Here is a 56,220-nt window from a genome sequence, read left to right as displayed (position 1 = left end):
TCGTCGAAGACGAGCACGGGGATTTCATCTATAGAAGCGAAAATCGTCTTCAACGCCAGCATAATACGGGACATTTCGCCGCCCGATGCGATCTTGCTGATCGGCTTAAGCGGCTCGCCGGGGTTCGGAGCGATCAGGAATGCCGCCTCGTCGATGCCGTTGGCATGAAGTTTGAATCCCTCTCCAACCGGCTGCTGATCCAGCTGTACCCGGAACGTCGTACGTTCCATCTGAAGCTGACGCAATTCGCTTTCGATGGCCGCTGCGAGACGATCGGCCGCTTTGCGGCGCAGTCCGGACAGTTGAATGCCGAGCGCGGTGCAATCCGTCATCAATTTGACCAGCTCGCCCTGCAGCCGGGCCAGATGCTCGTCGCGGTTCTCGATCTTGTCCGCCTCCGATTGAATGCTGGCCAGATAGGCAATAATATCGGGGATGCTCTCGCCGTACTTGCGCTTCAAGTTGTTGATCAGATCGATACGGTCCTCGATGTAAGTCAGACGTTCCGGATCGGACTCTACGCCGTCCCGATAATCGCGCAACTGAAACACGGCATCCTCCAGCTGATAAAAGGCCGATTGCAGCTGTTCCAGCAGCGGATCGATAACTTGCGGGTCATAGTCGCGAATATCCGTTACTTTCGTGACGGCTTTGCTGATCGCATCCAGCCCTTTATTGCCGTGCAGCAGGCTGTAAGCTTCTGCGGCCGCATCGCGGCGTTTGACGGACGACATAAGGCGCTGACGCTCCTCGGACAATTCCTCGTCCTCTCCCGGCTTAAGACGGGCGGCTGCGATTTCTTCGATCTGAAACCGGTATAGATCAAGCATTTGCATATTTTGTCTGGACGATTCCTCCAGATCCTTCAACTCGAGACGGACCTTCTCGTACTGCTTGTACACATAACGGTAGGAGTCCAATGTGCCGAGCACCGCATCTCCGGCGTAAGAATCCAGCCAATCCAGATGCTTCTCCGTACGGAGAAGGGATTGATGCTCATGCTGGCCATGAATGTTAACGAGGCATTCTCCTGCTTCGCGAAGCATCGACAGGGTCACGATATGTCCATTGAGGCGGCTGACGCTCTTGCCTTGAGAAGACAGTTCCCGGCGAATGACGAGTCCCTCTTCCGGCGAGGCCTGGATGCCGAACGTTTTCAGAATGGTCCATACCGGATGAGCGGCGGACAGATCGAACATCGCCTCGATTTCGGCTTTGTCGCAGCCGTACCGGACCATATCCGAAGCGCCTCTTCCGCCGACGACAAGACTGAGCGCATCGATCAATATCGATTTGCCCGCGCCCGTCTCGCCCGTCAGAACATGAAATCCATCATGAAATTTTACCGTTACTTGCTCAATGACCGCCAAATTGCGGATCGACAGCTCGCGAAGCATCGCAGTTTCCTCCCTAACCTGTTCTTGTCCTGTTCCATTGGAAAGCCTGTTCTAATTCATTAATCCAAGCAGCCTGTCCACCACTTCGCCGCTTTGCGGCTTCGAACGGCATATCATCAGGATCGTATCGTCGCCGCATATCGTTCCCATCACTTCGACCCATTCCATGTTGTCGATCATGGCGCCGATCGCGTTCGCCGTGCCGGGCAAACATTTCATGACGACCAAGTTATCCGTAAAATCGATATGCAGGAAATGATCGGACAGCGTCCGCTTCAGCTTGGAAATCGAATGCGTCCGGGTTTCCTGCGGAATGGAATATTTGTACCTGCCGTTCTCGATCGGAACCTTGATCAGCTGCATCTCTTTAATATCGCGGGATACGGTCGCCTGCGTCACTTGAAGTCCGGCGGACCTCAGCGCTTCGACCAGCTCCTCCTGGGTCTCGATAATTTGGTTCGCGATCAGCTCGCGGATTTTCATCTGTCGAACACTCTTCATGTTATTCTCCTCCTGTTAGGAGCCGAGCCGGAACGTAATCGTCCGGATGACGGCTTCCTTCTGGTCCACGAACAGAACGCCTTCGCAATTCGGCAGCAGCAGCGCATAGACGAGCAGCCGGTCTCTGACGCCGCTGCCCGTCCAATCGATGGGCATCCGTTCGCGCGCGGTCTTGACTATATAATGTTTGCCGTCTTTCTCGGCAATTAAATCAATGAACAATCGGCTTTGCAGCATCGTTCCGTCCAAATCGATCGTGAGCGGCACGCGATACTTGCCATGCGTGACTTCATATCCGGCCCGCTCCAGAAACTGAACGTTCGCGTCGTCTTCCTTGACCGCCTCCGCTTCGCTTAACAGCAGCTTCGTATTCAAGCCGGGCGGTTCGTGAAGCCAGCGATAAAACGCGCGATAGATCCAGTACAGCAGCAATCCGCCTGCCGCGATCATAACCAGCCAATCACCGAAGTTTCCCATCACATGCCTCCCGCGTGCGAAATGAACAACACTTACCAATTCGCGTCTCGCGGGGTATTTCCTCTAACTTCTTCGATGCCCGTCCGATAATTACCGAACACTTGTTTGCTTTCGAACTTATCTTACCAAATATTTCGCCGGATGCAAAGGGGAAAAGCAAAATTGTGCCGTGCGGCGCAATTCCATGACCCGCCGCTCCCCTGAATTTATAATAAAAGCCTCTCCGGCAGGCGATATCGCTTGCCGGAGAGGCTCAGACTGCTCATAATTATCTACAAACCGGGCTAAGACTAGGTAAACGTTCGGCCCGCTTCCTCGACGATCGCCGCGATCGCCGTTTCGTCCGGCGCGGCAGCTTGCGTACCCGGCTCCCATTGCAAATGGGCCAAGAATTCGATATTGCCTTCCCCGCCCGTGATCGGCGAGAACGTAAGCTCCTTCAATGCAAACCCCTGCTCGGCCGCGAAACCAAGCACTTGATGCAGCACCTCCCGGTGCGTAGCCGGTTCGCGCACGACGCCGGACTTTCCGACCTTCTCGCGGCCTGCCTCGAACTGCGGTTTGATTAACGCGACGACGCCGGCACCCTGCTTCAGCAGCGTGCCCAATGTCGGCAGGATCAATTTCAAAGAAATGAAGGACACGTCGATCGTCGCAAACGTCGGCGCGGGACCTTTCAAGTCTTCCGGCACCGTATACCGGAAATTCGTTCGTTCCATGACGTTGACGCGTTCATCCTGCCGAAGCGACCAGTCCAGCTGGTTATATCCGACGTCCAGCGCGTACACGTACGCCGCGCCGTTCTGAAGCGCGCAATCCGTGAACCCGCCCGTGGAGGCGCCGATATCCAGCATAACCGCGCCCCGCAGATCGAGTCGGAACAGCTTGATCGCCTTCTCAAGCTTCAGGCCGCCGCGGCTTACGTAAGGATGCGGCGCGCCTTTCACGACGATGGACGCGGTTCTCGGCACCTTCATGCCGCTTTTCTCTATTCGCTCGCCGTCCACGATGACGAGTCCCGCCATCAGCGCGGCTTTCGCTTTAACGCGGCTCTCGTAGAAGCCCTGCTCCACGAGCAGCACGTCGATTCGTTCTTTAGCAATCGTCATCGATTCGAAATCTCCTGTTTCTTATGCCTGGCCGGGCACGCGCTTGCGAAGCCTCGGCAGCAGCGAAGTCAGCTCGAGCGCCGCATGTTCGGCCGTCAACCCGGCTTCCTGGCGCTGCTCTTTCACGGAGCCGTGCTCGACGAATAGATCGGGTACGCCAACGATGCGTACATGCATGTCGTCCCTGCGGTGCAAGGAATAAAACTCCAAGATCGCGCTGCCCAGACCGCCGAGCTCCGATCCCTCTTCGAGCACGAGCATCGGAAGCCCTTCGTCCGCGATCTTCAGCAGCATCGATTCGTCGAGCGGCTTGATGAAGCGCGCATTGACGACGCGCACGTTCAAGCCTTCGCGCTTCAGCAGGTCCGCCGCTTCCTCGGCTACCGGGATCATCGGGCCGATCGCTGCGATGACCGCCGAATCGCCTTCGCGCAGCGTCTCCCACGTGCCGAACGGAATCGGCTTCATTTCTTGCTCGATCGGAACGCCGAGGCCGCTGATGCGCGGATAACGAATCGCGATCGGGCCGTCCTCGTAATCGATCGCCGTCTTCATCATGCGCCGCAGCTCGTTCTCGTCCTTCGGCATCATGATGGCCATATTCGGAATATGGCGAAGGAACGGGATGTCGTACACGCCTTGGTGGGTTTCGCCGTCCGCGCCTACGAAGCCCGCCCGGTCGATCGCGAAGACCACGTTCGTATTTTGCCGGCAAATATCGTGAACGACCTGGTCGTATGCGCGCTGCAGGAAGGTGGAGTACACGGCGTATACCGGCTTCATGCCTTCCATGGCCAGCGCCGCGCACATCGTCGCCGCGTGCTGCTCGGCGATGCCGACATCGATCATCCGGTTCGGGAAGCGTTCGGCGAACTTGAGCAACCCGGATCCGCCCGGCATCGCGGGCGTAACCGCAACGATCCGTTCGTCCTGCTCGGCCAGATCCATCAGCGCGTCGCTGAACACCTCGGTGTACATCGGCGGGCCGACGGCCTTCAGCATTTGGCCGGATTCGATCTTGTACGGCGAAGCGCCGTGCCACTTGAACGAATCCGCCTCCGCGGGCGAATAGCCCTTGCCCTTCACGGTAATGACGTGAACGAGCACCGGTCCTTGCGCGCGGCCCGCTTGCTCGATCGTTTCCATCAGCTGCGGAAGATCATGGCCGTCCACCGGCCCGAAATACGTGAACCCGAACTGTTCGAACAGAATCCCGTTCACGAGCAAATATTTGATGCTGTCCTTGAGCCGCTCTGCGGTCTTGGCCAGCCTGCCGCCGATCGCGGGAATTTTGTTGAGCAGCTGGTTCAGCTCTTCCTTCGCCTTCTGGTAGTGCCGGTCCGTTCTGATTTTGCCGAGATAGTGATGCATCGCTCCGACGTTCGGCGCGATCGACATTTCGTTGTCGTTCAGAATCACCATCAGATTCTTCTTCTCGTGACCGATGTGATTGAGCGCTTCAAGCGCCATCCCGCCGGTCAACGCGCCGTCCCCGATGACGGCGACGACTTTGTTCTTCTCGCCCTTCAGGTCGCGGGCAAGCGCCATGCCCATGGCAGCGGACAGGGAAGTGCTGCTATGTCCCGCTTCCCATACGTCATGCGGGCTTTCGGAACGCTTCACGAATCCGCACATTCCTTTATATTGGCGCAAAGTATCGAATTGGCCTCTGCGGCCAGTCAACATTTTATGGACGTACGATTGGTGGCCCACGTCGAAAATAATCTTATCCTTCGGGCTGTCGAATAAATAATGCAGCGCCAAAGTCAGCTCGACGACGCCCAAATTAGGCGAAAGATGACCGCCCGTCGCCGACAGCTTCTCGATCAGGAATTGGCGAATTTCACCCGCCAGCTGCTCCAGCTGCGGAACCGACAACGACTTCAAGTCCTTGGGCTCATTGATATGTTCCAGCAACACGATTTTTCCTCGCTTTCCCGGCTTACAGTCCCCGTTATCCAACATTCATCAAACGTGGCTAAATTATAACATAGTTCGAAGCAGAAGCCCATGACCGCGGAGCCATGTGCATGGGCGAGCAGTACCCTCGATGCGAAAGGAAATTCGCATCGGGTACGACCAGCCCAGGTCGCATGGGCGAGCAGTACCCTCGATGCGAAAGGAAATTCGCATCGGGTACGACCAGCCCAGGTCGCATGGGCGAGCAGTACCCTCGATGCGAAAGGAAATTCGCATCGGGTACGACCAGCCTAATGGTCTCTGCTCATCAAATAATCGGCAATCGCATGCATCGTGTCCGGCATGGCGAGCCGCGCATCGTCGAGCGCCTGCTTCGCTTCCTGCGTCAGCCGGACGACGAGCGCTTCGCTCTTCTCCATGCCGATCAGGAACGGATACGTCACCTTTTGCCCCGTCACGTCGCTTTGGACCGGTTTCCCCAGTTTCGCGGCGTCGCCAACCAAATCCAGAATATCGTCCTGAATTTGGAAAGCAAGCCCCAGCTTGCGGGCGAATACGAGCAAGGCATCGAGCTGCCGCTGGGTCGCGCCTCCGATGCGCGCGCCGGCGATTACCGAGAATACGAGGAGATCGCTTGTTTTGTGCAGATGAATATACTCCAGCTCTTCGAGCGAGGTAACCCCTTGCTCGCCAAGCATATCCGCCGCTTGCCCGCCGACCATGCCCTGCGCTCCCGCGAGCTTGGCGAGGTCCGCGACGATCGCGAGCGCCGTCTCCGGCGAAGCGCCGAGCGCCGAGGCCCGAGTAATGGCATGGAACGCATGCGTCAGCAAGCCGTCGCCGGCCAGGATCGCCATCGCTTCGCCGAATACCTTGTGATTCGTCAGCTTGCCTCGGCGGTAATCGTCGTTATCCATCGCCGGCAAATCGTCGTGGATCAGCGAATACGTATGAATCATTTCGATCGCGCAGGCGATCGGCATCGCGATCTCCCTGGCACGCGCGTTGCGGCCGACCGCTTCGGCTGCGCTCAGCACGAGAATCGGCCGCAGACGCTTGCCACCGGCCTCCAGGGAATACATCATCGATTCCCGAAGCGCCGGAGGGATATCCCATTCCTGCGGGATCGCATCGTGCAGCGCCGCCTCGATTTCGAGCACGGAGCGGTTTAAATAATCGGACAGCGACAAAGAAGTTTTCACGCGCAATCCCCTCACTCTTCGTTTGCGGGCGCAAACGGTTTTCGCTGCAAGCCGTTCTCGGACTCGATCAGCATGTCGATCTTCCGCTCGACTTGTTCGAGCTTGGAGCCGCACAGCTGCGACAGCTTCATGCCTTCCTGGAACAGCTCGATCGCCGTTTCCAGCGGAACGTCGCCGTTCTCCAGCTTGCCGACGATGTCTTCGAGCCGCTCCATCGCCGTTTCGAAGCTGATCTCTTCCTTATCCTTCTCTTTGTCTTTCTCTCTTGCCGCCATCGTTACGCCTCCCCTTTCAATCCCCATACTTGGCACTCCAGCTGGCCGTCCGACAATTTCACCTTCACCAGATCGCCCGGCTGCACGTCGGACACCGATTTCACCAGCTTCGTTCCGTGTTCGTCATAGACTAAACTGTATCCTCTGGACATCACTTTAAGCGGACTGAGCGCATCCAGCTGCCGCATGGACGCGAGCAGCTGCAACCGCCGCTCTTTCATCCCGGCTGCCATGCCGGCTTCTAGCCGGGCGGAGATGGCCTGCAGTTCCCTGCCGGCCAAGGCCGCCTTGCCGCCGGGATGGGCTCTATTCAACGCGGCATGCGCGTTTCTATATTTCTCGCGGTTCCGTTCCGCCAATCTCAGCATCCGGTTCCGCAGCCGTTCCTGCATCACGTCAAGCAATTGTGCCTGCTGAAGCACGAATTTCCGGGGATTGAGGAACACCTGCGATCGGCGCAGACGGGACAGCCGTTCCTGGCTGCCCTGAAGCCTCATGCGCAGCATCTGCACCAGCCGGGCTTCCATCTGCCCCAGCCGCGCCTGCAGCTCGTGCACGCTCGCGACCGCCTGCTCGGCCGCCGCGGTCGGCGTCGCGGCGCGAAGATCGGCGACGAAATCCGCGATCGTGAAATCCGTCTCGTGGCCGACCGCCGATATGACCGGAATGAGCGAGGCGGCAATGCCGCGCGCCACCGATTCTTCGTTGAACGCCCACAGCTCCTCCAAGGAGCCGCCGCCCCGGCCAATTATTAATACGTCTACCTCCGCCAAACGGTTCATCGTTTCGATCGCCCTGACAATCGCGGGCGCGGCGCCCGTCCCTTGCACGGACACAGGAAAAAGCAGCACCGGCACGGAGGGGTGTCGGCGCTGCAGCGTAATGAGTATATCCCGTACGGCGGCCCCGGTAGGGGACGTGATCACGCCGATCGCCTTCGGGAACTTCGGAATCGGCCGTTTCCGCGCAGGCTCGAACAGCCCCTCGTCCTGGAGCTTGCGCTTCAGCTGCTCGTACGCGAGATAGAGGCTGCCGACGCCGTCCGGCTGCATCGACGTGCAGTAGAACTGATAATTCCCGTCCCGCTCATACACGGCGATATTGCCGCGGGCCAGCACCTTCGCGCCTTCCTTCGGCATAAACGGCAGCCGCTGGTTATGGGACGCGAACATGATGCACTTCAAGCGGCTGTCCTTGTCCTTCAGCGTAAAATACATATGGCCGCTGGAATGATGCGTGAAATTCGAAATTTCGCCGCGAAGCCAAACATCGTTCAACAGATTGTCCGACTCCAGCTTCATCCCGATGTAGCGGTTTATTTCTTTGATCGAAAATATGCGCGTTCGGTCAGCCATGGCTCGGACCTCACCCCTTCGCTGCGCGTTGTTGTTTGGCGGCTTTCAACGTGTTCTGCATCAGCATCGTAATCGTCATCGGGCCGACGCCGCCCGGAACCGGCGTCACGTAGCCGGCGACGTCCAGCACGTCCTCGTAATCCACATCGCCGGCAAGCTTGCCGTCTTCGAGGCGGTTAATGCCGACATCGATGACGACGGCGCCCGGCTTCACGTAATCGCGGCCGATCGCTTTGGCCTTGCCGATCGCCACGACGAGGATATCCGCCGTCTTCGCGATATCGGCCATGTTCGCCGTGCGGGAATGGCAAATCGTCACGGTCGCGTGCTCGCGCAGCAGCAGCATGGACACCGGCTTGCCGACGATGTTGCTGCGGCCGATGACGACGGCGTGCTTGCCCGCGATCTCGATGCCCGTCCGTTTGATAAGCTCGATAACGCCGGCAGGCGTGCACGGAAGCAGGCTGTCGTCGCCGATAACGAGGTTGCCGACGCTGACAGGGTGGAAACCGTCGACGTCCTTGTCCGCGCTGATCGCGTCGATAACCGCTTTCTCGTTAATATGCTTCGGCAGCGGAAGCTGCACGAGAATGCCGTGAATCGTCTCTTGATGATTGAGTTTATCGATCAGGGAGAGCAGCTCTTCCTGCGTCGCGGACGCTTCGAGACGGTGAACCTCGGAATAGAAGCCGAGCTGCTGACAAGCCTTCTCTTTGCTGCCAACGTATACCTTCGAAGCCGGATCTTCGCCGACAAGTACGACGGCCAGGCCCGGCACGATGCCCTGCGCCGCGAGCTTCGCCGTTTCTGCGCCGATTTCGCTGCGGATGGCGTCTGAGATTGCTTTTCCTTCGATACGTTGTGCTGTCAATTCGATCGCTCCTCGTATGTATGCCCGAATGGGCTTAATTATCGCAAGCCCCTTACACCGCACGGCTGCAAGGGGCTTAAAGGAATCGGATGCCGCAAGCCGCGGCCGTCAGGCTTTCGGTCTAAGCTCGTCCAGCGCTTGAAGCAGCCGTCCGAGCACGCCGTTGACGAAGCGGCCCGATTCGTCGGTCCCGAAATGCTTCGCCAATTCGATCGCTTCGTTGATGATGGCCTTCGGCGGCGCATCGTCGCGGAATACGAGCTCGTAACAGGCCAGCCTCAGGATTTGCCGGTCCACGCGCGACAGACGGTCCACTTGCCAGCCCGTCAAGTAATGCTGAAGCATATCGTCGATCGCCGCTTTATGCTCCACGACGCCTTGCAGCAGGCTGCGGATATAATCGTCAATCTTGCCGACGTCCGCGGCATCCGCCTCGATCTCGTTCTCGTCGTGTACCTCGTCGACGAGCATATTCACTGCCGAAGCCGTGGTCGCTTCTTCGTTCATTTCCATTTGGTACAAGCTTTGTACCACGATTTCCCGTGCTAACCTTCGTTTCATCTGTTCTCTGACCGCTCCTTAGAATGGAGAAATCCAAGCATCGCACGCCTCGACGGCCTTGGATTTCAAAATGAAAATATGATCTCCTCCCTGCCCCGAACGGATGCCGCAAACGTCCGGGGTACGGAGGAGACCACAGTGCTATTTGAACGGGCGCCAACGTTCCGTCAGCCACGCCGTCAACCGCTGCCACGGAATGATCGGGCCGCGCCGTTCGTCCTTCATCTTGCCGATCGCGTAGCCGGCCCAGAGCAGCAGCCCGAAAAACAACATGTCCCAAAATCCTACGATGAAATATAGAAGTCCAAGGATACACCCGACGGTTACGCCGGCGATCCTGCCTCCATAGGTTGTCCAGATTTCCCTCCACATCATCGGCATCACCCCTATTCTACACGGCTTTTAAAGTTCGCGGATTGGATGATGTTCGCGACATATACGGATACGTTCGCTACGGGAATGCCGGTAATTTCCTCCACGTGGGATTTGACCGCGCGCTGGATATCCTCCGTCAATGTCGGGATGGAGCTTTCGCCGTCCGCGATTGCCCGCAGCGACACTTCGATGCCCGTCTCGCCGATCCGGATCCGCGCTTTCAAATCCTTCACGCCGCGCTGGCGGGCCGCCGCCTTGAGGGCCAAATTCTCGACCGTTTCCAGCGAGATGCGAATATCGCCGAATTCCGTCCGTTGATCGATGGATGGAGCGGTTGCGTTGCTGCGTTTGAGCGATACATAGAAAAACCGCAGGCTGATCAGGAACATGACGACCGATACCGTCACGACCGTCAGCTGCAGCCAGCGCATATCGCCGCTGTACAAATTATGTACGAGATTGCTGAGCCATTCTTCCGGGAACCAGTAGACGCCCGCGCTGAACGCGATGACGGCCGCGGCACCGATGGCCAGGCTGTATAAGAATAACAACAGCTTATCCAACACTCTAATCAACGACAATTCCTCCTTGAAGCGGATGACGGGCGCTGCGCTTCGATTACTAGATAAAACCCCCTAGCGCCGAGCGGCAAGCCCAACCACTAGGGGGTATGAGTCATTCGTTTGCAAGTGAAGGATTATTTGACGCGAAGCTGTACCTCGTCCGTTTCCAGCCTCTCCGTCGTCTTGAAATGAACGTCATGGATATGAACATTCACCTCGACGACATGCAGACCGGTCATCGTTTCGATGGAACGCTTAACGTTGCGTTGAATGTCCGAAGCAAGCTCCGGGATACGGTTGCCGTACTCCACGATAATGGAAACGTCCACGGCCGCTTCACGCTGACCGACTTCGACTTTAACGCCCTTCGACAAATTTTTGCGACCCAGAAGTTCGGCAATGCCGCCGGCGAATCCGCCGCTCATGCCTGCTACGCCTTGAACCTCGATCGTCGCAAGACCAGCGATGATTTCAATCACTTCGGGTGCGATTTGAATAGTGCCCATGTCCGTTCTCTCATAGTCCGCTGCCAGCGTACTCATGGTTATCCTACACCTCCCGTAAAGTTGCGCGCTTTCAGCCGCCAGCCGATAGCTTATCCGCTTCTTATTCTTATACTATAGCATTCTGGCGGAAATATGACAAACAGCGCAGTACTTGTTTCATGCCTATTCCAGCGTTAATTCTTCTTCGGGGTTGTTGATGTCATGCTCCTCGAGGAACTTGATATCGAAATTGCCCTTGATGAATTTCGGATGGTTCAGCAGCTTCAAGTGGAACGGGATCGTGGTGCGGATACCGTCGATCGCGAACTCCGACAGCGCGCGCTTCATGCGCGCGATCGCGTCCTCGCGCGTCGCGCCCCAGACGATTAGCTTCGCGATCATGGAATCGTAGTGCGGCGAAATCTTGTAACCCGGATAAGCGCCGCTGTCCACGCGTACGCCCAGGCCGCCCGGAGGCAGGTAGAACTGGATTTCGCCCGGCGACGGCATGAAGCCGCGCTCGGAATCTTCCGCATTGATCCGGCACTCGATCGCCCAGCCGTTGATGTGCAGGTCTTCCTGCGCGAACGACAGCGGGTTGCCCTCGGCCACGGAGATCATCTCTTTGATCAAATCGACGTTCGTGATCATCTCGGTGACGGGATGCTCGACCTGAATGCGGGTGTTCATCTCCATGAAGTAGAAGTTGCCGTCCGGTCCGAGCAGGAACTCGAGCGTGCCCGCGCCCGCGTAGTTGACGGCCAGCGCCGCGCGCACGGCGGCCTGTCCCATCCGCTCGCGCAGCGCCGGGCTCAGCACAGGGCAAGGCGCTTCTTCGACAAGCTTCTGGCGGCGGCGCTGAATCGAGCAGTCCCGCTCGAACAGATGCACCGCATTGCCGTGCTTGTCGGCCATGATTTGAATTTCGACGTGTTTCATGCCCGTCAAATATTTCTCCAGGTAGACGCCGGCGTTGCCGAACGCCTTCTGCGCTTCCTGCTGCGCCGTCGCGATCTGGGAGACAAGCGATTCCTCGTCCTCGGCGATCCGGATGCCTTTGCCTCCGCCGCCGGCCGTCGCCTTGATAATAACCGGATAGCCGATCTCGCGGGCAACGCGGATGGCATCGTCCATATCCTCGACCAGTCCGTCGGAGCCCGGGATGATCGGCACGTCGGCCGCTTTCATCGTCGATTTCGCGACCGCTTTGTCGCCCATCTTGCTGATGGCCATCGGGGACGGGCCGATGAAGGTCACGCCGCACGATTCGCAAATTTCCGCGAAGTCGGCGTTCTCCGCCAAGAAGCCGTAGCCCGGATGAATGGCGTCGCAATTCGTCAGCGTGGCCACGCTCATGATGTTCGTCAAGTTCAAATAGCTGTCCTTCGAGGCGACGGGACCGATGCAGTACGCCTCGTCCGCCAAGCGGACGTGAAGCGAGTCGCGGTCGGCCGTGGAATAGACGGCCACCGTCTCGATGCCGAGCTCGCGGCAGGCGCGGATAATCCGAACGGCGATCTCGCCGCGGTTGGCGATCAAAATTTTGTTGAATTTCACGGTAAAACTCCTCTCGTGTCCGTTGTTTCCGGTTCGTTCCGATAGATGAACTTATTCCGGCTTCACAAGGAACAGCGGCTGTCCGAATTCGACCAATTGCCCGTTCTCGACGAGAATTTCGACGATTTCGCCGCGCACTTCCGCTTCGAGCTCGTTCATCAATTTCATCGCTTCGAGGATGCAGACGATCGACTTGTCGTTGATGCGATCGCCGACGTTGACGAACGGCGGCTTGTCCGGCGAAGAAGCGCGGTAGAAGGTGCCGACCATCGGCGACACGATTTGGTGGTAGTTGCTCTTCGCGGCAGGCTGCGCCGCAGGAGCTTGCTGCCCTGCCGCGGGAGCTTCGGCTTGCGGCTGCGGAGCCTGCGTATATGTAGGAACGATTGGCGCGGCTTGCTGAATGTTCACCACTTCGGTTTTGCCGGGCTTGCGAATCATAAGACGGGCGCCGTCGTTTTCGATTTCGAGTTCATGGACGGAAGTCCCGTCAACCAGCTTGATCAATTCTTTAATCTCGCTCAGCTTAAACATCGTTTCACTCCTAAACGTTTTTGCATCCTCGCTGCGGGATGCTTCATGATTGCTTTAAGTATAGCGGATACGCATATTTACGACTTATTTACCAAAACCTGCGCATAGCAGAGTTTATTATAGCATAAATACGCCAGAACACGAACTACCTTTTTGACGCGGCCCGAAATGGAAAAAAGCCCCGGTGCCGCATAGTTCGGCACCGGAGCTCCCGCTCGAATTACTTCACATATTGGACGGTCAGCTGATCGGGGCTCAGGCCGAGCTCGCTGATTGCCATCGTCAGGATGCTGTCCGCCTGCGTGCGCTCGAGCTTGTCGCTTTGCACGACGATCTTGTAGTGGTCGCCGGCGTCAGGCACGACGGCCGCGTTGCCGAACTGCTTGGAGAGCTCCTCTTCGAGACCCGTAATCTTCGTATTCTTGTCTTCGAGCAGATTCACTTGGTCCATGTACGTCGCGGCGTCTTTCTCGCTTACCTTCGAATCGGACACTTTGTTCATCAGCTTGTTGTATTCGTCGTAGTACGATTGGTCGCGCTGTTCCTGCATCTGGCTGAACACGCTTGCGGCGACGCCGCCGGCGGCTTCGATTTCCTTCAGCACTTCGTCGTCCGTCTTGGCCGTTGCCGTGCCGTCGCTTACGTCCGCGCCGCTGTCGGCGGCGTCCTTCGTCGCGCTGTCTTCCGCCGCGGCCTTGCCTTTGTCCGCCGTCTCCGTCTGACCCGCATCGCCGCCCGTTACTTCGTTCGCGACGATGGCGTTGTCGTCCGCCGTGCCCGAAGCTTCCGTCGCATTGCTCGCCTCGCTCTGCTTCTGCGTCCCGTCCGTCGTCACGATATCGTTCGACGGCGTGCCGACGTCCTCCGTGAATAAGTAGTACGCCGACAAAATCACCATCAGACTGAGCATCGAGACGAGCCAAATCGTTTGCCTTTTGTTATTCATTCTTCATTGCCTCCCTTTTCATTGTCCAATTGGTTTATTGCTGCTTGCGGGGAATAACCGAAATTCGGTTGACCGCAACGTTGAGACCCTTCTCGACGGCATCGATGATCAGCCTTCGCACCGTGCCGTTCTCCGCGCCTTGCGCCACGATGAGCACGCCCCTGATTTTGGGCTGGATTCGCTTCGTGATGATCGGGGACGAATCCCCGGATGTATCGTAAAGGACGACTTGCCCTTTCTTCGTAATCGACGTGATGCTTCGCTTGCCGCCGTTCTTGTCCGTCTCGTTCGTGATCTGCTGCGTTTCTTCCTCGTTCAGCTGGACGACGACTTCTTCCGTGGAATCGACCGTCACCATGACATCCACCGGTCCGACGCCGACGATCGTCTCCAGAATTTCCTTCAAGCGGTTTTCCAAGGGCTGCTCGATCGCAGCGAACGAAGAGCCGGACGGTTTGTCCCCGCCCCCGAGGAAGGCCTGCTGGTCCTGCGAGGCGCCGGGCTGTGCCTGCGTCTGCTGATCCCCCTGCTTCTCCGGCACTTTCTGGAACGACAGAATCGAGTTCAGCAGCATCAGCACGGCTCCGACAACGCCGATGACGAGCAGCCAGCGCAGCGAGCGCCCCCGTTTCGGTTCTCCTTTTCCCTTGCCGCTCCACATCGACTCCAGCCCGTCCAGCCATTTGGCCAAAATCGTTCTCCCCTTTCCTTATTGGGCGGACGCCTCGGCCGGCACCTGCTCCAGCACTTCGACGACGGCCGGGTTCACGGCCCAGCCTTCCCTCAGCGCCGATTTCACCGCCGCGGCGATGGTCGCCGAGACGGGCTGCGTTTCCGCCTCCGGCTCCCCGCCTTCCGGAGCAGAAGCCCCGGACGCCGGAGCGACATTCACCTGCACGGCCCGTACTTCGTCGATCGGAGCGGCATCGCCGCCCGCTTCCGTGTCCGTTCCGCCGGCGCGCCGCCCTTCGCCGCTCGCCGCTTCCTGCTCCGGGGGCTGCGCCGGAGCCAGCGTCACGGCTACGCCGGCTACGCCGGCCGGCTGCCCGTTCCGGTCCGTCTTCATCGTCACCTGGACGGATGCCGCTTGAAGGCCGGTCGCCTGCTCGATCCCGGCCGCCATCTCCGCTTCGATCTGCCGCTTCGCCAGCGCGGATGCCGAGGCCGCTTCTTTCTTCCGGAGCTTGTCGGCATTCGCCTGAATATCGTCCAGCGTCGGCATGCGCATATCGACGGATGAATTCGCATGGAGCCAACTCTCGACCTGCGCGTCCAGCTTGGCGCTGAAATCGCCCTGCAGCAGCCGGATGATCGGCGTCAGAATCGTCAGCAGGATAATCAATCCGGCGACCAGCCGGACGTAGCGCTGCATCCCCTTGTTCGGCAGCAGCAGGTCGATGAAGCCCGCCAGCAGCACCACCGCGATGATTTGCTGCAGCCATACGGCGAGCCAGTGGAGCATGTCATCCCCTCCCATGGTGAATCGGCAGCCGCCTGCCTTCCCGCGGCGCGGGACGAGTATCCGCTACTTCATCATGACGGCCGCGTTGCCCGCCGTCAGTATGATCGTGATGGCCAGGAAGAACATGAGCCCGACCGCGGCCAGCGCCGCGAAGACGTAAATCAGCGTCTTGCCGATCGTCTGCAGGCAGTTGACGATGGGACTGTCCCCGAGCGGCTGCATGACCGCGGCCGACACGTTGTAGATGATGGCGAGCGTCATGATTTTGACGGCCGGGAACGCGCACAGGAACAGGATAATGACGACGCCCGCGATGCCGATGGCGTTCTTCACGAGCAGCGAAGCCGATATGACCGTGTCCGCCGCGTCGGAGAACGTCTTCCCGATGACCGGCACGAAGTTGCCGGTGACGAACTTGGCGGTCCGCATGGTGACGCCGTCGGTGACGGAACCGGTCGCGCCCTGCACGGAGATGACGCCGAGGAACACCGTCAGCATGACGCCCAGCAATCCGACGGCCACGTTGCGAAGCACGTTGGCGAGCTGCGTCACCTTGAACCTGTCCGACAAGGAGCTGGCGATATGCAGGACGGCCGAGAAGAACAGCAGCGGGAAAACAAGGGTGTAAATGACGGTGCCGACCGCGTTGATCATGAACACGATGAGCGGATGCAGCACCGTTACCGTCACGACGCTCCCCATCGTAGCGAGCAGCGTCAGGAGCAGCGGGACCATCGCCATCATGAATTGGATCATGCCGGTGATGGCGTCCTTCGCATAGCCGATCGCGACGTTGAAGCTGTTGACCGCGAGCACGATCATGACCATGTAGGTGATGCTGTACGCGACTTTGCTGACGGTATTGCGTTCGAACGCCGTCTGCAGCGTTTCCAGCATCATGCTGAACACGGTCAGGATGACGATCGTGACCAGCAGCTTGCCGTTGTACAGCACTTCGTGAAGCGCGTATCGCAGCAGGCCCGACAAGACGGTCGACAGCTTGAGCCCTTCGCCGCCCGGCATGATCATCTGGATGAAGCTTGGCACCTTCCGGTCGGGGAAGAACCCGCCGTAATCCTTCATCAGCGTATTCCAGTAGCTCTCCACCGCCTCCGTGTCGATCCCCTGAAGCTGCTCGTCCGACAGCCGTTGGTTCACGGCATCCGCATCCCTGTCAGCAGCCGCGGGAGCGGAGGCGTCTCCCTGCTGCGCGGCCTGCGAAGCCTGCGGCCCGGCCCCTTCCGCCGCCGTCGCCGTCGGCGCGGATAACAGCAGCAGCGCCCACAAGAGCATGAGCGGCAGAACCGCGAACCGGACGAAGCGCTGACGCATAATATTCAACTCCCTACCGGCAGAAGGCCGAGTACAGTTTCGACGATGACGCTGATGATCGGAACCGCCATCACGAGAATGAGGATCTTGCCGGCGAACTCGATCTTGGACGCGATGCTTTCCTGGCCGGCATCCCGGACGATCTGGGAGCCGAATTCCGCGATGTACGCGATCCCGATGATTTTGAGCACCGTCTTCAGGTAGATCGACGGGATGCCCGACCGGTCCGCGAGCTGCTCCAGCACGCCGATGACGGCTTCGATCTTGCCGATGACGAACAGGAAGATGAACAATCCCGTGAATGCCGCCAGCAGGAAGCCGAACATCGGCTTCTGCTCGCGCACGACGAGCACAAGCACGGTTGCGACAAGTCCGAGCCCTACGATCTGGATGATTTCCAATCCCTACTCACCCGCCTTGCCAACAAGCTTATGCGCCGCCTTCATTCGCGCCGTCCCCGGCCGTTCTCAGCCATCCTCATTGGAACAGGAATATCGTTTTGATCTCCTGAAACAAGTCGTTCAAGAGCCGGATGACCATAAACAAGACGACGACAAAGCCGATCAGCGTTACCCAATGCGCCATATCTTCCTTGCCCATTTGCTTCAGAACGGTATGGATCATAGCCGTTACGATACCGATCCCGGCGATTTGGAAAATGGCGCTGACATCAATGTTCATGCTTCCGGCACCCCACTAAAGAATCAAAATGACGATCAGCGCGGCCGTGAGAACTCCTAAGCTTCGCCACATTTTCACGTACCTGGCGCTGTCGAGCCGCGCCGCGTCCTCCTCGAATTGCAGCTGCTGCACGGCAAGCTTCAGATGCTTCATCTGATCCTCGCGGTCGCTGATCCCGAGATTGTGTCCGAGCCGCACTAGCGCCGCCTGCTCCGTCTGCCGCATCGCCGTGTTCGGCCAGGCTTCCGTCATCGCGGCTTCCCAGCTCTCCCTGAAGGTGAGCTCTCCGCCGCCGGCAAGCCGGCCGTTCACCGCCCGCAGAATCGAAGCCGCCGGCTCCGGGACATGCGCCGCGCATCTGGCGATCGCTTCCGGCAGCGGCGTAAAGCCGTAGCCGATCTCGGTCTCCAGCCGCTGCAGCGCGTGGATCAGCTGCCGGATTTGTTTCGGTCTCGCCGCGTATCTCGCTGCCTGCTGCCAGCCGATCATCGTGCCGGCGAACAGAACGAGCGTCGCACCGATCAATTCAACCAACGCTGCCGCCTCCTCTACGCGTTTGTCGGCTCGCGCGCGGCCGGCGCCCGGTACGCGCTGGCGACCGGGAACACCCGGCCGGCAAGCGATGAGCCTGAGCGCTGCAGCTGCGCGCAGAGCCGGAAGGCGCCGGCGTCCAGCAGCCGGCCGATTACGGGCCGGGCCCGCGCGTCCTCGAGATCGAGGGCGTGCGCTGTCGCGATGACCGCCACGCCCGCGTGGCTGGCGTCCAGAATGGCCGCCGCGTCTTCCTCGCGGCCGATTTCGTCCACGATCATGATGTCCGGCGAGAGCGAACGGAGCATCATCATCATGCCCTCCGCCTTGGGACAGGCATCGAGCACGTCGGTTCTCGGCCCGACGTCGAAGGTCGGCACCCCGCGGACGCAGGCGGCGATTTCCGAACGCTCGTCGACGATGCCGACTTTGCGTCCCGGCCAGCCTGCCGCCGGCGGGTAAGCCCACTCGCCGCTGCTCGCCGCCCGGGCCAAGTCCCGGACAAGCGTCGTTTTGCCCTGCTGCGGCGGCGCGATGACGAGCGTCGACTGGAGCGTCTGCCGCCTGTGGTCCAGCAGCTTGGGCAGCAAGCTTGCCGACGCGCCGACGACCTCCCTCGCGATCCGCACGTTGAACGCCGCAATGTCGCGAATCCCGCGTACGGCGCCGCCTTCCAGCACGGTCCGGCCGGCCAGTCCGATCCGGTGACCGCCGGCGACGGTGATGTACCCGCGCCTCAATTCCTCTTCCATCGCATATAACGAATGGTTCGTGACGCGTTCCAGCATCTTGCGGCAGACATCCGTTGACGGCTTGTACGCCCCTTCGGGACGATCGAGCGGCCGTCCGTCCGGCGATAAGAACCAAAATCCCCGCGAGGTGCCGATTTCCAGCGGCCGGCATTCGCGGATGCGGATTTCTTCCAATTCGTCTTTCTGTCGTTCCGGCATTCGGCTTAGCACTTCGGCAAGCTCGGCAGGCAGCAAATGCTGCACTCCTCGAAGCATCCAGCATTCCTCCTCGGATGCATAGGCGGGCAGTTCCGCTTCGGCGGAACGACCGGCCCGGCTATCGTTTATCGGCTGTCTGACGGCGTTTTGCTAGTTTGATAGAGGATGGATTGTCCATCTTTGATCCCATTGTATGCGGACAAGCCGCCGCATATGCCTCAATCTACTTCTTCAGCGCGCCTATCAAAATGCATGCGACGCCGCCGACGATCCACAGCATTTTACCGTACGACAGTTTGTCCGACAGCCCGACAAGCCCGATCGTCGTCGTCGAAATAAGCACGAGCGGCCCCACCAGCGCCAGCGACGAATTGACGACAAGCGCCTTGTCGATCTGGTTCAGCCGCAGCATGATGAGCGCCGCCATGATTTCCAGCGTGCCGGAGAAAATCCGCAGCGTCGCCATGCTGAGCACGATTTTGTTAAGCATGCCAATCCCTCTTTTCCTATGATTCCGAACGGACTTTCGCGACTATAGCAACCGACCTCTCTTATATAACGTATGCGGGCCTGTCTCTCTTTCATTCGTATAAAATGGGCATCCGCCCCGCACTCGCGGCACCGACCCTAGGCGCCATGCATATATTGCTCGGGTGACAGGAAGAATCCGGATCTACCGCCATGGATAGGCGATTCGGGAGCTCTCCTGTTATAACGCGCGCAAAGCAGGAGCGATCTCGCCCGGCCATGCGCGAACGTGCAAGCAAACGAATGGATAGCGAGGAGATCGAATGAAATCAATTCCACAGGCGGCATGGCCCGCCTCGCTGCTGGATCCGAGCGGTCAGCGCGAATCGTCCGGCAGACCCGGCAGCGGGCTGGACACGGAACGCGTCTCCGGACGGGGACAAACGATGGTCATCGACAAAGGACTGGGACGGCATGCCTTCGAAGACTTGATGGAGACGGCGGCGGCCTATATCGACTGCGTCAAATTCGGCTTCGGAACGGCGCCGCTCTACCCGACCGAGCTGCTGCTGGCCAAAATCGATCTGGCGAAGCGGAAGGGCGTGACCGTCATGCCCGGCGGAACGCTGCTCGAAACGGCGATCCAGCAGGACGTCGCGCCTGCGTTCTTCAATACGGTATGCCGCCTGGGCTTCAACGGCATCGAGGTTTCCGACGGCACGATCGAGCTCAGCCGGAAGCTGCGCACCGAGCTCATCCAAGAAGGCGCCCGCAACGGGCTGCGGGTCGTAACGGAGTATGGGAAGAAGCTGAGCGGCTCGCTCGTCGACGCGAACGAGCTGCTGCTCACGGCCGAGGCGGATTGGCATGCCGGCGCGGATATGGTTACGATCGAAGCGCGTGAATCCGGCGTGGGCGTCGGCTTGTTCGACCGTAATGGCGAATGCGCGCAGAACGTGCTGGAGTCCGTCAGCGATACGCTCGGCGACATCAGTCGGATCATGTGGGAGACGCCGCTGAAGCAGCAGCAGGTGCAAATGCTGAAAACGTTCGGCGCCGCCGCGAATCTCGGCAATATCCAGCCGTCCGAAGTGCTCGCGCTGGAGACGATGCGCCGCGGCTTGCGTTCGGACACGTTTTATTTCGGGCAGCGGGTCGAGCCGTTCGTGTATATGATTTAAAAGTTTCGTCAAGAGCATGACCTGCGGTCGGAACGGGTCTCCAATCGCTGTTGTAGTTCTGATTTCTTCGATTATCTAGGAGAGTATTGGTTGAAATCAGACTACAAAGGCGAACGCTAACGCTTTTCCGACTCCGTTCCGACCTCCGGTCACTCCTACGACAAAACCTTTTAAATCATAGGGAAAGTAAAAAGGAAGGAAGCGTAACACGCATGCAGATTGAAGTGATTTCCAGCGTCAATGAAGCGCAAGCCGACCGGTTCGTTCACCGGACGGTCATCGTCATCGACGTGCTCCGCGCGACGAGCACGATCGTCGCCGCGCTCGCGGCCGGCGCGGCCGGCGTCATGCCCGTCGAAACCGTTCTGGAGGCGCGCTCGCTCCAATGCAGCGACCATGTGCTCGCCGGGGAGCGGTTCTGCCGCAAAATTCCCGGCTTCGAGCTGGGCAACTCGCCGGAGGAGTTTACGGCCGAAGCCGTCGGCGGCAAACGCATCGTGCTGACGACGACGAACGGGACGCGCGCGCTGCACAAGGCGATGCGCGCGGACTGCGTGCTGGCCGGCTGTCTGAACAACGCTTCCGCTTGCGCCGGCACCGCCGCGGATCTGCGCCGCGACGTCGTGCTGCTGTGCGCGGGAAGCCATAACGAGTTCGCGCTGGAAGACGGCCTTTGCGCCGGCCTCATCATCAGCGAGCTGAAGCAGCTCGGCAGCGTGCAGAGCATCGAGATGAACGATCTCGGCGCCGCCATGCTCGGCTTGTACCGCAGCAGCGACGGCAAGCTGCGAGACATGCTTCTCGGCGGCACGACGGGCCGCCGCCTCGTCAAGAACGGCCATACGCGGGATGTGGACCACTGCTGCCAGATCAACAGCAGCGTTATCGTGCCGCGGCTCCAAGGCGACGTGCTCGCGTAAGGCGTCACGATAGATCGATTACGAAGACATAACGCGAAGGCTTGTTCCATACAATGGGGGTATGGGCGCTCCATTATTCGCATGGAGGCGGTGACTACGATTGAAGGGGTCAACAAGCATGAGCGGGGAAATCGTTCTTGTCGTTCTGATCATTATCGGGTTAATCGGCCGTTCTCCGATTATATCGACGGCGGCTTGCGTGCTGCTCGTCGTGAAGCTGATCCATCTGGAGCGGTTTCTGCCGACCATCGAGCGCAGGGGCCTGGAGCTCGGCCTCCTATTCCTGACGTTCAGCGTGCTCGTCCCGTTCGCCGCGGAACGGATCGGGACGAAGGATATTATGAGCGTCGTCACTTCCTGGCCGGGCATCCTCGCGTTGACCGGCGGCGCCGTCGCGACGTACGTGAACGGCAAAGGGCTTGAAATGCTGAAGCTCGATCCGCAGCTGATCGTCGGCCTCGTGATCGGGTCGATCTTCGGCATCGTCTTCCTGCGGGGCATACCGGTCGGACCGCTGATGGCGGCGGGGATTACCGTGATTCTGATGAAGCTGTTCAGCTTCATCGGCAGCCGCTTCTTCTAGCCTGCCGCCCGCTGCGGCTCGGCCGCCCCGCATCGCATGCGGCCCGCGAACGCCAAAGAAGCCTCATCCCCCGATGACCGAGGGATGAGGCTTCTTGTATGCCGGCGCGTCAGACGATTAGCGGCGATCCTGAGGTCCGCCGACGAATGCCTGCTCCGCCGTATCCAACCCATACGCGGTATGAAGCGCGCGCACGACGTCCTGCGCCGGTTCCGCCGCGATAATGACGGACAAGCGGATTTCGGATGTCGTCACCATCTTGATGCTGATGCCGAGATCGTAGATCGCTTTGAACATTTTCGCCGCGACGCCCGGATTGCTGACCATGCCCGCGCCGACGATGGACACTTTCACGAGGTTCTCTTCCGACGTCACTTCGCGATAAGGCACCTCGCCGCGAATGCTCTCGACGACCGCGATCGCCTTGTCCTTGTCGGTGAGCGAAACCGTGAAGGCGAAGTCGGCTTTGCCGTCCTGCGTGCCGCTTTGCACGATAATGTCGACGTCGATGCCGCTCGTCGCCAGCGCGCCGAATACTTGCGCGAGGACGCCCGGAATATCTTCCACACCCAAAATGCTGATACGTGCTACGTTCTTGTCATATGCGATGCCGCGAACGACCATCCCCTGCTCCATGACCGCTTCCTCCTTCACACTCGTTCCTTCGTTTTGCGTAAAGCTGGAACGCACCACGAGCTTTACGTTGTAGTTCTTGGCGTATTCGACCGCGCGCGGATGCAGCACGGCCGCGCCCAGGTTCGCCAGCTCCAGCATTTCGTCGTACGAAATCTCGCCCAGCTTGCGCGCGCATTTCACGACGCGCGGATCCGTCGAATAGATGCCGTCCACGTCGGTATAAATCTCGCAGACGTCGGCTTGGATCGCCGCCGCGAGCGCCACTGCGGTCGTATCGGAACCGCCGCGTCCGAGCGTCGTGATCTCGCCCTCGTCCGTCGCGCCCTGGAAGCCGGCGACGATGACGGCGTGGCCGCTTTCGAGCGCGTCGAAGATCCGCCGCGGCTGAATGTCCGTGATCCGGGCTTTGCCGTGCACGGCTTCGGTCGAAATGCCCGCTTGCCAGCCCGTGAACGACTTCGCTTTGTAACCGAGCGCATCGATCGTCATGGACAGCAGCGCGACCGAGATTTGTTCGCCGACCGTCAGCAGCATATCCATCTCGCGCGCCGGCGGATTCGGGTTCAGCAGCTTCGACTGATCGATCAGATCGTCCGTCGTATCTCCCATGGCCGAGACGACGACGACGACGTCGTGACCGGCCTCTCTATAATCGGCAATTCGCCTGGCAACCCGCTGCATCCGCTCTGTCGAGCCTACGGAGCTGCCGCCGAATTTCATTACTATCAACGACACCGCTCATCCACTCCCACGAAAGTTCTAGTGTAAAAGTCTTAGGTTGTAATGTTTCATCAAAACAAGATTATATCATAAGCGCAACCTTTTGAATACGACAAAAACCGCCTGGGCGCGTAGCCAAGCGGTTCCGATGGAGCGTTATCGATGCCGAAATTAAGCGCGGGAAATGTATTTGCCGTCGCGCGTATCGATCAGCAGGACATCGCCTTCGTTAATGAAGAGAGGCACTTGCACGTTCAGGCCGGTTTCGACCGTCGCGTTCTTCGTCGCGCCTTGCGCCGTGTTGCCTTTAACGCCAGGCTCCGTTTCCGTTACTTTCAGGTCGACGCTGTTCGGCAGCTGAATGCCGATGATTTCGCCGTTGTAGCTGGAGATGTTAACGGTCATGTTTTCTTTCAGGAAGTTGATCTCCCATTCCAGCTGGTTCTTGTCGAGCGTGAATTGGTCGAAGGATTCGTTGTCCATGAAGGAGTATTCCGTGCCGGAGTTGTACAGGTATTGAACGGCGCGGTTCTCGATCGTCGCTCTGCCGATGTTCTCGCCGGCGCGGAACGTACGCTCGACCGTGTTGCCGTTGCGGAGGTTTTTTAATTTGGAGCGGACGAAAGCCGCGCCTTTACCCGGTTTTACGTGCTGGAAGTCCAGAACCGTGAAGATGTCGCCGTCAACCTCGACGGTCAGGCCTGTTTTAAAATCGTTTACTGAAATCACTGCAGATTCCTCCTAGAATTAGTTGCCTGCTCCGCGCGGACGCGGCTGCGGGCGATGAAGATATGTTTAGTTGAACTCATTCCAAAATGAACAATGTTTTCGGAGATGAGGTTAACAACGTATTGCCGGCGGCGGTGATGACGATATCGTCCTCGATGCGCACGCCTCCGAAGCCCGGCAGGTAAATGCCCGGCTCGACCGTTACGGTCATGCCCGGCTCCAGCACGGCCGTGCCCGAAACCGACAGCCGCGGCGCTTCATGGATTTCCATGCCGAGACCGTGTCCGGTGCCGTGCCCGAATTTGTCGCCGTACCCGTAGCGGGTAATGATATCGCGGGCGATGGCGTCGGCTTCCTTGCCTGTCATGCCCGGCTTGATGCCGGCCAATGTCGCCAATTGGGCTTCCAGCACGATTTCGTAAATCTCGCGGTGGCGGTCCGTCGGCTTGCCGACGACGACGGTTCGCGTCAAGTCGGAGCAGTAGCCGTTATAGTACGCGCCGAAATCAAGCTTCACGAACTCGTCGGTGCCGATGACCCGGTCGCTGGCAACGCCGTGCGGCAGCGCGGAACGCTCGCCCGACGCGACGATCGTGTCGAACGACGACGACGTCGCGCCCCTGCTGCGCATGAACATTTCCATTTCGAGCGCGACCTCTCGCTCGCGCAGCCCCGGTTTAATGAACGAAAGCATATGCTGGAACGTATCGTCCGCCAGCTTGCATGCGTCGCGCATGATCGCAAGCTCGGATTCGTCCTTGTACATCCGCAGCCCTTCGATGGCGCCGGATACGGGCACAAGCTCGATATCCGCGCCGAGCGCGGACTTCCAGGCGGTATATTCGCTGAACACGACGGTGTCCTGTTCGAAAGCCAGTTTCTTGACGCCGGCCGGTACGGCCAGTTCCTTGACCGATTCGATCCACTTCTGGGCATGCTCCACGACGGTAAAGTTAACCGCTTGCTGAGGCGCCTGCGTCATATAGCGGAAATCGGTCAGCAGCCAGCTGTCCTTCTGCGTGACGAGCAGCACGCCGGACGAACCGGTAAAGCCGCTTATGTATCTGCGGTTCACGGCATTCGTGACCAGCATGGCATCCACGCCAAGCTGCTGCAGCTTCCCGCGTAGTCCCGCGACTCGCGTAGTGGTCATGAAATCACCCTGTTTCCGAAATCCTGCAGGCACGATGCGGCTTGACAGGATTGCTTAATTTTTCAAATGCTGGACGAGGGCAGTCAAGCCTAACACGTAGCTTTGCGCGCCGAATCCGGCGATTTGGCCGATGGCGACAGGCGCGATGACGGAGACGTGCCTGAACGCTTCCCGCTTGTGAATGTTCGAAATATGCACTTCGACGACGGGCAGCCCGACGGTGCTGAACGCATCGCGAATCGCATAGCTGTAATGCGTGAACGCGCCCGGATTGATCACGATGCCGTCCGCCGTGCCGTACGCTTCGTGAATCCGGTCAATCAGCGCGCCCTCGTGATTGGACTGGAAGAATGAAATCCGAACGCCCATCTCTTCCGCCGTCCGCTTCAGCAGCGTTTCGATGCCTTCCAGCGTCGTACTGCCGTAAATGCCGGGCTCGCGGATGCCGAGCATGTTGAGATTCGGTCCGTTTAATACAAGTATTGACGTCATGGCGAGTCCTCCCGGCGCATAGATCATTAGCCATTCTACCACAAATACCTACGCTTTGAGAAGTGCCGCGGCGCCCTTGCGCCTAGTGCGCGCCCATCGGCTCGCGAGACGCCTCGTCCGTGTATTCGTAAGCGATCGTAAAGCCGATAAACAGCCCCCAAACGAGGTAAAGCGCGCATTCCGTGAAAATCGTGTCGTACCCGATCTTATTCATATACGGGAACATCCCCAGCATCGGCCCTGCCATGCCGAACAGGATGATCCACCAGAACAAGCCGTAGAACAACCCCGGCCACGGGCCCGACAAGCGGCCAAGGGCAAGCTTGTACAGCAAGGCGGCAATGACCGAGAAGACGATAAAGAAGCCGATGCCGACCGCATGCCCCCAATACGTCTTCAGAAACGATTGCTTGAAGAAAGGATCCGCCAGAAAGCCCGGCAGTACCTTCGTGAAGCTGATCGTATACAGCAGCCAGCGCATCAGCCCCCAGAACAAGCCGCCGAAGAAGCCGAGCTGCAGGCAATACCAGAACGGATGCGTATGGGCAGATGCGTCGTAAGGCAAGTCTTTGCTCTTCCCTGCATTCATCCGCTTGCGGTTCTTTATCGTCTTGCGCATCTTCATTCCTCCGTAATTTGGACATCTGATTCAAACGCCTGCGGATAGTATGCGCAAAGGTCGAAGCGGCAAACCGGAGGCGGCCGTTAGCCGGGAGAGGATCCCGCTCGCAAAGTCGCGTAGAATCAAGTACAATAACAAGAGAGCCCGTTCATAGAACCGATCTACTTATTACGTCAAATTAAAGGATGGTGATTCGCCCTTGTCGCAAAGCACGCAAAATATTTACGGCGGACAAGCCGTCATTGAGGGCGTCATGTTCGCAGGCCGAAACGCGAACGTAACCGCAGTGCGCCGCAAAAATAACGAAATCATATTTTACGAAGTCCCCCGCAAAACGACGCCATGGATTCAAAACCTGAAAAAAATTCCGATTGTGCGCGGCGTTGTCGCGATATTGGAATCCAGCGCGAAAGGCTCCCAGCATTTGAATTTCTCCATGGAATCCTACGCGGAGGATGAGCTCCCGGCCGATAAGGACAAGGAGGACGTTCCTGGCGGGAAGGAAGAGAAGAAGGGCTGGAGCCTCAGCATGATCGTCGGCGTAGCCGTCGCTGGGATCCTCTCGTTCGTCTTCGGCAAGCTGGTATTTACCGTCGTGCCGGCCTTGATCGAACAATTGATCTTTGGACATGCGTTCAAGAATATAATAGTACACAACCTCATCGAAGGCGCTATCAAGATCCTGTTCCTGCTCTCGTACCTGTATTTTATCTCGCTGACGCCGCTGATCAAACGGCTCTTCCAGTATCACGGCGCCGAACATAAAGTAATCAGCGCGTACGAAGCGGGCGCGGAGCTGACCGTGGACAACGTTCAGGGCTTCACCCGGCTGCACTACCGCTGCGGCAGCAGCTTCATCGTGTTCTCCGTGCTCGTCGGCGTCATCGTATATTCGTTCTTCCATTGGGATTCGCTGTGGGAACGCGTATACTTGCGCGTGCTGCTCCTCCCGGTGGTGCTCGGCTTCTCGTATGAAGCGCTTCGCTTCACGAACGCGCTGCGCGACTTGCCGGTGCTTCGTTTCCTCGGCTATCCGGGCTTGTGGCTGCAGAAGCTGACGACGAAAGAGCCGACGGACGATCAGGTCGCCGTCTCGATCGCCTCGTTCAACCGCATGCTGGAACTGGATCGTCAAGGCGTCCGCTCGTAATCATCGACAACCGCTTCACATTATGATCCGGGAAGGAAGGGTGAGCGCGTCATGCCTCGTAAACTGAGTCTGCCAACCATCATCATTCTGGTGCTTATCGTCATTGGACTTGTCGCTCAAACGATCAGCAATCCCTATCAGCTGCTTATACCGGTCGTTGTTTTCGGAGCGATATATTTGCTATATAAGTTCCCGCCCGGCGCTGCCAGGAAGGCGAGAACGAAGACGCAGCCGCGCTACAAGGCCGGCGCCCGCAAGGATGCGCAGCAGTCCAGCCGGACCAAGACGCGCAAGCATATGCCGTTCCGCGTCATTGAAGGCGGCAAGGACGACGACGATTTGCCGAAATATCATTAGCGTCCGCCGGATTTCAAGCCGGCACAAGCAAAGGGGCTTCCCGCTTGCCGATCGCATCGTATGCGACGGCGCCGGAAGCCCCTTTTCATCCCCTATGCAGTTATTGCGCTTCTCTCGTCCGGAGCCCTTAGGCTTCCTCGTTGTTCAATTCCGCTTGAATCGCTTTAAACGCTTCCATCCTGGATGGCTCTCTGCGGAAAAACTCCACCAGCGTCTCGATGCACGTGATGGAATCCCAGCTCAAGTGATGCTCGATCCCCTCGACATCCTTATAAATATTCTCTTCCTGGACGCCGATGACGGTCAGGAACGATTCCAGCAAATGATGGCGCTCCATGAGCCGCTTGCCCATCTTTCTGCCTTTGTTGGTCAGTACGAGCCCGCGGTACTTCTCGTAAATCAAATACTGATCCTTGTCGAGCTTCTGGATCATTTTCGTAACAGAGGACGGATGCACTTCAAGCCCTTCTGCGATATCGGAGACCCGGGCATAGCCCTTCTCGTCGATTAATTTATAAATGCGTTCCAAATAATCCTCCATACTTGGAGTCGGCATCGTACAACCTCCATTTCACCCGCATCCCGTACGAACGGATCGTTTGCATCTCTTCTGCATCGCGGCCGGCAAACCGGCCCTTCCGCGTTCACTCTTAGTATCATACACCGCTCGCCCCCCTGCCGCAACCGCGTCCCCTGCTAAACTTACCAGGTTTGCCGATGACCCGACGTCTCCAAACTAACGGCATTACCGAGCAGTCAAGGAGGCTTGCCGCGCATGGGCATAACGACGCTGGAACGATCGAAACCGAAGAAGAACGTTCATGATTCCTTCATCCCCGAGCTCGTCTATTTCGAACCCGCTTCGCTCGATTATCCGAAGGGCCGCAGCATTATGGAGTGGGTCCAATCGTTGCATATACCGTACCGGATGACGACTTCCCACAACCGGATCACGAACCTGCCGGGCGACACCGAGCTGGAGCAGTACAAAATCGCCAAGCGCACGCTCGTCGTCGGCATCCGCAAGACGCTGAAATTCGATACGTCCAAGCCGTCGGCGGAATATGCCATTCCGATCGCAACCGGCTGCATGGGTCACTGCCACTACTGCTACCTGCAGACGACGCTGGGCGCCAAGCCGTATATTCGCGTCTACGTCAACACGGACGATATCCTTGCCGCGGCCAAAGGGTACATCGACGAGCGGATTCCGGAAATTACCCGCTTCGAAGCCGCCTGTACGTCCGACCCGGTCGGCCTGGAGCCGATTACCGGGAGCCTGCGGGAGCTCATCGCGTTCATGGCTGACCAGGAATACGGCCGGCTGCGGTTCGTGACGAAGTTCCACTACGTCGATTCGCTGCTCCATCTCAAGCATAACGGCCATACGCGGATTCGGTTCAGCGTGAACGCCAAGTACGTCATCAAGCATTTCGAGCCGTCGACGTCCCGCTTCGAGGATCGGATTGAAGCCGCGGCCAAAATCGCCAGAGCCGGCTATCCGCTCGGCTTCATCATCGCCCCGATCATCTGGCACGACGGCTGGCAGGAAGGCTACGCCGAGCTGCTGTCCTCGCTCGCCGAGGCGCTGCCGGAGGACGCTTCGCGCAATTTGACGTTCGAGCTGATCCAGCACCGGTTCACGAAGACGGCCAAGAACGTCATCGAGAGGCGCTATCCCCGGACGAAGCTCGAGATGGACATTGAGAAGCGCAAGTACAAATGGGGCCGCTGGGGACAAGGCAAGTACGTCTATCCCGATGAGCAGGCGGAAGCGCTCCGGATGTTCATCTCGGAGCGCATTTTTGAACATTTTGAAGATGCGAAGATCGAATACTTCACTTAAGGAGGCTTAGGAGCATGCGCCCTCCGGTCGGTGCGGGTCTCCACTCGCTGTTGTAGTTCTGATTTCCTTGATTATATAAGAGAGTAGAGGTGGAATTCAGACTACAAAGGCGACCGCTGACGCTGTTCCGACTCCGCACCGACTCTCCGGGCACACTTCAAAGCCGTCAGAACTTCAGAAACTCAGGGGTAAGGTCGTTCAGCCAGATCGTAATCTTCGTCATCTGGTCGGTAAATAGCAGAATGCCCATGAGGAGCATGACCGCGCCGCCGATTTTCATCATGATGCCGGAGTAACGCACGATCCAGCGCGTGGAACCGATGAAGAACGCCAGGACGAAGAACGGAATCGCGAAGCCGAGGGCGTACGCCGTCGTCAGTTCGAACCAGGTGCCGGGATGCGAGGCGGCCAGCAGCAGAATGCTCGCCAGAATCGGCCCCGTGCAGGGCGACCAGCCGGCGGAGAAGCCGATGCCGAAGATGAAGGAAGCCAGGTAACCGGACTTCTTCATGCGCAGCGGCATCTTCATCTCGCGCAGCAGCACTTTCGGCTGGATCAAGCCCATCAGGATTAGGCCCATGAGAATAATAAGTACGGCGGACAATTGCCGGATCAGGTCCTGGTACTTGGAGAATTGCTCCGCGAACGCGTTCGTTCCGTACCCGAGCGTGTAATAGACGACCGAGAAGCCGAGGATGAAGAACAGCGTGTGGGTCATCGTCCGGATCCGAACTTCGCGGCCGGGGTGCTCGCTCTTCAAATCGGCAACCGAAACGCCCGTTATGTATGAAAGATAAGACGGATAGAGCGGCAGGCAGCAAGGCGAGATGAACGAGGCGATGCCCGCCCCGAACGCTGCCCAGACGGTTACGTCTGACATAAGTATACCTCCTAGGACGCATAGGCGAGCAGTTCCGCGTCAGCGGAACGACCAGCCTTGGATACATAGGCGAGCAGTTCCGCGTCAGCGGAACGACCAGCCGGTTTCAGCCGGTGCTGAACTTCTTCCTGACGGAGAGCAGCAGCAGCAATATGACGATCAGCAGCATGACGATAGTGCCTCCCGGCGCCAAATTCCATACGCCGGCCATCAAGAGACCGATGACGACCGCGAGCTCCGCGACGACGACGACGGTCACAATGGACTGGCGGAAGCTTCTGGCGACGGCAAGGCTGCAGGCCGCCGGAATGGTAAGCAGCGCGGAGACGAGCAGCGCGCCGACGATTTTGATCGAGACGCTGATGACGAGCGCCGTAAGAATGCTGATCATGAAATTAAAATACCGCGTAGGCAGTCCGCTGACCGCCGCCGCATCCTCGTCGAACGAGAGGAGAAACAGCTCCTTGGCATGCAGGCCGATCGCCAGCAGCACGACGACCGTAACGATGCCGATCAGCACCAGATCGAGCGTATCCAGCGTATAGATGCTGCCGAACAAGTAGCCGGTCACGCTGACGTTGAAGCCCTTCCCCATCGAGAACAACAGCGAGGCCAGCGCGACGCCCCCCGACATAATAATGGCGATCGACAGCTCCGCGTACGTCTTGTACGCCTTGCGCAGCTTCTCGATGGCGAAGGTCGCCGCGATGGCGAACAGCAGTCCGACCGCCACCGGATATACGCCGGTCAAGAAACCTAGCGCAACGCCCGCGATCGAGACATGCGACAGCGTGTCGCCGATCATCGACAGCCTGCGGAGCACGAGGAACAAGCCCATCAGCGGCGCCGTTACGCCGATCAGAATCCCGCCGATCAGCGCCCGTTGAAAAAATTCAAGTGTTACGATATCCAACTGCTATACGCCTACTTTCCCGCTCTCCATCGCTTGACGCAGCCCGCGAAGGCTGTGCGTCAAGTTCGTCTCCCCGCAATCTTCGAGATCGTGGGAATGCTTTACGTAAAAATCGATTTTGCCTGCTTGCCGCTTCGGCTCCTGCCCCAGATAGGAGCGGATCATTTCCATATCGTGCGACACCATCAGGAACGTGATGTTGTGATGCTGGTGCATATGCTTGATGAGATGGAAGAACCCTTCCTGCGTTTCCGTATCGATGCCGACCGTCGGTTCGTCCAGAATGAGCAGCGCCGGATTGTTGATGAGCGCTCTTGCCAGGAATGCGCGCTGCTGCTGCCCGCCGGACAGCTGCCCGATGCGCTTCTCGGCCAAATCCTCGATGTCCATCGCATGCAGCGCATCGTCGCATTTGACCGCATCGGCTTTCGATACGCGCTTGAACAGCTTGTTGCGGTTGTACAGCCCGGATAGCACGACTTCGCGCACCGTCGCCGGAAAAAGCGGGTTGAACGAGTTTTTCTGCGGCACGTAGCCGATCCGCTCCCAGTCGCGGAACTGCCCGATCGGACGGCCGAACAGCTTGATCGAACCGCCCGTCGGCTTCAGCAGGCCGACGATCATGCGCAGCAGCGTCGTCTTCCCGGCGCCGTTCGAACCGATTACGCCGACGAAGTCCCGCTCCTGCACGGCAAAGCTGACATTGCTGATAACGGGCCGCTGCTCGTAAGCGAACGATACGTCATCGAGCTCGATAATCGGCGCATGGCAGGCGAACTGCGCTTTCTGCATCTCTTGTTCTGCTAACATCTTCTCTCACTCCCGAGCTTTGCAATTCTCTGTTTATTGTAAGGCCAATACGAGATTTTGCAAATTCTTCTCCATCAGCGAGAAATAATCGTCCCCGTTGGACGCTTCTTTCGGCGTCAAGCCTTCCAGCGGATTGAGCACCAGCGTCTGAATGCGGGCTTCCCTGGCGAGCGTCCTGGCAATCTCGTCGGACACCAGCTCTTCGAAGAAAATATACTTGATGTCGTTCTCCTTCACGAATTTCGTGATATTCAGCAAATCCTGCGCTTTCGGTTCGGCATCCGGAGATAGCCCCATTATAGCCACTTGCTTCAAGCCGTAATCACGCGCCAGATAGCCGAATGCCTGGTGCGACGTCACGATGTCCTTCTTCTTCACGCCGGACAGCTTGTCGGAATACTCCTTGTCGAGCGCCGACAGCTTCTGTTCAAGCGCGTTGTAGCCGGTCTCGTAAGACGCCTTGTGCTCCGGATCGGCCGCTATGAAATTCGCAAGAACCAGCTTGGCCATCACCATCATCGACTTCGGGCTCACCCAGGTATGCGGATCGACGTGCCCCTCGTCCGGGTGATCGTCTTCGTCCTCGGGATTGCCGGAAATCTTCGGAATGTCCTTGCTGACTTCCACCGTCACAAGCTTGGAGTCGCGGGGCAGTCCTTGCAGGAAGTCATTGACCCAGCCCTCCAGACCGGCACCGTTATATAGAAACAGCTGCGCCTTCGACACCGTGTCCAGGTCGCGGCTCTTCGGCGTCCAATCATGCGGCTCGACGCCTGCCGGAATCATATTGATCACGTTGGCGTCCTTGCCGCCGATTTGCTCAGCCAGGAAATAAAGCGGATAAAAGCTCGTCACCACGTTCAGCTTGCCTTCGACCAGCTTGCCTTGACCGGTCGAACCGCAGCCTGCCGCGAAAACGATCAGCGCCGCCAGCGATACCGCCGCGAACGCTATGCGGAATGAAACCCTCTTAAACACGTACATCATGCCCCTCGCTCTATGAATAAACATAATCGTAAACATTACTATTAACATTATATAAAGGGGCATGTGCCCTGTCAACAAAACGACCGCCGGAGCTGGGCGCTCCGGCGGTAAGATTCAAGCTTATTTCACAATTGCGCCGTTCGGCATATCGTCCGGCACGGTTGCCAGCGTCAGCTGGTCGCCATGGGAAGCGGCCAGGATCATCCCTTGGGACATTTCGCCGCGCAGCTTCACCGGCTTCAGGTTGACGACGCAAATCACTTTGCGGCCGACCAGCTCTTCCGGCTTGTAGAACTTCGCGATGCCGGAGACGACTTGCCGCTGCTCGTAGCCGAGGTCCAGCTGCAGCTTCAGCAGCTTATCCGCCTTCGGCACCGGCTCGGCGGCAAGCACTTGCGCGACGCGAAGCTCGACCTTGCCGAACTCGTCGATGCCGATTTCTTCCTTGGCATCCGCTGCTGCCCCCGGCTGCTCCGCCGCAGCGCCGTCCGCCGGAGCCGGTGCTGCCGGGGCGGATTCCGCGGCCGGGGCGGCCGTCTCCGCCGGCGCCGCTCCGCCATTCATCGACGTCGCGATGAATGCCGTTTCTTCCGCGACGTCAAGGCGCGGGAAGATCGGCTCGCCCTTCGCGACGCGCGTTCCGCCGGGCAGCAGCCCGAATTGCTTCGTGCTCTCCCAATCGGTGAGCGCGCCTTCCCCGATGCCCAGCTGCGCCCGGATCTTGAGCGGCGCGTTCGTCAGGAACGGCTGCAGCAGAATGGAGATGATGCGCAGCGATTCCGCCAGATGATGCATGACGGACGCGAGCTCGCCTTTCTTCTCGCCGCTCTTGGCGAGCGTCCACGGCTGGGTTTCGTCGATGTACTTGTTCGTCCGGCTCACCAGCTGCCAGATGGCCGTCAGCGCGACGGAGAACTCCATCCGCTCCATCGCCGCTTCCACCTGCTCGGCCGTGCTTCGCGCAAGCGACGCCAGCTTCTCGTCGAACGCCGTGACGGCGCCGTCGTACGCGGGGATTTCGCCATCGAAATATTTGCCGATCATCGCGACCGTCCGGTTCAGCAGGTTGCCGAGATCGTTCGCCAGGTCGAAATTGATCCGTTCCACGAAGTTCTCCGGCGTGAACGTGCCGTCTGCGCCGAACGGCACCTCGCGCAGCAAGTAATAGCGCAGCGCATCGAGCCCGTAGCGGTCGATCAGCGTCACCGGATCGACGACATTGCCTTTCGATTTGGACATTTTGCCGTCCTTCATCAGCAGCCAGCCGTGCGCGAATACCTTCTTCGGCAGCGGCAGGCCGAGCGCCATCAGCATGATCGGCCAATAGATCGTATGGAAGCGGACGATTTCCTTGCCGACGAGATGCACGTCCGCCGGCCAGAACTTGTCGAAGCGGGCGCTGTCGTCCGATCCATACCCGAGCGCCGTGATGTAGTTGGACAGCGCGTCGATCCATACGTAGACCACATGCTTCGGATCGCCTTTGACCTTGATGCCCCAGTCGAACGTCGTGCGGGAAACCGCCAGATCCTCGAGGCCGGGCTTGATGAAGTTGTTGATCATTTCGTTCTTGCGGGATTCCGGCTGGATGAAATCCGGATTCTCTTCATAATACTGCAGCAGGCGGTCGGCGTATTTGCTCATCCGGAAGAAGTAGCTTTCTTCCTTGACGAGCTCGACGGGACGTCCGCAGTCCGGGCAGTTGCCGTCAACCAGCTGGCGTTCCAGGAAGAACGATTCGCACGGCGTACAATACCAGCCTTCGTAGTTGCCCTTGTAGATGTCGCCCTGCTGCAGCAGACGGTCGAAAATCTGCTCGACGACGACTTTATGCCGCTCTTGCGTCGTCCGGATGAAATCGTCGTTGGAGATGTCGAGCTTCTTCCACAGATCCTTGATCAGCACGACGATATCGTCGACGAACTGCTGCGGCGTCTTGCCTTTCTCCGCGGCTTTGCGCTCGATCTTCTGCCCATGCTCGTCGGTGCCTGTCAAATACCAGACATCGTAGCCGCGAAGCCGTTTGTAACGCGCCATCGCGTCCCCTGCAACCGTCGTGTACGCGTGCCCGATATGCAGCTTGTCGCTCGGATAATAAATCGGGGTCGTAATGTAAAACGCTGGTTTATTGTCGCTCATGCGTAACACTCCCTCAATGTCGTTGAAAAACAAAAAAAGCCCCCGTCCGCTATGGGACGAAAGCTGAATGCTCACGTGGTACCACCCAAATTCCTCTCTTCCGGATGGGCGAACGCAATGCCGCGCCGTACGGGAAGAAAGCTTCATTCGGCTCACCCTTCTTCAGGATGAGCAGCCGACCTGTAACGGGGTCAATCGCCGCGGCCTTGCCCGGCGCCTTATGCGCCGCAGTTCGACAGCGGTTCTCCCGGACCATCTTCCACAAGCTGCTCCTTGCCGGTTTCCAGCTCCTCCGGCTCTCTGGTAAGGTCAACGCTTCTGTACTTATCCGTTCATCGAATGCAGTATGCAGATGCAATGGAATGCTCTTGCAGAAACTATACCGAATCCTCCGATAGGCTGTCAAGTGAGGCAGCCGCCCGGAGCTCCTCGCTCGTCGGCGGCACGAAATCGACGCCGCCCGGATGGAACGGATGGCAGCGGCCGATGCGCTTGATCGCAAGCCAGCTTCCGCGAAGCGGCCCATGCTTGTCGATCGCCTCCAGCGCGTAAGCGGAGCAGGTCGGATAGAACCGGCACGTAGGCGGCTTCAGCGGCGAAATGAATTTGCGGTAGGCGTGAATCGGCGCTTTAATGACGGCACGCACGGCGGCTCCCCTTCTTTCTTCCATTATTAGCGCGAATAAACATGCGCAAAAGCAAGCTTGTTCTGCATCTATCATGACGCAATTCGGCGTCCGCGTCAATTTCCCCGCAGCTTATGAAATGGCGACAAAGGAATTGTCGCGATTTTATAGTTTTATTGTCATGGAAACGTATTATAGCTTAATTTTATTTGTGTTACCGTATATACATGTCGCATAATTAGAGCATGTAAAACTCTAATTGCACGACATAATAAGATGAATTCAAGCCTTAACCCACTATTAGGAGGAATCAATCCATGATTCGCGTTGCTATGCTCAGCTATTGGCATGTTCATGCTTGGGATTACACCAAACAAGTGCAAGAAAATCCGAATTCCGAAATCGTTGCCGTATGGGACGAGCTTGCCGACCGCGGTCAAGAAGCCGCTGCCAAACTCGGCGTTCCGTTCATTGCGAACCTGGACGAACTGCTTGCGCGCACGGACATTGACGCCGTCGTCGTCGACACGCCTACGAATATCCACCGCGACGTTATGGTGAAAGCCGCTCGCGCCGGCAAACATATTTTCACGGAGAAAGTCATTGCCCCTACCCTCCGCGAAGTGAACGAAATCATCGCCGCCGTCCGCGAAGCCGGCGTGAAGCTGACGGTTTCCCTGCCGCGTCTGAACGACCGCTATACGCTGGCGGCGCAAGAAGTGCTGAAGCAAGGCCTGCTCGGCGACCTGACGCAAGCGCGCGTCCGTCTGTCCCACAACGGCGCGATCGCAAACTGGCTGCCTGCGCACTTCTACAACCTCGAGCAATGCGGCGGCGGCGCGCTGATCGACCTCGGCTGCCACCCGATGTACCTGACGCGCCTCTTCCTGGGCGTGCCGCAAACCGTCAGCGCGGCGTTCGGCTACGTAACGGGCAAAGAAGTCGAAGACAACGCGGTCGCTACGCTCCGTTATGAGAACGGCGCCGTCGGCATCGTCGAAGCGGGCTTCGTTAACGCGCATTCCCCGTTCTGCGTCGAAATTCACGGCACGGAAGGCACGCTGCTGTACGGCCTGCCGGACGAAGTCGTTCGCGTGCGCAGCAACAAGCTGAACGCGCAGGAATGGGTCACGATCGAATTGCCTGAACAGCGGATCTCCGCATACGACCAATGGGTTGGCCATGTGTTGAACGGCACGGAAGCCGAAGAGAATGTCGCGCTTGCCGTCGATCTGACGAAATTGATGGAAGCCGCTACGATCTCGAACGCCGAGAAACGCGCCGTAGCGCTGTCCGAGCTGCAAAACTAATCAACGGCAACCAGGAAAAGAAGGAGGCGATACAGTTGGCTAAACCGTTTGCTTATACCTTGATGGCCGAACGAAACGATGCGATCGACAGGCTCGATATTCAGTTCCGCTGGGGCGGTTACGGGTTTCGCGTGCTGCGGTGCCACTTGACCTCCTTCGCTCCGGGCAAGATCGTCCGTTTCCATAAACATTCGGAGTACGAGTTTCATTTCATCCCGCGCGGCAAAGGCAGCGTCATCCTGGAGGATGCCGCGTTCCCGCTTCACGACGGGCTGTTCTATTTGACCGGTCCTAACGTGATCCACCAGCAGGAAGCCGACGCGCGCGAAGCGATGGACGAGCTCTGCCTCCATATCGACATCGTGCCGATCAAGGACTCGGACCAGGCTTCCGCTTGGGGCGATCCATGGGAACGCCACGAAGCGGAAGCCTGCATTCGGGCGCTGGACAACTTGCCGCTGCGGCCGCATGTCGACCAGTACAATGCGATGTCGTGGTTTCTGACGGCCTACCGCGCTTGGAACGAAGGACAGCCGGGGGCATTCTCCACCATCAAGCAGGCGATCATCCAGATCCTGCTGCGCGCCGCCCGGATGTCCGCCATTCCGAACGCAACGTTCGAGCCGCCTTCCCGCAACATCAACGAGCATCGGTTCCGCATCGCGACGCAGTTCATTCACGACAACTATGCGCAGCCGCTCACGCTGCAGGAGGTCGCCGAGCGGATTCCGATCAGCCCGCGCCAGCTGCAGCGGGTTTTCCGCGAGCAAGGCGAAGAATCGTTCACGGCCTATCTGGAGAACTACCGCCTCTCGCAAATCTGCTCGGCTATCGTCGAGGGCAGCCGCCCGATCGAGCAGATCGCGCTGGAGCACGGCTTTGCAAGCAGCAACTACTTGTATTACGTGTTCAAGAAACGGTTCAACATGACGCCGAAGCAGTTCCGGAAGCAGCATGCCGGTAACGCGGTCGAAGCAGATCCGAGAGCCGCCGCTTTGAGCGGCAGACGATAAGCCGTCAGCAGAAAGACGCGCACCGCCTTGACGAGGCGATGCGCGTCTTTCTCTTTTTGGATTGCATTGACCGGCGCTGCGCCGGACGAAAAGGCCTGCGGACAATTTCCGCAGGCCTCTCCTCGTTCTCTCCAGTCTTCCTCTTCATCCGGTTCGATTCGATTACCAGCGAATCTCCGGCAGCTTCAAGAACGTAAGGGCAACCGGAAGATTGCTTCCCCCCGCCAGCGTGAAGACGAGATCCACCGCTTCTTCCGTATACCCCGTCCGGTAGAGAACAGCCGCCTGGGTGTTGTTCATGAGCGACGCGCTCACGACCTGGCCGTTGACCAGGAACGATCCCGTGTAAATACCGCCGCGCGGGTTCAGCGCGATCAGCGTATGCGGCGACACATGCGACAGATGCATCCGGTACATCGTCCCGAAATTGCCGGTATTATACTGCAGCTCGCCGGTCGTGTCGTCGATGCCGTCCAAGTACTTATCGACCGTTTTGTCGCCGATCACGATCCGCTGCTCCGTATCGCCGAGCGTATCGTTGATCTCGATCGTACGGTCCGCGTTGTTGAACGTGCCTCTGACGTGAATGCCGTCGCGCGGCATGACCGTCAGGTTCGGCAGCGCCGTGATCGGATTGGTGCCGGATGCCACGACGACAACTCTGTACTGCAGCTCTTGGTCGCTGAAGATGTCGGCATAGGCGGAAAGCACCTCGCTCAATTTCATCGGCACCTTCGACAGCTCGGGCAAGATTTCGACCGTCTGATGCGGCTTCACCGTCATCCATCTCGGCGACGGGTTGCTGCTCACGGAAGCGAGGTACCGCGCCGTGGACATCTTAGCCACGTTGGCGACGGTCGGATCCGGGCCGCCGATGCCGAACGAGCTCGTATTCACGTTGACCGTCGTGCTGTTATTGTTCGTCGCGAGCAAGTACATGCGCACCGGATAACCGATCTTGTTCACGTTATGGAACATGAACCGCACTTGGCCGGTTATTTGCGCGTCGTACGCAATGCCTTCCCGGATGAGCGTCTCCGGGCTGTTGCTGCGAACCAGCTGGGAACGCACGGAATTGATGGTATAGCCGATTGCCGGCATTTGCGGCACCGAAGCGCCGTCGATCGCAATATTGGAGCCGACCTTCGTGTTCAAACGGTTATATTCGTCTTTGGTATACAGCACTTCGTTCGTCACCGTCACGGTCTTCGTCACGGTCGACGTCAAGCCGTGCGCGTCTTCGACGACGAGCGTAACGCTGTGTTCGCCAGGCTCGAAGAATACTTTATCGTTGCCCGTAAACGTGGCCCGCACGATCGCATTCTCGTCATCCGTGCTCAAGTCGATGTAGTTCACGTCCTCGCCGATCCGGTACTGCGACTTCTCCGTCGTAAAATCGGCGACGGGCGGCATATTCGGCGCCTTGACCGTTACGGTTACGGAGTACGGCTCGCTCCATACGCCGTCGGTATCTTCCACCTGGTGCGTGACAACGTACGTGCCCGGTTCAGGGAACACGTCCATCTTCCCTTCCCAACGTTCGTCGACGAACGGGTATGGCGTCGGATTCGTCGAATGATCGATATACGATACGACCGTCTGCCCCGCGTAAATCTCGGCAGGCTGCACCTCGAAATTCGCCTTCGGCTTCGGCGGAATGACAACGGTCGTCCATTTCAGCGTAATCGTCTTGCCGACGACCGCAATCGTGCTGTCGGCCATCTCGCCCCAGGAACGAAGCGGCACCATCAGGTAGCCGTTCGAAATATAAGGCACGCCCGTCAGCTGCGTCAGGACGCCGTCCCTGTGCGCGTAGCCGCTGCCGATTTTGAATACCAGCTCGTGCTTGTCGTTCTTCGCGGTTGATTCCTTCTTCTTCGCGTCGTACGAAATCGCGTATCCGTAGCGAGCCGCGATGGAGCTGAACGGAATAAACGTCCGGCCGTCGATGTTCGCCACAGGCTGCGCCGATTTGTAGGCGGCGCCGTTATGCACCATATTGGCGCTGCCCATTGTCAGATCAAGCCGATTCGTCACGTTGGCAACATTCGCGTTGCTCATATCGATAGGGGCAGCAAAGCCCGCTGCCGACGCGTTCTGCGCTCCGGTACTCATACAAGACATCAATAAGAACGATACGATTAACATCCATTTCAAAGATTTCATGCTGCGTCTCCTTTATGCTCTCTTCTCATGGCCATGCGCGCAATCACGGTCATTGGCCGGCTGTGAACCGGTCTTACACCTAATTGAGACGTGCAAGACACCGTAAAAGTTGCGCAAGCTCGCAAAAGAGACAAGGTTTAGACATATGTAGCAGCCGGTTATCGGTTAACGCGCATGTTAATCAAGAAGAACGTTATCATGACGATGAACGACGCCAGCGTGAGCAGTCCGATCGTCAGCCTTACCCGCTGCTTCTTCGCGATCCGCTCGGCATCGCGCTCATGTCGAGCCAGCGTGACGGCACGGTGCGCGAACAGAAATACGATCGCCAGCGCCACGAAAACCATATTCGATAAGAACCATAATTGCTGCCAAAACATGAATGTCCTCTCCCTACCTCAGGTGTTCAACCATACTCAAGTAGACTACCGGAATCGCTGCGAGATTGCAAACCCGCACCTGTGCTATAATGAAGTTGAATACGGTTTGCGCCCGAACGGCGCCGCCGCGCTTTCCCTGCGACTGAAAGGATGAATGATTACGATGACTCAAACGATCGGCTCCATGAAAGGGGCGTTTGCCGGCTTTGCGCCCGAAGACTTCGACGTGTTCGCGATTCCGGGGCTGGAACCGCGGATGGACGCGCTCATCGCCCGCATCCGGCCGAAGCTGCATGAGCTCGGCGAGCGGCTGTCGCCGTTCCTGACGGAATTATGCGGCGAACCGATGTTTCCGCATGTCGCCAAGCATGCCCGCCGGACGATTAATCCGCCGAACGATACCTGGATCGCGTTCGCGCCCGGCAAACGCGGCTATAAAATGTTCCCGCACTTCCAGATCGGACTGTTCGGCTCCCATGCGTTCATCCAGTTCGCGATCATATACGAATCCGACAATAAGTCGGTATTCGCCGAGCATGCGCTGCAGCAGCTGGACGATATCGAGCGGCATATCCCTGCCGATTACGTCTGGTCGGGCAACCATATGGTGCCCGGCGGAGACACGCAGGCGGAGCTCGGCCGCGACGGACTGGCCAAGCTGCTCGAGCGGCTTCGCACCGTGAAGGCGTCGGAAGCGCTCTGCGGCATCGTCGTCGACCGCGAAGACCCGCTTCTATTGAACGGCGAAGCGTTCGTCGCCAAAGTGGAAGAGACGTTCCGCACCGTGCTGCCGCTCTACAAAATGTCCTTCTAGCAAGCACTATAACAGACATTACAACAGACATTACAGTAGCCAGATCTGGCTGCTGCTGGCACTGCAGCAGACAAAAGCCTCGCACCGTATGTTCGGTGCGAGGCTTTCTTGCGTGCATCCTAGCTTGAATCAGGCCGCATGCTCCAAATTCTTGGAGACGCGCTGGCGTCTGGACTTCATGAAGAAGAACAGTTCGTATACGCAAGGCACGATGATCAGCGTCAGCAGCGTTGCCGCCGCGAGGCCGCCGATGACGACGATGGCCAAGCTTTGCGAGACGATGCTTCCGCTTTCCGACGAGCCGAACACGAGCGGCAGCATCGCGGAGATCGTCGCGATCGCCGTCATCAGAATCGGACGCGCGCGGGTCGCGGCCGCTTCGACGAGCGCTTCGCGGATCGTCATCGACTTCTCGTTCTGCTTCACGCGGTCGATCAGCACGATCGCGTTCGTGACGACGATGCCGACGAGCATCAATGCGCCGAATATAGCCGTGAAGTCGGGCGAGACGTTCGAGACGATCAAGCCGACGACGGCGCCGATCGCGGCGAGCGGCAGCGAGCACAGAATCGCAAGCGGCGCGCGCAGCGTCTTGAACGTAAGAACCATGATCAGATAGACGATGCCGATCGCGATGATCATAATAATGCCGAGATCCGCGAAATCGGACGATTGGTCGGCGGAAGCGCCGCCTACCGTGAACGTTACGCCGTCTTCCGCCTTGAGCGCGTTCACCTTCTTCGTAATTTCGCTGCCGACTTTCGAGAGCTGCTTCGGATCGACGTCCGCCATGACGCGAACGTAAGGTTTGCCGTCCTTATGGTAGAACACGCTAGGCTGATCGCTCTTCACCAGCTTCGCGACCGAGGATACTTCCACCGGACCGGAGGCCGTCATAATCGTCAAGCCGTTCAGATCGTTCTCCGATTGCGGATTGGCCGAAGGCTGCAGCACGACGTTCGTCGAACGATTATCGATCGTCACGGTGCCGAGCGGAATCGGATTGAGCAGGCCCTGCAGCTGGGAAGCGACTTCCTGGCCGTTCGACTTCGCCGGGTCCAGCTGGAACGTATAGACAGGCTTCTTCTCTTCTTGGTTCGTTTTTACTTTCAGCACGTCTTTCACCGGCTTGATCGCGGCGACAACCTGTTCCGCGCCTTTGGCGATCGCGTCCAGGTCATCCCCCGTCACGTCGACGAGCACCTGCGTGCCGCCGGAGCCGCTCATGAAGTCCATGGCGCCTGCGTTCAGATCCGCTCCCTTGAAGGATGGGCGCTGACCCTGCACGTCCGCGATTACTTTCTCCGCGTTCGCGCCGTCTTTCATCTGTACGAGATACGTTACGAGCGACGGCGAGGATACTTCGCCGTACTTGGCGCCGTCGGAGCTGTTGCCGTTCTGCATCAGCACCCAGTCGATATCGTTGCGCTTCGACAGGAAGGATTCCAGCTTGCGTCCGCCCTCGACCACCGCGTCATGCGGCGTCTCGCTCGGGTATTCCAAGGTAATGTTCAAGTTCGTCGCGCTGGACGAATCCAGCGCGCCCTTCGGCATCGACATGTAGGCGCCGACGGAGCCGACGAGCAGCACGACGGCAATGACGAGCGGCACCCATTTATGCGCCAGGCACCAGTTCAGGAAATTCGAGAAGCGCTTGGAGCCTTCATGCTCTTTCAATTTCGTATTGCGCAGCAGCACCGCGCTGAGCAGCGGCACGACGGTTAATGCAACGAGCAGCGACGACAGCAGCGAGTAGGTTACGGTCAGCGCGAACGGCAGCAGGAACGCCTGCAGGGAGCCGCGGAGCAGACCCATCGGCAGGAACACGGCAACCGTTACGAGCGTAGACGATGTAATCGCCGTGGCCACTTCCTTCGTTGCGTCAGTGATGAGACCGGTCGAGAACGGTTCTTTTTGCAGCCTGCGGTATATGTTCTCGATGACGACGATGCTGTCGTCCACGAGACGTCCGACCGCGACCGCGACGCCGCCGAGCGTGATGATGTTAAGCGTGACGCCGGACATCTGGAGCAAGTACAGCGTGATGCCGAGCGACAGCGGGATCGATACGATCGTAACGAGCGTCGCCCGAAGGTTGCGCATGAAGAGCAGGATGACGATCGTCGCGAACAGCGCGCCCATCAACACTTCGCGCAGCATGGAATTGACGGAGTGCACGACCTGCTCCGACGTGCTAGACAGCACTTGAATGTTGACGCCCTTGATGTCTTTGTTCAACCGGTCGACCGTATCCTCCACGGCATTGCCGACCTTAACGGCATTGGCGTTGGCCGTCTTGGAAATCGTCAGCATGAGCACGTCTTTGCCGTTCAGGCTGCTGATGCTCTCCTGCTGGTTATCCGCCTTGACTTCCGCGATGTCGCCAAGCGTCACGCCTTGTGCGACCGGCAGCTTGCGGAGCGTTTCCAAATCGTTGACATTGGCCTCGACGATGATGTTGCCGGAGGCGCCGCCGATCGTCTTCTCGCCGATGGAAGCCGATACGTTGCGGCCTTGCAGTACGCCCATCAGCGACTGGAACGGTACGCCCTTCGCTTCAAGCTTCGCCGTATCCGGAACGATCGAAATGCTCGGCGTCGATTGACCGCCCAGCGAAACCTCGCCGGCGCCGTCGATTTTCTTGAATTCATTGATCAGTTCCTTCTCTACCCGCTCGCGGTCGGCTTCGTTCACGCCGTCCAGGCCGACGGATACCCACGAGATCGGGATCATCGAAGTATTGAGCTGCACCACGTAAGGCGTCATAACGCCCGCGGGCAGCTGCACCGAACGGACCGCCGCTTCGACTTCGGCTTTGGCATCCTTCATGTTCGTCTTGGAATCGAAAGACATGTCGATCTTGGAGAAGCCGTTGCCGGATGACGAGGTCATCAGGCTCTTGCCTTTAACGAACTGCACCGCATCCTCGATCTTATCGGTGACTTCGGTTTCCATCGATTTGGCGTCATAGCCTGGACCGATCGCCGCGACCGTGACCATCGGGTTGTCGGCAGACGGCAGAAACTCCATCGGAAGCCGGAAATAGCTGATGACCCCCATCACTAAAGCCATTAGCACGACGAGCTTCATCGCCGCTTTGTTATTGAACGCCCATTTTGTCATCCACTGCATTCTTCGTCCATTCTCCCTTCGAAACTATGGTTCTCCTCGGAACTCCTTGTTAAAGTCTACCTTTTCGGGCGGGGATGCCGTAAACGTCTGCAGACCAGTTTTTATCCCAGACCTTAGACGGAGGCGGAACCGCGTCCAGCGGCGGAACCGCGCCTCCGTGACGGCTCGATTGACGCCAACGGCTTCAGCTACATGGCGGCATAATAGCGCGCCAAACCAAGGAGCGCGAACCCGAACAGCACCGTTCCGGCGCCGATGCCGGCGATCGCGCTGCTGGCCACCTTCAATCTAGGCGCGACGATGACGGAAGCGGCCGCGACCGCGATGAGCAAGCCTGCGAGCAGATAAAGGCCGGCGTCCTGGAACACGGGTTTCAGGCCGATGAAATGGACGCCGACGATGAAGAGAATCCAGGGGGCGACCAGCTGGGCGCGCTTCTTGCGCAGCAGCAGGAAAGCGCCTACGCCGGCAAGCACGATCTCCGCATATACGAATATCAAATATCGGTCGTAAGCTCCGTCAATGGACAATGCGGAGGGCGCATCCCAGTGCGTCGCGCTCAAGTAGACGCCGTACAGGCACATGAGCAGCCCGGCACCCGAAGCCATCCCGAGCCATTTGCGCCAGCCTGCCCGCGGTTGTTCCTGCGCCCAGCCGAACCAGACGAAGCTGAACAGGCCGAACACGGCGGCATACATTGCATAATCACGAACATACTCCATGAGGCACCTCTCTCTTAATAGGGTAATCGTTCCTTAACGGCTTCCTTATTCTGTCATACGGATAAGCGCGAGCGAGGTCGCGTTTCATTGCATAGATTCATTGGGAAGCTTAGAAATCGCCCAGAAGCATAGAATCGAATAGAAGCTTAGAATCGAATAGAAGCTTAAAATCGATTAGAAACTGAAGCTTAGACTCAATCAGAAGCTGAAGCATTGAATCGTTCATAAAAAAGATTAAAAAGTGAGTGATTACTCACTTTACACCAAAACGCATCTGGCATATGCTGAGAATGAGTAATCGCTCACTATTGAAGTCATTTCTATTCGGAAGGTGTGATCGTCATGTCCGCTCACGATGTTTCTGCTTCGGCCGTACCCGTTATCGACGTGCAGGGCGTTTCCCGGCGCTTCGGCAGCCATACCGTGCTGGACGATATCTCGCTGCAAGTGGCGCGCGGCGAGCTGTTCGGTCTGCTCGGTCCGTCGGGCTCCGGCAAGACGACGCTCATCAAGCTGATGACCGGCATCGACAAAGCCGACGGCGGTACCGTCCGCATGCTCGGCGAACGGATGCCGAAGCTGGCCATGCTGCAGCGCTTCGGCTACATGGCGCAGTCCGACGCGCTCTATAACGAGCTGACCGCGAAGGAGAACTTAACGTTCTTCGCCTCGCTGTACGGCCTGAAGGGCGAGCGGCTGCGCAGCCGGATGCAGGCCTCCATGGCCGTCGTCCACCTGGAGGATCATATGAACAAGACCGTGTCCGCCTATTCCGGCGGCATGAAGCGCCGATTGTCGCTGGCGATCGCGCTGCTCCACGAACCGGAGCTGCTCGTGCTCGACGAACCGACCGTCGGCATCGACCCCGTGCTGCGGCAGTCGATCTGGCAAGAACTCGGCGAGCTGCGCAAAGGCGGCACGACCATCATCCTCACGACGCATGTCATGGACGAAGCGGAGAAATGCGACCGGCTCGGCCTCATCCGCGACGGCAAATTGACGGCTGCGGGCTCGCCAGAAGCCATCAAACGGCAAGGCCGCGCCGCAACGATCGAGGAAGCGTTCATTACGCTCGGGGGAGGCGTTCGCTCATGAGGATTCGCGCGCTTGCCATTCGGATCATCCGGCAGTTCGTTCGCGACAAACGAACGCTGGCGCTCCTGCTTCTCGCGCCCCTGCTCATCCTCGGCTTAATGAAGCTCGTCTTCAACGGCCATGCCATTGAGCCGGATATCGGCATCGTTCAAGCTCCGGTGCCCGCATTCGCCGGGCAGCTGAAGACCGCGGGCGCGCATGTCGTCGCCTACGATACGGCGGACGCAGCCGAACGGGCGCTGCGGGCCCGCGAGCTGGACGCCTATCTCGCGTTCGACGGCGGCAAGCCGGCGCTCCGTCTGGAAGGAAGCGATCCTTCCGTGAACAAATCGATTCTGCTGCTGCTCCAGCGCACGATGAGCGCGGGCACGCAGGCCGCCCAGCCGGCCGTGACGTACTTGCACGGCAGCGAAGACATGGCCTCCTTCGATTCATTCGGCCCGGTGCTGATCGGCTTCTTCTCGTTCTTCTTCGTCTTCATGCTGGCCGGCGTCTCCTTCCTGCGGGAGCGCACAAGCGGTACGCTTGAACGGCTGCTCGCGACGCCGATCCGCCGATCCGAGGTCGTGCTCGGCTACTTGTCCGGATTCGGCCTGTTCACGCTGCTTCAGGCGGCGCTAATCGCCTGGTTCGCCATAGACGTGCTCGGCCTCTATATGGACGGCTCCATCTGGTACGTGCTGCTCATGAACCTGCTGCTGTCGCTGACGGCGCTGACGCTCGGGACGCTGCTCTCATCGTTCGCGAGCAACGAATTTCAGATCATCCAGTTCATCCCGCTCGTCGTCGTGCCGCAAGTGTTCTTCTCCGGCCTGTTCAACCTGGATGCCATGACGCCTTGGCTGCAGCATCTAAGCCGCATCATGCCGCTCTATTACGGCGCCGACGCGATGCGGGACATCATGATTCGCGGCGAAGGCTGGTCCGAGATCTATACCGACGTATACGTGCTGATCGGCTTCTCCGCCGTCTTCGCGCTGCTGAACGTTCTCGCGCTCAAGAAGCACCGCGCCATTTAATTCGCCGCGCCGCTATGTTAGGATATAGGCTAAATAATGTTGCAGGTACAGGCTGAATAGCAGGTTAGCAGCGCGTTAAGGAGCTGGCGTCATGAGCGACACAATGGAACAATGGATCGAGGAGCTGCTCCGCAGCGATGCCGACGGAGCCAAAATGACGGAGAAGCAAGCCCGGATCGTGCAGTCCGCCATCGAGGTGTTCGCCGAGAAGGGATACGCGGCTTCCTCCACGAGCGAGATCGCCCAGCGGGCCGGCGTGGCCGAAGGTACGATTTTCCGCCACTATAAGACGAAGAAGGCGCTGCTGCTTGCCATCGTGGCGCCCGCCATGACGAAGCTGCTCGCGCCGTTCGTGCTGCGTGGCTTCAATAACGTGCTCGACTCGGAGTACGACAGCTACGAGCAGGTGCTGCGCGCCATGATCGAGAACCGGATCGAATTTCTGCGCAAGAACCGCAGCATCCTGAAAATACTGCTGCAGGAAATCCCATTCCATCCCGACATGCAAGCGAGATTGCAGCGGGACGTGATCGCGGTCGTCCTGGAACGGCTCCGCCGGATCGTGGCGAAGTTTCAGACCGGCGGCGTTATGAAGGAGCTGCCGTCGGCGACTGTCATACGGCTTAGCCTCTCGGCCATCATGGGCTATATCGCCACCCGTACGGTATACGGCGAACGGGAAGACGCCGAGTGGGACGACGAGCGCGAGCGCGAGGATACCATCGCGTTCGTCATGCGCGGGCTTGGCCTGCGCCAGTGATCCGCAAGGAACACACGGGAAATATGAGAAGTGCATAGAGCCGCTGAGGATCGAATAGCGCTGCAACGATTCGAATAGAGAAGGAGGATCCCAGCCGCCCGCCGAACACAAAGCAGCTTCGCCAGGGCCGATCGGCCTGGCGAAGCTGCTTTTGATCGTTCTGCTGTACTTTTATCGTTCTGCTGTACTTTCGATCGTTCTGCTTTACTTTCAATCGTTCTGCTTTTATCGCGGTGCATCACTTGCTCTGCAGCCGTATCCAAATCCGCTGCCCAAGCGTCAAGCCGACGCCGAAGATTCCACTTCCCCGCGCTTGCGGTCCAGGCTGCGGAAGCGGGAGAGGAACGCGAGCGCGGCCAGCGACAGCACGCCTCCGGCTACGTACGGCAGCGCCAAATGAACGGAGTAGAGGCCCGCGCCGACGAGCGGTCCGATGATACGGCCCAAGCTGTCCATCGACGAGCTCAGTCCGGCGGCGACGCCTTGTCCGACCGTCGTCCTCTGCGTGATCAGCGACGTCACGCACGGACGGATCAGCGCATTGCCGATGCCGAAGATCGCCAGGTAGATCGTCGCCGACAGGAGCGAATGCGCCGTCACCAGCAGCAGGAAGCCGATGGCGGAGATGACCAGCCCTGCCGCGATGTACGCGGGCTCCTGGCCTTTGCGGATCCGCCTGCGCACGACGCCGCCCTGGATGAGCGCGCCGACGAGGCCGCAAATCAAGAACATGAATCCGACCTGCAGCGGCGTCACGTCAAAGCGGCGAATGCCGAACAGCTGCAGCGTCGCTTCGAGCCCGGAGAGCGACAAGGAAACGAACAGCGCCAGCACGTACAAATATTTCAAGGAGCCGGTAAACGCGGTCCATCTGGACGGCTTGCGCTGCTGCTGCGCGCTTTGGCGGATTTCGGGCGTAAGCGATTCCGGCATCTTCGTCACGGCGATCAGGAATGTCGCGAGCGCAAGCGCCGCGGCCGCGAAGAACGGCGTATTCCGCGACACGAGGCTCAGCAGTCCGCCGAAGCCCGGTCCGATGGTGAACCCGAGCCCGATGGACATGCCGACAAGCCCCATGCCCTTCGTCCGCTGCTCCGGCGGCGTAATATCCGCCACGTAAGCGACGATGACGGACGTAACCGCGCCCGAGAACAGGCCGCCGATAATGCGCGACGCGTACATGATCGGCAGGCTGCCATCGGCGATGCCGAACAGCAAGAAGCTGGCCGCGAAGCCGAGCACGCCGATCAGAATGACCGGCCGGCGTCCGATCCGGTCCGACAAGCCGCCCCACAGCGGCGAAATCATAAACGATACGAGCGAATATAGGGAAAGCATCATGCCCGTATGGAATTCTACCGATCCCGGGCTCGCTTCATTAATAAGCTCCGGCAAGACCGGAATAATAATTCCGAAGCCGATAAATGTCGTGATCAGCATGACCATGACGATGCCTAAACGTTTGTCTCTGTTCATCTGTCTTCCCTCCACTTCGTTCATCGTACCACATCTGTCCGATGTCTGGTTATGAACAAATGAAGAACAAACAGGAGCAGCAGAACGGCTCCGCTGACGAGAAACGGCGAATGCGGACCGAGCTTATCCCAGAGCTTGCCGGATGAGATGCTGCCGAACACCATGCCGAGTCCCTCGATCGTGAGGAAGAATCCCCATACCGCGCCGCGCTCCGCTTTCGGGATCGCTTGCGCGATCAAGGCGTTCCAAGCCGGAATGATGCAGGCATAGCCGATGCCCACGAAAGCGACGATCAGCAGCACGAGCGGAAGCGACCGCGTATAGCCGAGCACGGCGAGCGAGACGGCCGCCGTCAGGAAGCCGACATGCAGGAACCATTTCGTGCCGAAACGGTCCACCCACTTGCCGACCGGGATCAAGCCCAGCACCGTCACCGCGCCTCCCGCGACGAGATACATGCTGTACTGCTGCGGCGTCAGATGAAGCACCGTTCTGGCATATTGCGTCAGCACGGGCGTCAGCAGACCGAGCGCGAAGTTCTGCGTGAACATTGCCGGATAGAGCAGCTTGCTCGCGTGCAGCGAAGCGCCGACCCGGGCGAAATACCGCCGCACGCGCTCCGTCCACGGCAGCTGCCGATGCACCTCATCCGCGTGACTATGAATTTCCCGGTTCTCCAGTGCCATCGATTGATGTCTGCCCGGCAGGAACAACGCCACGAGCACGACGACGATCATCATGCCGATCAGGATGCGAAACGCCGGCGTATACGTATGTACGATGAAGAAGTTAATGACGATCGGCCCGCAGCCGACGCCGGTCAGCCAGGCCATGTAGACGACGCTCATAATGGTGCCGCTGGATTCGTTGCCCGCAACGGTCGTCGCGCCGTTGATGACGCACGGCCAGAGCGGCGACGTCCCGATTCCGAGCAGCAGGCAGGCGACAACGATCCAGCCGAGGCCGCTCGTGAAGCTGATGATCAGCACGGATGCGCTCGTGAACAAGACGCCGAACAGCATGACATAGCGATAGCCGATACGGTCGATGATCCAGCCGAGCGGCGAGCGGAACGCGTTGTCTCCTATATATTGCAGCGCGAGCGCCCAACCGACCGCGTATGCGGTCAAGTCTAGTTCCTGCCGCATATAGACCGGCAGAATAGAGACGAGCAGCGCGCCTTTGACGAATTCAACCAGATACATGATGACGAGCAGCTGGACGACGAACGGCGACGACAGCACTTTCTTGCCCGCCCAGCCCTTTGCGATTTCCATGACGGTTCCCCTTCCAAGCCTAGTTCCGTGAAGGCTTCGTTGTTCTTATAGTCTCAACAAAAAGTTCGCTTGCAATCCCCCCTGATTTTGCTATACTGAGCTTTGTTTGTTAACAATCCACGATGAAAGGCTGGGATGAAGCAATGGATCATACCCGGACCCCGCTGTTCACCGCCCTGCGGGAGCATGCGGCAAAAGACCCCGTACAATTTCATATTCCCGGACACAAGAAGGGAATGGGCAGCGACCCCGAATTTCGCGAATTTATCGGCGACAACGCGTTGTCGATCGATCTGATTAATATAGCGCCGCTGGACGACCTGCACCAGCCGACGGGCGTCATCGAAGAGGCCCAGAAATTGGCAGCCGACGCTTTCGGAGCTGATTATACCTTTTTTTCGGTGCAAGGGACAAGCGGCGCCATCATGACGATGATTCTGAGCGTCTGCTCCCCGGGCGACAAAATCATCGTGCCGCGCAATGTGCATAAGTCCATCATGTCCGCGATCATCTTCGCAGGCGCCCGGCCGATCTTCATCTCGCCGGCGCGCGACGCCAACCTTGGCATCGACCACGGCATCACGACCCGCTCCGTACAGCGAGCGCTCGACCGCCATCACGACGCGAAAGCCGTACTCGTTATTAACCCAACCTACTACGGTATTTGCGCGGATTTGAAAGAAATCGTCGATCTCGTGCACAGCTACGATATTCCGGTGCTGGTGGACGAGGCCCACGGCGTGCTCATTCACTTCCACGAGAAGCTGCCGATGTCCGCGATGCAGGCCGGCGCCGACATGGCGGCGACCAGCGTGCACAAGCTCGGCGGCTCCATGACGCAGAGCTCGGTTCTCAACGTGCGCAGCGAGCGCATCAATCAGAAACGCGTGCAGACGATCATCAGCATGCTGACGACGACGTCGACGTCGTACATCCTGCTCGCATCGCTCGATACGTCCCGGCGTAATCTGGCGATCCACGGCCATGACATCGCAGAGAAGGCCATTGATTTGGCGAAATACGCCCGCGCCGAGATTAACAAGATGCCCGGACTCTACTGCATCGGCGAAGAAATTCTCGGCACCGAAGCGACGTACGACTACGACCCGACCAAGCTGACGATCCATGTCCGCCACCTCGGCATTACGGGGTACGAGACGGAGAACTGGCTGCGCGACCATTACAACATCGAGGTCGAGCTCAGCGACATGTACAACATTCTGGCGCTCGTGACGCCGGGGGATACGGAAGACTCCATCTCCAAGCTGCTGACGGCGCTGCGCGATCTGGCCGAACAGCATCAGGTGAACGAAGCGAACGAGCTCGTCGTGAAAATCCCGGAGATCCCGCATCTCTCGCTCACGCCTCGCGACGCCTTCTACGCAGACACGGAAGTCGTGCCGTTCAAGGAATCCGCCGGACGGATCATCGCGGAGTTCATCTACGTCTATCCGCCGGGCATTCCGATCCTGCTTCCGGGCGAAGTAATCTCGCAGACGAACATCGATTACATCGTCGATCACGTCGAAGTCGGTCTGCCCGTGAAAGGTCCCGAGGACCGCAGCATCCAATTCGTCAAAGTGATCGTCGAAGAAGAAGCGATCTCCTAGTCGCCTTTCCCAGTCTCCTATCATCGCCAAACCCCGGAAGCGCATCGGCGCAAATCCGGGGTTTTAATTTTGCGCTGCCCTCTCCTGCCCTTCTCTCGAACGTTCGCGCTCGCGCCAACGAGCCCCTTCTTCCATTTCCGCTTATTGTCAATCGAATTCCGGAATGCTATGATGTTGGAGGGGGTGGGCGATGATGAGTCAAAGCGCTTACATTAAATTCGTGCAAGGTTCCGCAGTCGAAGCTCTCAGCCTCTCAGAGGTGAAGGAACGGCTTAGCCGTTACAAGGAACAGACCGCGCTGACCGGCCGGCAGCTGGAATGGGATTATACGGAGGCGGCGTTTCCCTACACCGTCGAGACGAAGTCCGGCGAAGAAGACCGCTGGTTCTACCTGAAAGGCACAACGCCGCAATACAACTACATTATGTTCGGCGTCGGATCGGAGACGAACGGCGAGAAGACCGTCTCTCACGTGCAGGTCGTCCTGCCGGATGCCGCAACCCACGGCGACAAGTCCAAAGCGAACGAACTGTGCAAGTACATGGCCAAGCAGCTGAAAGCCGAGCTCATGATGTTCAACGGCCGAACGATCTATTATAACCCGCGCAAATAACGACTTGCCGCCTATGAATATGCAAACCATAAAAAAACTCCGCTGCCCTTCCGGCACCGGAGTTTTCGCTTTGTTTATTACAGTCCTTCGTTCTCGCGCTTCGCGATTTCTTCGTAGATCGCCGTTACGCGCTCCCATTCCGCATCGTCTTCGATGCCGACCAGGAATGCTTCTCCGTCTTCTTCTTCAATACGGAAAATAACGCCGTCGGCTTCCGGATCATTGCGGTCGAGCAGAACGGAATACACTTGCTCTTCGGATTCAAACGTAAAAACCATCACCATCTCGCGCTCGTTGCCTTCCTCGTCCGAGACAAGGAATACGTGCTCTTCATGGTCATGATCGTGGTTGCAGTTCTCATCATGCACGTGTTCGCTCATTGTAGACCCTCATTTCCATTCATTGATACCTTGCATCCGTATCGTAACATGGAACAAGTCTTCGGTCAAACGAAAGCGCTCCGGCCTGCGGGGCCGGAGCGCACTTGTATGATTATGAGGTTTTGGCCGTAATCGTCTTCTGCGAAACCAGATTCCAATCGTCGCTGGCGGTTACTTTCATAAAGAAGTTGATGGTGTATTTGCCTGTCGAAGCGAACGTATACGTATAGTCGTCCGTCCGGTACCAGAAGTTGTCCTTATCGACGGAAACGCTCTTGGACTGGATGACTTGCTCGACGCCGCCAGGATCGACGATCGATACTTTCACCGACGAAATATCGGTCAGCAGATTATCGATTTGGGCAAATACGGAGAATGTGATTTTGCTCCCTTTGACGACATTGCCGAAGATCGCCTTGTCTTGGAAGAGGAACATATGCACATTCGGTTTGTAAATCGTCACTTTCTTCGAGCCTTCGTCCCAGAATACGAGCGACTGCAGCGTATTGGCGACCTGCCTCGCCGATAAGTACGTCTTGCCGTCCGTAAAAATGCCCGCGTCCGCGATTTCCCCGCCGTTCACGATCACGCGCACGCGCTGGGCGGCCGAATCCGCGAACAGCATCGTTCCGCCCCATAAGGACAAGGCCAGCGTTGCGATCAAGAGTTTTCTGAACTTCATGGTAGTAGAACCTCCGTCCGTTTATCTGGATGATTGGTTATACTCGCCAAGACGTCCAAAGTTGCGCCAAACCAAAAAAATTTTTCCTGTTCGAGCCGTATGCTGTCGATACCCGTTGGCGGCGCAACGGGTCATCTGCCGCAATATTCGGACCGGGCTTGGGTTCTGCTTATACGTGCCTCGCCGCGGATGAAGCTGTCGTTTCCTGTTGGATTCTGCGCTTGCCCGGGAAATACGAAGCCTGACGATAATGCAGCCGGCGGCTTATACGTACGTTCGCGTCAAAATGCACGGCACGCCCTTGCCTATCGCACCCGGCTTCTGCATGCTTTCCAAATACTGCATTCCCCGCGCGCACGGCGTCTTGCATACGGCGCATGTGTCCGAAAGCACGATCTTCAATACGGCTTGCTTGCGTTCCGACGACGATTTCTTCTTGGCGTTCTTCCCTTTGCTCGGAGCCTTGCTTGGCGTTTTGCTTGGAGCCATAATATCCGCACCTGCCTATCTATGATCCGTTCCTTGCTATCGTATGTCGGACCGTCGGATGGGTGCATGTCTCCGATAGGAGCGAATAAATTGTTTTTCTTTCCATTTCCGAATAGAGATGATAAATTGAAAAGTATCGTAACGCATAGGAGGATGTCCGCTTGGATATTCAAATGCTTGGAACGGGCAGCGCGTTTGCCAAGACGTATTTCAACACCAATGCGCTGATCTACGCAGACCACAACACGCTTCTGCTCGATTGCGGCATTACGGCGCCGCTTTCGCTGCATCAGCTCGGCAAGCCGCTGAGCGAGATCGACGCCGTGCTGATCAGCCATATCCATGCCGATCATATCGGAGGCATGGAAGAGCTGGCATTCCGCATGAAATTCGTTCACGGGCGCAGACCCGTGCTCTATATTCCCGAACCGCTCGCCCAGCCGCTCTGGGACAGCTCGCTCAAGGGCGGGCTGCTGCAGGATGAATGCCCTTCGCTGGACGACTATTTCGACGTTCGGCTCATTCGGCCCGGCGCGAAGACGGAGCTGCTCCCCGGCCTTGCCGTAGAGCCGATTCAGACGGCGCATATTCCGAATAAAAACAGCTATTCGTTTCTGTTCAACGCTACGTTCTTCTATTCCGCCGATCTGATCTTCAACCCCGAGCTGCTGCGCAATCTGGTCGAGGAGCGCGGCTGCGAGACGATCTTCCATGACTGCCAGCTGAAACCGCCGGGCATTGTCCATACGACGCTGGACGAGCTGCTCTCCCTGCCGCTTCCGGTCCAGGAACGGATCTGGCTCATGCATTATGACGACACGAAGCCGCAATACGAAGGGAAGACCGGCGTCATGCGGTTCGTCGAGCAGCACAGGCGTTACCGGTTCTGACTGCTTCATAGCTGAGCGCTTCTATAATAGAAGCAATGACAAAAAGCCCGCGGAGCGGGCTTTTCTAATGGACTGCATGGAATTGGCTTCATGGAT

The 56,220-nt window shown here is 58.4% G+C and carries 60 protein-coding genes and 1 pseudogene (1 of these 61 cut by a window edge); 15 read left to right on the top strand and 46 right to left on the bottom strand.

Going from position 1 to position 56,220, the window contains the following annotated elements:
- The 25 genes and pseudogenes from recN to GXP70_RS11155 all read right to left on the bottom strand — a co-directional run.
- Positions 1-1,397 carry the 5' portion of a DNA repair protein RecN gene (recN, locus tag GXP70_RS11270; RefSeq protein ID WP_162356692.1) on the bottom strand. 304 nt of this gene lie to the left of the window's left edge, so only the first 1,397 of its 1,701 coding nucleotides appear in the window; it begins with the start codon at positions 1,395-1,397; its stop codon lies off the left edge, out of view.
- A 51-nt stretch (positions 1,398-1,448) separates the two neighbouring features.
- Entirely contained in the window at positions 1,449-1,898 is a 450-nt protein-coding gene (gene ahrC / locus GXP70_RS11265; protein ID WP_162356690.1) for a transcriptional regulator AhrC/ArgR, read from the bottom strand.
- A gap of 15 nt (positions 1,899-1,913) precedes the next feature.
- Complete coding sequence (locus GXP70_RS11260) at positions 1,914-2,375, bottom strand: hypothetical protein (RefSeq protein ID WP_162356688.1); 462 nt, start codon at positions 2,373-2,375, stop codon at positions 1,914-1,916.
- Between the two features lie 290 nt (positions 2,376-2,665).
- Complete coding sequence (locus GXP70_RS11255; protein WP_162356686.1) at positions 2,666-3,484, bottom strand: TlyA family RNA methyltransferase; 819 nt, start codon at positions 3,482-3,484, stop codon at positions 2,666-2,668.
- A 21-nt stretch (positions 3,485-3,505) separates the two neighbouring features.
- Positions 3,506-5,404, bottom strand: coding sequence for a 1-deoxy-D-xylulose-5-phosphate synthase (gene dxs / locus GXP70_RS11250; RefSeq protein ID WP_162356684.1), 1,899 nt, complete (start codon positions 5,402-5,404; stop codon positions 3,506-3,508).
- 290 nt (positions 5,405-5,694) lie between these two features.
- Positions 5,695-6,606 (bottom strand): polyprenyl synthetase family protein, encoded by a 912-nt coding sequence (locus tag GXP70_RS11245; RefSeq protein WP_192043441.1) that lies wholly within the window; start codon positions 6,604-6,606, stop codon positions 5,695-5,697.
- Positions 6,607-6,617: 11 nt separating this feature from the next.
- Positions 6,618-6,881, bottom strand: coding sequence for an exodeoxyribonuclease VII small subunit (xseB, locus tag GXP70_RS11240; RefSeq protein ID WP_162356683.1), 264 nt, complete (start codon positions 6,879-6,881; stop codon positions 6,618-6,620).
- Positions 6,882-6,883: 2 nt separating this feature from the next.
- Positions 6,884-8,236 carry an exodeoxyribonuclease VII large subunit gene (gene xseA, locus GXP70_RS11235; protein WP_162356681.1) on the bottom strand — a complete coding sequence of 451 codons (1,353 nt, stop codon included), beginning with the start codon at positions 8,234-8,236 and terminating at the stop codon, positions 6,884-6,886.
- A gap of 10 nt (positions 8,237-8,246) precedes the next feature.
- Positions 8,247-9,107: a bifunctional methylenetetrahydrofolate dehydrogenase/methenyltetrahydrofolate cyclohydrolase FolD gene (gene folD / locus GXP70_RS11230; protein WP_162356679.1), complete on the bottom strand. Its 861-nt coding sequence runs from the start codon at positions 9,105-9,107 to the stop codon at positions 8,247-8,249.
- Positions 9,108-9,215: 108 nt separating this feature from the next.
- Positions 9,216-9,668, bottom strand: a complete 453-nt coding sequence (gene nusB / locus GXP70_RS11225) for a transcription antitermination factor NusB (RefSeq protein ID WP_162356677.1) — start codon at positions 9,666-9,668, stop codon at positions 9,216-9,218.
- Positions 9,669-9,809: 141 nt separating this feature from the next.
- On the bottom strand, positions 9,810-9,941 hold the full coding sequence (locus tag GXP70_RS30180) for a hypothetical protein (protein WP_318652442.1): 132 nt from the start codon (positions 9,939-9,941) through the stop codon (positions 9,810-9,812).
- A 3-nt stretch (positions 9,942-9,944) separates the two neighbouring features.
- Positions 9,945-10,040, bottom strand: a pseudogene (locus GXP70_RS30175) (DUF2273 domain-containing protein); the annotation flags it as partial.
- 14 nt (positions 10,041-10,054) lie between these two features.
- Positions 10,055-10,618 carry an alkaline shock response membrane anchor protein AmaP gene (gene amaP, locus GXP70_RS11215; protein WP_162356674.1) on the bottom strand — a complete coding sequence of 188 codons (564 nt, stop codon included), beginning with the start codon at positions 10,616-10,618 and terminating at the stop codon, positions 10,055-10,057.
- Between the two features lie 122 nt (positions 10,619-10,740).
- A complete protein-coding gene (locus tag GXP70_RS11210; RefSeq protein WP_162356672.1) occupies positions 10,741-11,148 on the bottom strand; it encodes an Asp23/Gls24 family envelope stress response protein in 408 nt (135 codons plus the stop codon).
- Between the two features lie 126 nt (positions 11,149-11,274).
- Positions 11,275-12,648 carry an acetyl-CoA carboxylase biotin carboxylase subunit gene (accC, locus tag GXP70_RS11205; RefSeq protein ID WP_162356670.1) on the bottom strand — a complete coding sequence of 458 codons (1,374 nt, stop codon included), beginning with the start codon at positions 12,646-12,648 and terminating at the stop codon, positions 11,275-11,277.
- A 51-nt stretch (positions 12,649-12,699) separates the two neighbouring features.
- Positions 12,700-13,182, bottom strand: coding sequence for an acetyl-CoA carboxylase biotin carboxyl carrier protein (accB, locus tag GXP70_RS11200; protein WP_162356668.1), 483 nt, complete (start codon positions 13,180-13,182; stop codon positions 12,700-12,702).
- Between the two features lie 220 nt (positions 13,183-13,402).
- On the bottom strand, positions 13,403-14,128 hold the full coding sequence (locus tag GXP70_RS11195; protein ID WP_162356666.1) for a SpoIIIAH-like family protein: 726 nt from the start codon (positions 14,126-14,128) through the stop codon (positions 13,403-13,405).
- Positions 14,129-14,162: 34 nt separating this feature from the next.
- Positions 14,163-14,819, bottom strand: a complete 657-nt coding sequence (spoIIIAG, locus tag GXP70_RS11190) for a stage III sporulation protein AG (RefSeq protein WP_162356665.1) — start codon at positions 14,817-14,819, stop codon at positions 14,163-14,165.
- 18 nt (positions 14,820-14,837) lie between these two features.
- Entirely contained in the window at positions 14,838-15,590 is a 753-nt protein-coding gene (spoIIIAF, locus tag GXP70_RS11185; protein WP_162356663.1) for a stage III sporulation protein AF, read from the bottom strand.
- 63 nt (positions 15,591-15,653) lie between these two features.
- A complete protein-coding gene (spoIIIAE, locus tag GXP70_RS11180; RefSeq protein WP_225442766.1) occupies positions 15,654-16,922 on the bottom strand; it encodes a stage III sporulation protein AE in 1,269 nt (422 codons plus the stop codon).
- Positions 16,923-16,927: 5 nt separating this feature from the next.
- Positions 16,928-17,323 carry a stage III sporulation protein AD gene (spoIIIAD, locus tag GXP70_RS11175; protein WP_162356661.1) on the bottom strand — a complete coding sequence of 132 codons (396 nt, stop codon included), beginning with the start codon at positions 17,321-17,323 and terminating at the stop codon, positions 16,928-16,930.
- 76 nt (positions 17,324-17,399) lie between these two features.
- Positions 17,400-17,603 carry a stage III sporulation protein AC gene (spoIIIAC, locus tag GXP70_RS11170; RefSeq protein WP_162356659.1) on the bottom strand — a complete coding sequence of 68 codons (204 nt, stop codon included), beginning with the start codon at positions 17,601-17,603 and terminating at the stop codon, positions 17,400-17,402.
- 15 nt (positions 17,604-17,618) lie between these two features.
- Positions 17,619-18,137: a stage III sporulation protein SpoIIIAB gene (gene spoIIIAB / locus GXP70_RS11165; protein WP_162356658.1), complete on the bottom strand. Its 519-nt coding sequence runs from the start codon at positions 18,135-18,137 to the stop codon at positions 17,619-17,621.
- A 14-nt stretch (positions 18,138-18,151) separates the two neighbouring features.
- The gene (spoIIIAA, locus tag GXP70_RS11160) at positions 18,152-19,141 is read right to left on the bottom strand and encodes a stage III sporulation protein AA (RefSeq protein ID WP_162356656.1); all 990 of its coding nucleotides are present in this window, start codon (positions 19,139-19,141) and stop codon (positions 18,152-18,154) included.
- Positions 19,142-19,307: 166 nt separating this feature from the next.
- Entirely contained in the window at positions 19,308-19,574 is a 267-nt protein-coding gene (locus tag GXP70_RS11155) for a YqhV family protein (protein WP_162356654.1), read from the bottom strand.
- Between the two features lie 301 nt (positions 19,575-19,875).
- On the opposite strand from GXP70_RS11155, the gene GXP70_RS11150 reads away from it, so the two are divergent.
- From GXP70_RS11150 to GXP70_RS11140, 3 genes are all read left to right on the top strand, one after another.
- A complete protein-coding gene (locus GXP70_RS11150) occupies positions 19,876-20,733 on the top strand; it encodes a phosphosulfolactate synthase (protein ID WP_162356652.1) in 858 nt (285 codons plus the stop codon).
- 212 nt (positions 20,734-20,945) lie between these two features.
- Positions 20,946-21,653 (top strand): 2-phosphosulfolactate phosphatase, encoded by a 708-nt coding sequence (locus GXP70_RS11145; protein WP_162356650.1) that lies wholly within the window; start codon positions 20,946-20,948, stop codon positions 21,651-21,653.
- Positions 21,654-21,771: 118 nt separating this feature from the next.
- Positions 21,772-22,236, top strand: coding sequence for a DUF441 domain-containing protein (locus GXP70_RS11140; RefSeq protein ID WP_162356649.1), 465 nt, complete (start codon positions 21,772-21,774; stop codon positions 22,234-22,236).
- 117 nt (positions 22,237-22,353) lie between these two features.
- Here the strand turns inward: GXP70_RS11140 and GXP70_RS11135 are convergent, their stop codons facing one another.
- From GXP70_RS11135 to GXP70_RS11115, 5 genes are all read right to left on the bottom strand, one after another.
- The gene (locus GXP70_RS11135; protein WP_162356647.1) at positions 22,354-23,607 is read right to left on the bottom strand and encodes an aspartate kinase; all 1,254 of its coding nucleotides are present in this window, start codon (positions 23,605-23,607) and stop codon (positions 22,354-22,356) included.
- A gap of 156 nt (positions 23,608-23,763) precedes the next feature.
- On the bottom strand, positions 23,764-24,321 hold the full coding sequence (efp, locus tag GXP70_RS11130) for an elongation factor P (protein ID WP_162356645.1): 558 nt from the start codon (positions 24,319-24,321) through the stop codon (positions 23,764-23,766).
- 76 nt (positions 24,322-24,397) lie between these two features.
- Positions 24,398-25,474, bottom strand: coding sequence for a M24 family metallopeptidase (locus GXP70_RS11125; protein WP_162356643.1), 1,077 nt, complete (start codon positions 25,472-25,474; stop codon positions 24,398-24,400).
- A 54-nt stretch (positions 25,475-25,528) separates the two neighbouring features.
- Entirely contained in the window at positions 25,529-25,966 is a 438-nt protein-coding gene (gene aroQ / locus GXP70_RS11120) for a type II 3-dehydroquinate dehydratase (RefSeq protein ID WP_162356641.1), read from the bottom strand.
- A gap of 82 nt (positions 25,967-26,048) precedes the next feature.
- The gene (locus GXP70_RS11115) at positions 26,049-26,585 is read right to left on the bottom strand and encodes a YqhR family membrane protein (RefSeq protein ID WP_225442765.1); all 537 of its coding nucleotides are present in this window, start codon (positions 26,583-26,585) and stop codon (positions 26,049-26,051) included.
- A 256-nt stretch (positions 26,586-26,841) separates the two neighbouring features.
- On the opposite strand from GXP70_RS11115, the gene GXP70_RS11110 reads away from it, so the two are divergent.
- Both GXP70_RS11110 and GXP70_RS11105 read left to right on the top strand, forming a co-directional pair.
- Entirely contained in the window at positions 26,842-27,738 is an 897-nt protein-coding gene (locus GXP70_RS11110) for a DUF1385 domain-containing protein (protein ID WP_192043479.1), read from the top strand.
- A gap of 51 nt (positions 27,739-27,789) precedes the next feature.
- Positions 27,790-28,095 carry a hypothetical protein gene (locus GXP70_RS11105; RefSeq protein ID WP_162356636.1) on the top strand — a complete coding sequence of 102 codons (306 nt, stop codon included), beginning with the start codon at positions 27,790-27,792 and terminating at the stop codon, positions 28,093-28,095.
- 127 nt (positions 28,096-28,222) lie between these two features.
- On the opposite strand, the gene mntR is transcribed toward GXP70_RS11105, so the two are convergent.
- Complete coding sequence (gene mntR / locus GXP70_RS11100; RefSeq protein ID WP_162356634.1) at positions 28,223-28,651, bottom strand: transcriptional regulator MntR; 429 nt, start codon at positions 28,649-28,651, stop codon at positions 28,223-28,225.
- A 225-nt stretch (positions 28,652-28,876) separates the two neighbouring features.
- On the opposite strand from mntR, the gene splB reads away from it, so the two are divergent.
- Complete coding sequence (gene splB / locus GXP70_RS11095) at positions 28,877-29,941, top strand: spore photoproduct lyase (protein ID WP_404822355.1); 1,065 nt, start codon at positions 28,877-28,879, stop codon at positions 29,939-29,941.
- Positions 29,942-30,107: 166 nt separating this feature from the next.
- Here the strand turns inward: splB and GXP70_RS11090 are convergent, their stop codons facing one another.
- The 6 genes from GXP70_RS11090 to yidD all read right to left on the bottom strand — a co-directional run bounded on the left by GXP70_RS11090 (position 30,108) and on the right by yidD (position 36,341).
- Entirely contained in the window at positions 30,108-30,821 is a 714-nt protein-coding gene (locus GXP70_RS11090) for a cytochrome c biogenesis CcdA family protein (RefSeq protein ID WP_162356630.1), read from the bottom strand.
- 106 nt (positions 30,822-30,927) lie between these two features.
- Positions 30,928-31,734 carry a metal ABC transporter permease gene (locus tag GXP70_RS11085; protein WP_162356629.1) on the bottom strand — a complete coding sequence of 269 codons (807 nt, stop codon included), beginning with the start codon at positions 31,732-31,734 and terminating at the stop codon, positions 30,928-30,930.
- A gap of 3 nt (positions 31,735-31,737) precedes the next feature.
- Positions 31,738-32,544 (bottom strand): metal ABC transporter ATP-binding protein, encoded by an 807-nt coding sequence (locus tag GXP70_RS11080; RefSeq protein WP_225442764.1) that lies wholly within the window; start codon positions 32,542-32,544, stop codon positions 31,738-31,740.
- A 33-nt stretch (positions 32,545-32,577) separates the two neighbouring features.
- Positions 32,578-33,528 carry a metal ABC transporter substrate-binding protein gene (locus tag GXP70_RS11075; protein WP_162360429.1) on the bottom strand — a complete coding sequence of 317 codons (951 nt, stop codon included), beginning with the start codon at positions 33,526-33,528 and terminating at the stop codon, positions 32,578-32,580.
- Between the two features lie 123 nt (positions 33,529-33,651).
- Entirely contained in the window at positions 33,652-35,670 is a 2,019-nt protein-coding gene (gene metG, locus GXP70_RS11070; RefSeq protein WP_162356627.1) for a methionine--tRNA ligase, read from the bottom strand.
- 377 nt (positions 35,671-36,047) lie between these two features.
- Positions 36,048-36,341, bottom strand: a complete 294-nt coding sequence (gene yidD, locus GXP70_RS11065; protein ID WP_192043440.1) for a membrane protein insertion efficiency factor YidD — start codon at positions 36,339-36,341, stop codon at positions 36,048-36,050.
- A gap of 272 nt (positions 36,342-36,613) precedes the next feature.
- On the opposite strand from yidD, the gene GXP70_RS11060 reads away from it, so the two are divergent.
- A complete protein-coding gene (locus GXP70_RS11060; RefSeq protein WP_162356623.1) occupies positions 36,614-37,606 on the top strand; it encodes a Gfo/Idh/MocA family protein in 993 nt (330 codons plus the stop codon).
- Positions 37,607-37,641: 35 nt separating this feature from the next.
- Positions 37,642-38,619 carry a helix-turn-helix transcriptional regulator gene (locus GXP70_RS11055; protein WP_225442762.1) on the top strand — a complete coding sequence of 326 codons (978 nt, stop codon included), beginning with the start codon at positions 37,642-37,644 and terminating at the stop codon, positions 38,617-38,619.
- A 162-nt stretch (positions 38,620-38,781) separates the two neighbouring features.
- Here GXP70_RS11055 and GXP70_RS11050 read toward each other — a convergent pair whose 3' ends face one another.
- Both GXP70_RS11050 and GXP70_RS11045 read right to left on the bottom strand, forming a co-directional pair.
- Positions 38,782-40,785, bottom strand: coding sequence for a stalk domain-containing protein (locus GXP70_RS11050; protein ID WP_162356621.1), 2,004 nt, complete (start codon positions 40,783-40,785; stop codon positions 38,782-38,784).
- 158 nt (positions 40,786-40,943) lie between these two features.
- Positions 40,944-41,165 carry a hypothetical protein gene (locus GXP70_RS11045; protein WP_162356620.1) on the bottom strand — a complete coding sequence of 74 codons (222 nt, stop codon included), beginning with the start codon at positions 41,163-41,165 and terminating at the stop codon, positions 40,944-40,946.
- A 163-nt stretch (positions 41,166-41,328) separates the two neighbouring features.
- Between GXP70_RS11045 and GXP70_RS11040 the strand changes: the two genes are divergently transcribed.
- A complete protein-coding gene (locus GXP70_RS11040) occupies positions 41,329-41,979 on the top strand; it encodes a YktB family protein (RefSeq protein ID WP_225442761.1) in 651 nt (216 codons plus the stop codon).
- Positions 41,980-42,108: 129 nt separating this feature from the next.
- Here the strand turns inward: GXP70_RS11040 and GXP70_RS11035 are convergent, their stop codons facing one another.
- Positions 42,109-45,111 (bottom strand): efflux RND transporter permease subunit, encoded by a 3,003-nt coding sequence (locus tag GXP70_RS11035; RefSeq protein ID WP_162356618.1) that lies wholly within the window; start codon positions 45,109-45,111, stop codon positions 42,109-42,111.
- Positions 45,112-45,299: 188 nt separating this feature from the next.
- Positions 45,300-45,833 (bottom strand): hypothetical protein, encoded by a 534-nt coding sequence (locus GXP70_RS29555; protein WP_192043439.1) that lies wholly within the window; start codon positions 45,831-45,833, stop codon positions 45,300-45,302.
- Between the two features lie 342 nt (positions 45,834-46,175).
- Between GXP70_RS29555 and GXP70_RS11025 the strand changes: the two genes are divergently transcribed.
- The 3 genes from GXP70_RS11025 (at position 46,176) to GXP70_RS11015 (ending at position 48,707) form a co-directional block, all read left to right on the top strand.
- The gene (locus GXP70_RS11025) at positions 46,176-46,928 is read left to right on the top strand and encodes an ABC transporter ATP-binding protein (protein WP_162356616.1); all 753 of its coding nucleotides are present in this window, start codon (positions 46,176-46,178) and stop codon (positions 46,926-46,928) included.
- Complete coding sequence (locus GXP70_RS11020) at positions 46,925-47,947, top strand: ABC transporter permease (protein ID WP_162356614.1); 1,023 nt, start codon at positions 46,925-46,927, stop codon at positions 47,945-47,947. Before GXP70_RS11025 ends, GXP70_RS11020 begins: the two co-directional genes overlap by 4 nt.
- Before the next feature lie 91 nt (positions 47,948-48,038).
- The gene (locus tag GXP70_RS11015; protein WP_162356612.1) at positions 48,039-48,707 is read left to right on the top strand and encodes a TetR/AcrR family transcriptional regulator; all 669 of its coding nucleotides are present in this window, start codon (positions 48,039-48,041) and stop codon (positions 48,705-48,707) included.
- A 279-nt stretch (positions 48,708-48,986) separates the two neighbouring features.
- Here GXP70_RS11015 and GXP70_RS11010 read toward each other — a convergent pair whose 3' ends face one another.
- Positions 48,987-50,183: an MFS transporter gene (locus GXP70_RS11010; protein ID WP_162356611.1), complete on the bottom strand. Its 1,197-nt coding sequence runs from the start codon at positions 50,181-50,183 to the stop codon at positions 48,987-48,989.
- Positions 50,184-50,203: 20 nt separating this feature from the next.
- Entirely contained in the window at positions 50,204-51,460 is a 1,257-nt protein-coding gene (locus GXP70_RS11005; RefSeq protein WP_162356609.1) for an MFS transporter, read from the bottom strand.
- 143 nt (positions 51,461-51,603) lie between these two features.
- Here GXP70_RS11005 and GXP70_RS11000 point away from each other — a divergent pair, with 143 nt between their 5' ends.
- Complete coding sequence (locus GXP70_RS11000; protein WP_162356607.1) at positions 51,604-53,070, top strand: aminotransferase class I/II-fold pyridoxal phosphate-dependent enzyme; 1,467 nt, start codon at positions 51,604-51,606, stop codon at positions 53,068-53,070.
- Between the two features lie 193 nt (positions 53,071-53,263).
- Positions 53,264-53,683, top strand: coding sequence for a DUF1885 family protein (locus tag GXP70_RS10995; protein WP_162360426.1), 420 nt, complete (start codon positions 53,264-53,266; stop codon positions 53,681-53,683).
- A 77-nt stretch (positions 53,684-53,760) separates the two neighbouring features.
- On the opposite strand, the gene GXP70_RS10990 is transcribed toward GXP70_RS10995, so the two are convergent.
- From GXP70_RS10990 to GXP70_RS10980, 3 genes are all read right to left on the bottom strand, one after another.
- Positions 53,761-54,063 carry a DUF1292 domain-containing protein gene (locus GXP70_RS10990; RefSeq protein ID WP_162356605.1) on the bottom strand — a complete coding sequence of 101 codons (303 nt, stop codon included), beginning with the start codon at positions 54,061-54,063 and terminating at the stop codon, positions 53,761-53,763.
- A 112-nt stretch (positions 54,064-54,175) separates the two neighbouring features.
- On the bottom strand, positions 54,176-54,745 hold the full coding sequence (locus GXP70_RS10985; protein WP_162356603.1) for a stalk domain-containing protein: 570 nt from the start codon (positions 54,743-54,745) through the stop codon (positions 54,176-54,178).
- A gap of 264 nt (positions 54,746-55,009) precedes the next feature.
- Positions 55,010-55,234, bottom strand: a complete 225-nt coding sequence (locus GXP70_RS10980; protein ID WP_162356601.1) for a hypothetical protein — start codon at positions 55,232-55,234, stop codon at positions 55,010-55,012.
- A gap of 161 nt (positions 55,235-55,395) precedes the next feature.
- Here GXP70_RS10980 and GXP70_RS10975 point away from each other — a divergent pair, with 161 nt between their 5' ends.
- Entirely contained in the window at positions 55,396-56,124 is a 729-nt protein-coding gene (locus GXP70_RS10975; protein ID WP_225442760.1) for an MBL fold metallo-hydrolase, read from the top strand.
- The last annotated feature ends 96 nt before the right edge of the window (positions 56,125-56,220 follow it).

The sequence above is a fragment of the Paenibacillus lycopersici genome (genome assembly GCF_010119935.1).
Classification (GTDB): domain Bacteria; phylum Bacillota; class Bacilli; order Paenibacillales; family Paenibacillaceae; genus Paenibacillus_Z; species Paenibacillus_Z lycopersici.
This window is presented reverse-complemented; position numbering and strand designations above follow the sequence as displayed.

Coding starts and splice junctions, on each gene's coding strand:
- ahrC (WP_162356690.1), bottom strand. CDS start 1,898: ATGAAGAGTGTTCGACAGATGAAAATCCGCGAGCTGATCGCGAACCAA.
- GXP70_RS11260 (WP_162356688.1), bottom strand. CDS start 2,375: ATGGGAAACTTCGGTGATTGGCTGGTTATGATCGCGGCAGGCGGATTG.
- GXP70_RS11255 (WP_162356686.1), bottom strand. CDS start 3,484: ATGACGATTGCTAAAGAACGAATCGACGTGCTGCTCGTGGAGCAGGGC.
- xseB (WP_162356683.1), bottom strand. CDS start 6,881: ATGGCGGCAAGAGAGAAAGACAAAGAGAAGGATAAGGAAGAGATCAGC.
- xseA (WP_162356681.1), bottom strand. CDS start 8,236: ATGGCTGACCGAACGCGCATATTTTCGATCAAAGAAATAAACCGCTAC.
- nusB (WP_162356677.1), bottom strand. CDS start 9,668: ATGAAACGAAGGTTAGCACGGGAAATCGTGGTACAAAGCTTGTACCAA.
- GXP70_RS30180 (WP_318652442.1), bottom strand. CDS start 9,941: ATGTTGTTTTTCGGGCTGCTGCTCTGGGCCGGCTACGCGATCGGCAAG.
- GXP70_RS11210 (WP_162356672.1), bottom strand. CDS start 11,148: ATGAGTACGCTGGCAGCGGACTATGAGAGAACGGACATGGGCACTATT.
- accB (WP_162356668.1), bottom strand. CDS start 13,182: ATGTTTAAGCTGAGCGAGATTAAAGAATTGATCAAGCTGGTTGACGGG.
- GXP70_RS11195 (WP_162356666.1), bottom strand. CDS start 14,128: ATGAATAACAAAAGGCAAACGATTTGGCTCGTCTCGATGCTCAGTCTG.
- spoIIIAF (WP_162356663.1), bottom strand. CDS start 15,590: ATGCTCCACTGGCTCGCCGTATGGCTGCAGCAAATCATCGCGGTGGTG.
- spoIIIAE (WP_225442766.1), bottom strand. CDS start 16,922: ATGCGTCAGCGCTTCGTCCGGTTCGCGGTTCTGCCGCTCATGCTCTTG.
- spoIIIAC (WP_162356659.1), bottom strand. CDS start 17,603: ATGAACATTGATGTCAGCGCCATTTTCCAAATCGCCGGGATCGGTATC.
- spoIIIAA (WP_162356656.1), bottom strand. CDS start 19,141: ATGCTTCGAGGAGTGCAGCATTTGCTGCCTGCCGAGCTTGCCGAAGTG.
- GXP70_RS11155 (WP_162356654.1), bottom strand. CDS start 19,574: ATGCTTAACAAAATCGTGCTCAGCATGGCGACGCTGCGGATTTTCTCC.
- GXP70_RS11150 (WP_162356652.1), top strand. CDS start 19,876: ATGAAATCAATTCCACAGGCGGCATGGCCCGCCTCGCTGCTGGATCCG.
- GXP70_RS11145 (WP_162356650.1), top strand. CDS start 20,946: ATGCAGATTGAAGTGATTTCCAGCGTCAATGAAGCGCAAGCCGACCGG.
- GXP70_RS11140 (WP_162356649.1), top strand. CDS start 21,772: ATGAGCGGGGAAATCGTTCTTGTCGTTCTGATCATTATCGGGTTAATC.
- GXP70_RS11125 (WP_162356643.1), bottom strand. CDS start 25,474: ATGACCACTACGCGAGTCGCGGGACTACGCGGGAAGCTGCAGCAGCTT.
- aroQ (WP_162356641.1), bottom strand. CDS start 25,966: ATGACGTCAATACTTGTATTAAACGGACCGAATCTCAACATGCTCGGC.
- GXP70_RS11115 (WP_225442765.1), bottom strand. CDS start 26,585: ATGCGCAAGACGATAAAGAACCGCAAGCGGATGAATGCAGGGAAGAGC.
- GXP70_RS11110 (WP_192043479.1), top strand. CDS start 26,842: ATGTTCGCAGGCCGAAACGCGAACGTAACCGCAGTGCGCCGCAAAAAT.
- GXP70_RS11105 (WP_162356636.1), top strand. CDS start 27,790: ATGCCTCGTAAACTGAGTCTGCCAACCATCATCATTCTGGTGCTTATC.
- mntR (WP_162356634.1), bottom strand. CDS start 28,651: ATGCCGACTCCAAGTATGGAGGATTATTTGGAACGCATTTATAAATTA.
- GXP70_RS11090 (WP_162356630.1), bottom strand. CDS start 30,821: ATGTCAGACGTAACCGTCTGGGCAGCGTTCGGGGCGGGCATCGCCTCG.
- GXP70_RS11080 (WP_225442764.1), bottom strand. CDS start 32,544: ATGTTAGCAGAACAAGAGATGCAGAAAGCGCAGTTCGCCTGCCATGCG.
- GXP70_RS11075 (WP_162360429.1), bottom strand. CDS start 33,528: ATGTACGTGTTTAAGAGGGTTTCATTCCGCATAGCGTTCGCGGCGGTA.
- metG (WP_162356627.1), bottom strand. CDS start 35,670: ATGAGCGACAATAAACCAGCGTTTTACATTACGACCCCGATTTATTAT.
- yidD (WP_192043440.1), bottom strand. CDS start 36,341: ATGGAAGAAAGAAGGGGAGCCGCCGTGCGTGCCGTCATTAAAGCGCCG.
- GXP70_RS11060 (WP_162356623.1), top strand. CDS start 36,614: ATGATTCGCGTTGCTATGCTCAGCTATTGGCATGTTCATGCTTGGGAT.
- GXP70_RS11050 (WP_162356621.1), bottom strand. CDS start 40,785: ATGAAATCTTTGAAATGGATGTTAATCGTATCGTTCTTATTGATGTCT.
- GXP70_RS11045 (WP_162356620.1), bottom strand. CDS start 41,165: ATGTTTTGGCAGCAATTATGGTTCTTATCGAATATGGTTTTCGTGGCG.
- GXP70_RS11040 (WP_225442761.1), top strand. CDS start 41,329: ATGACTCAAACGATCGGCTCCATGAAAGGGGCGTTTGCCGGCTTTGCG.
- GXP70_RS11035 (WP_162356618.1), bottom strand. CDS start 45,111: ATGCAGTGGATGACAAAATGGGCGTTCAATAACAAAGCGGCGATGAAG.
- GXP70_RS29555 (WP_192043439.1), bottom strand. CDS start 45,833: ATGGAGTATGTTCGTGATTATGCAATGTATGCCGCCGTGTTCGGCCTG.
- GXP70_RS11025 (WP_162356616.1), top strand. CDS start 46,176: ATGTCCGCTCACGATGTTTCTGCTTCGGCCGTACCCGTTATCGACGTG.
- GXP70_RS11020 (WP_162356614.1), top strand. CDS start 46,925: ATGAGGATTCGCGCGCTTGCCATTCGGATCATCCGGCAGTTCGTTCGC.
- GXP70_RS11015 (WP_162356612.1), top strand. CDS start 48,039: ATGAGCGACACAATGGAACAATGGATCGAGGAGCTGCTCCGCAGCGAT.
- GXP70_RS11010 (WP_162356611.1), bottom strand. CDS start 50,183: ATGAACAGAGACAAACGTTTAGGCATCGTCATGGTCATGCTGATCACG.
- GXP70_RS11005 (WP_162356609.1), bottom strand. CDS start 51,460: ATGGAAATCGCAAAGGGCTGGGCGGGCAAGAAAGTGCTGTCGTCGCCG.
- GXP70_RS11000 (WP_162356607.1), top strand. CDS start 51,604: ATGGATCATACCCGGACCCCGCTGTTCACCGCCCTGCGGGAGCATGCG.
- GXP70_RS10995 (WP_162360426.1), top strand. CDS start 53,264: ATGAGTCAAAGCGCTTACATTAAATTCGTGCAAGGTTCCGCAGTCGAA.
- GXP70_RS10990 (WP_162356605.1), bottom strand. CDS start 54,063: ATGAGCGAACACGTGCATGATGAGAACTGCAACCACGATCATGACCAT.
- GXP70_RS10985 (WP_162356603.1), bottom strand. CDS start 54,745: ATGAAGTTCAGAAAACTCTTGATCGCAACGCTGGCCTTGTCCTTATGG.
- GXP70_RS10980 (WP_162356601.1), bottom strand. CDS start 55,234: ATGGCTCCAAGCAAAACGCCAAGCAAGGCTCCGAGCAAAGGGAAGAAC.